The sequence below is a fragment of the Mycobacterium gordonae genome (genome assembly GCF_017086405.1).
GTDB lineage: Bacteria > Actinomycetota > Actinomycetes > Mycobacteriales > Mycobacteriaceae > Mycobacterium > Mycobacterium gordonae_D.
This window is the reverse complement of sequence record NZ_CP070973.1, coordinates 3398471-3453890: the sequence shown is the minus strand read 5'-3', so window position 1 is coordinate 3453890 and position 55420 is coordinate 3398471. Positions and strand designations below refer to the sequence as shown.

Sequence of the window (55420 nt, the reverse complement as noted above, 5' to 3'; positions counted from 1 at the left end):
GCTCGCCGTGCGGGTGCATCATGGGCCTTGTCTCCCGGTACTGAGCTCCCGGCCGTCAAGGTCAATTGGGCATCCGTCTCGCCGCTACCGATCCTGGGATCAGTTCGCACTCGACGGACTTCACATATGCTGCGCCACAACGCTTGCCACAAGTTCGCGAACTTCTTGCGGATTTCTTGTGTCTCAATCGGATGAGGGATTCGCCGTGTTGACGTCCAGTCAAACCGTGCTGGCCCCAATCGAGCCGATAACCGACCGTCGGCCACGTGATCGGGCCAACACGATCATGGTGGTGCAATCCGATCCTCGTCGACGGTGCCGATGCGGGCGCCGGGCATTCGGAGGTAGCGTTCCACCGTGCATGTCGACGCGATGACCGTTCCGCAACCGCTCGCACAGATCGGCAACACCGCCAAACGCACCCACGCGGCCGGATTCTCCGGCCTGTTGTTCACCGAAACGGGACGCACCGCCTATCTGAACGCCGCCGTGGCGTCCCAGGCGGCTCCCGGGCTGGAGCTGTCCACGGGGGTGGCCGTCGCTTTCCCGCGCAGCCCGTTCGTCACCGCGGCGGCGGCATGGGAACTGCAGGAGGCGACCAACGGCAACTTCCGGCTCGGGCTCGGCACCCAGGTCCGCACCCACGTGGTGCGGCGCTACGGTGTGCCGTTCGAGCGGCCGGGGCCGCGCCTGCGCGACTATGTGCGCGCGGTCAAAGCGTGCTTCGGCGCGTTCCGCACCGGCAAGCTCGACCACCACGGCGAGTTCTACGACCTCGATTTCATCACTCCGCAGTGGAGTGCCGGCCCTATCGACGAGGCGGATCCCAAAGTCGACATCGCAGCGGTGAATCCCTGGATGCTGCGGATGGCCGGCGAAGTTGCCGACGGAGTCCATGTCCATCCGCTCGGCGAACCAGGCTATCTCGCGCGCCACGTCGCACCGAACGTCGCCGCAGGGGCCGCGAAGTCGGGCCGCGAGACGTCAGACATCGCGGTGATCGTGCCGGTCATGACGATCGTCGGCGACACCGACGAAGAGCGGCACAACGAGCGGGAAATCGTGCGAGCCAGTCTCAGCTTCTATGCCAGCACGCCCAACTACGCCTTCATTCTGGACGAAGCTGGGTTCGAGGGCACCACGGCCCGCATCCGGGAAAAGCAGAAAGCCGGCGACTTCAAGGGGATGGCGGCCCAGATCACCGACGATCACATCGCCGTATTCGCCACCGAGTCGACGTGGGACGGACTGGCCGATGCGCTGGTCGGCAAGTACGAGGGAACCGCCAGTCGCATCGTTCTCTACAACGCCTTGAGCGATCCTGCCAGGTTCGAGCGATACGGAGCGATCGCGCAACGCCTTTCGAGCCGCCCCGCGTGAAGCCAGAGCGCCGGCTCGGCGACGCGGAACTCTCGCACTGTCGCGACGGATAGGCTGAGGTCACAGACACCCCGTGTTCTTCGAGAGGTACCGATATGCCCGCACCGTCAGCCGAGGTCTTCGACCGCCTACGTCAGCTTGCCGCGATCAAGGATGTCAACGAACGCCCGACCAAGACGATCGAGGAAGTCTTCACCGGCAAGCCGCTGACCACCATCCCGGTTGCCACGGCCGACGATGTCACTGCCGCGTTCGCCCAGGCCCGCGCGGCGCAGGTCGAGTGGGCAAAGCGCCCTGTCAGCGAGCGCATCGACGTCATCCGCCGCTACCGCGACCTTGTCATCGAGAATCGCGATTTCCTGATGGATTTGCTGCAGGCCGAGGCCGGAAAGGCCCGTTGGGCCGCGCAGGAGGAGATCGTCGACCTGATGGCGAACGCGAACTATTACGTGCGCGTCACCGCCAAGCTGCTCAAGCCGCAGAAGGTCCAGGCGCTGCTGCCCGCGATCGGAAAGACCACCGTCGGGTATCAACCCAAGGGTGTGGTCGGGGTCATCTCCCCGTGGAACTACCCGATGACGCTGACCGCATCGGACTCCGTTCCCGCACTGCTGGCCGGCAACGCGGTGGTGCTCAAGCCCGACAGTCAGACCCCGTACTGCGCGCTGGCCTGCGCCGAATTGCTGTATCAGGCCGGCCTGCCGCGGGCTCTGTACGCGATCGTGCCGGGCCCCGGTGCGGTGGTTGGGACCGCTATCACGGAGAACTGCGACTACCTGATGTTCACCGGTTCCACCCAAACCGGCAGCCATCTCGCCGAGCACGCCGGACGCCGACTGATCGGGTTCTCCGCCGAACTGGGCGGCAAGAACGCCATGATCGTCACCCGGGGCGCGAACCTGGACAAAGCCGCCAAGGCGGCGACCCGCGCCTGTTTCTCCAACGCGGGCCAACTGTGCATCTCTATCGAACGGATCTACGTCGAGAAGGACGTCGCCGACGAGTTCACCCGCAAGTTCGGTGACGCCGTGCGCAGCATGAAGCTGGGCAGCGCATACGACTTCTCCGTGGACATGGGCAGCTTGATCTCCGAAGGCCAACTCAAGACCGTGTCAGAACACGTGGACGACGCAACCTCCAAGGGCGCCAAGGTGATCGCGGGCGGCAAGGCGCGGCCCGACATCGGTCCGCTGTTCTACGAGCCCACCGTACTCACTGACGTCACACCGGAGATGGAATGCGCGGCCAACGAGACGTTCGGTCCGCTGGTCTCGATCTACCCGGTGGCCGACGTCGACGAGGCCGTGGAAAAGGCCAACGACACCGAATACGGTCTGAACGCGAGCGTGTGGGCCCGCACGCCCGCCGAGGGTCAGCAGATCGCCGCCCGACTACGCTCCGGGACGGTGAACGTCGACGAGGGGTACGCATTCGCCTGGGGCAGCCTGAGTGCACCGATGGGCGGAATGGGCCAGTCGGGCGTCGGCCGCAGGCACGGCCCCGAAGGGTTGCTGAAGTACACCGAGTCGCAGACCATTGCGACCGCACGGGTATTCAACCTCGACCCGCCATTCGGACTGCCCTCGACGCTCTGGCAGAAGTCGCTGTTGCCCATCGTGCGCACCGTGATGAAGCTGCCGGGGCGCAACTGAGCCGTGACTGAGCCCCGGAAACGGCGACAACCCGGCGAAGCGCGCCACATCCGCCCCACACGACACTAGAGTGCTCCAGGTGGGCAAGGACGCCGAAGCGAAAGGCTGGGGCCGCTGGTTGGCAATCGCGGTCTCTCTGGTGCTGGCCGGGGGGATGATCTACGCCCAGGACACCAAACACACCACCCCCTGCTGCGCCGACAGCCCCTCGGCCGCAGCGCCGCCGCCGACAAGCCAGACATCGGCGCCGTCGGTCGCGGCGCCGCAATTCGCCAGTGCGGCGGAGGTGGCGATGTTGGCCGGCAACGCGCCGGTGATGGCCCAGGACTTCCAGATGGCGTTACCTGCCGGCATCGCCCCGGAGGGTGGGCTGCAGGTGAAGACCATCTGGGCGGCCCGCGTCATCGAGCTGCTGTTTCCGGAGATCAAGACCATCGGCGGCTTCCGCCAGGACGCGTTGCGGTGGCACCCGAGCGGTCTGGCGATCGATGTCATGATTCCCGACCACGACAGCCCCGAGGGCATCGCCCTGGGCAATCAGATCGCCGGGTTGGCCCTCGCCAATGCCAAGCGCTGGGGAATCGATCACGTGATCTGGCGGCAGAAGATCTACCTGGGCCCCGCCTCGGGAAGCTGGACCGCCGACTTGGGCAACGAGACCGCCAATCATTACGACCACGTCCACATCGCCACCAACGGCGGCGGGTATCCGACCGGGCGCGAAACGTACTTCATCGGATCGATGACCCCGGCTCCGGCGAACTGATCGAAACTCCTGTCACTTGGCATCCGTCGCTCAATTGTGGCCGTTGATGCTGGCCGAGAATGAGCTGACGCCCGCACCGACGCTGCCGCTCCACGGCTCGAAGCCGGCCTGAATGCTGGTCAGGTACCACGAATCGGTGACCGGCACCCAGGTCTGGGTGTTGTCGATGAAGCCCATCACGTCGAAACTGTTCCAGGTGGTGATCGGCGAGTTGGCGACGTAGGAGACCACGTTGTTCTGGCCGTTGCTGCCCTTCCACACCGCGAAGTTGTGGCCGTCGATGGTCGCGCTGCCCACCACGGAACCGACCGGCTGGATGGGTCCCTGATGGTTGAACCAGATCATCACCTCCTGCTGGTTGACACCCGTAGTGATGGGCGTGGGATTGAGCCAGATGTCGTAGGAGGCGTTGTACACCCCACTGGTGGGATAGGTGTAGGTGATGCTGCTGGTCGCCGTCTGGATCTGGCCTACCTGTATCGGCAGGATCGTGCCGGGTGAACCGGTGCCGTAGTGCCAACCCGTGTAGATCGACGGATAGCCCAGCGGGGCACCGTTGGTGGGGGCGGAGCCGTTTTCGGTGGTGATGGTGAATCCGGTCTGGCTCACGGTGATTGCCTGCCCGCCGGGGTTGTTCCAGGCATTGTTCTGCACGATGTAGGAGTTGCCCAGCGTCGTTGTTCCGTACTGGGTGGAGATGACGGTGCCCCCAGTCGGCGGGGTGGTCGTCGGCGGGGTGGTCGTCGGCGGGGTGGTCGTTGGCGGGGTGGTCGTCGGCGGGATCGGCGTGGTGGACCCGCCGGTTACCGGTTGACCGTTGACCAGCAAGTTGGTCGGTGCTGAGTAGGAGCCTGTCTGCGAGGCCTGGAAGCCGACATTGACCGACCCGCCGGGCGCGATGGTGCCGTTATAGCTCGCCGGCGTCACGGTGTAGTGCGATCCGGTGTGAGTGACCTGCCCGTTCCACAGGTTGGTGATCGATTCATTTGCCGGAAGATCGAATTGGAGGTTCCAGTTGGTCAGTGGCGTGGTGCCCGAATTCGTCAGCGTGTAGTTGCCGTTGAAACCGCTGTTCCACTGCGACGTGGCCGTATACACCGCGCTCAGCCCGCCGGAGCTGGCCGGCGGCGTCGTGACCGGCGGTGTCGTGACAGGAGGCGTGGTGACCGGCGGGGTGGTCACCGGCGGGGTGGCCGGAGGGGTCGTCACCGGCGGAGTGGTGACTGGCGGAGTCTGACCGCCGATGACCGGCTGGCCGTCGATCGTCACGTTCGTCGGCGGCGAGTACGTCCCGGTCTGTGCGCCCTGGAAGCCGACGGTGACGGAGTCGCCGGGGGCGATGGTGGTGTTGTAGCTCTGCGGGGTGACGGTGTATTGCGTACCGGACTGCGTGACCTGTCCGTTCCACAGGTTCGCAACCGATTCGCCTGCCGGCAGATTGAATCGCAGCTGCCAGTTCGTCAGCGGCGTCGTCCCGGTGTTGGTGATCGTGTAGTTGGCGACGAACCCACTGTTCCATTGCGACGTGGTGGCGTAGGTCGCCCGAATCCCCGTCCCGGTCGCACTGCCAGGTGCAGTCGTCGAACCGGTTGTCTCGATCGCTGCGGTGGACGCGGCGCTGGACGTGGCGGCGGTGGCACCGCTGGTGGTGGTCGTTCTCGCCGCGGCGGTACTCGTCTGCGCGGTCGTTGCACCGGTCGCCTCGGCGCTGGCGGCCGCCTGACCCGAGCCGCCGCTGCCAGGCAGCTGGCCGCCGAGCAAGCGTTCAGCGATGCCGCGCAGCAGCGAACCGTTGACCAGCTCGGCTCCCGCATAACGCTGCGCGCCGGCCATGAGGCCATCCAGGAACTGCGACTGCAACGACGCCACCCCGGCGCTCAGGCGCTGATAGTCCAGGGCGTGCCCGCCGAACAACGAGGCGATGGTCATTGACACCTCGTCGGCGGCGGCAGCCAGGATGTTGGTGGTCGGAACCGCCGCCGCGGCATTCGCCGCGTGGAGGGTCGATCCGATTCCGGCGATATCGGTCACCGCCGCAGCCAGTGCTTCCGGGGTGGCTATCACGTAAGACATGCACGGTCCTTCGTTTGATCACGGTCTCATAACGGTCACATAACTGTCTTATCTCAGGCTTAAGCTGATTCCCGCCAACTGCTTATAACGATTGCATCACGGACAGTGAGGCTGCCACAGAGCGGCGCGAGTTTCAACAGCACGCGCCAACAAATTATCAAGCCTCGGACGGACGGGCCCGGCTTGTGGTGAGCGTTCCATTCGACAGACCAAAAAACGATCTGAGCTGCAGCGATCAGAGTGCAGCCGACGTGCAGCCGGGCCGCTCGAGTCTACTCGATAGGATCGTGAAATTATTTCTGGGACAGTCGTATGACTATTGGTTGCACAAATTCGTCAATATGTACGCGAGGCATTACCGGCACGACGTTCAGTGGATCTGACCTGTTCGTCGACGAGACACCTTCGTATTAGCCGTCGCCACGAGAATGCACATATACCGGCCCTACCCGCCCTGCTGACGACGCGGGTGTACGTTGCCGCGCCATCGGCGAGTGCCTCCTCCCGAGCGGTCAGCGGCGGGGCGTCGCTTCGCTACCCTGGCGTGAAATGAGCGAATCGTTCCGATGGCGACGGAAGGCATCGTCCTGCGCAGCCGCCGCACTGGTCGCGTTGATCGCGGTCTGCGCAGCATCAGCACCCAAGGGCGTCGAAACCGTCCGCCCGGGCGTGAAGTATGTCGCCCTCGGCGACTCGGCCGCCGCGGCGCCACTCGTACCCGACGCGGCCAACCCCCCGGGGTGCTTCAAATCGACGAACGATTATCCGGCGGTGCTGGCCCGCAAAATCGGCGCCACTAGTTTCGTCGACGTCAGCTGTAGCGGTGCCACCACTGCGGATATCACTGATCGAGAACAGTCAACCAGCGGCGGCAAGGTGCCCAGGCAGATCGACGCGGTCACTGCCGACACCGAGTTGATCACCATCACGATCGGCGGCAACGACGTGGATCTGGCCGGCAGCGCGGCACGATGCCGCCGGAATTCGCTGGCGCAACCGCCCTGCTTCGCTGATTTCGTCCCGGGCGGCACCGATCGGTTCAGCGCGGCTATCGGCACTCAGATCTCCGTGTGGGAAGCCATGATTGACGCGGTGCGGTCCAAGGCGCCAGGAGCCCGCATCGTGCTCGTCGGCTACGCGACCTACATACGTCGCGGTGGATGCTTCGGACAACAGCCGATCAACCCTCTAGATGCCGACTATTTCCAGGCCAAGGTGGACGAGATCGACGATCAGCAGCGGATATTGGCCACCAGATTGAAAGTCGACTTCTTCGACACCCGACCGGTGTCGGCGGGACACGACATGTGCGCCGCTGCCGGCGACCGGTATATCGAAGGATTCGAGCTCTCACATCTCGCTGCTCCCCTGCACCCCAACGCGTTAGGTGCCGGAGCAGTAGGGAGCGCGCTCGCGGGCGAGCTCACTCTCCCCGATGGGCCGATGGCTTCGGAGCGGCCCAACTAACCAGCGTCACACCGCCGGGAAACGACATCGGTGGGGCCGCCGGGGTGAATCCGGAAAGGGTTGTCCCGTCGGGAAATAGCCGCCGACCGCCGCCCTGGACGCACGGGTAGAGGAACAGCCGGTATTCGTCGACCAGTCCCGCGGCTATCAGGCTGTGACACAGCGTGATGCTGCCGGTGGCCACGATGTCGCCGCCCGGCGCCGCCTTGAGCGTCCGCACCTGCTCTACAGGATCGCCGGACAAGACCGTCGAGTTGCTCCATATGGGGTTGGTGATCGTCGAGGACACGACGTACTTGGCGACGTTGTTGATGTAGTCGGCGACGCCGGTGGGATCGTCGGCCTGATAAGGCCAGTAGCTACGAAAATCCTCGAAGGTGCGCCTGCCCACCAGCAGCGCGTCGGCGGTCTCGTCTTGGCGGCGCAGCTCAGCCGCCAGTTCGTCGTCGTGTGCCTCCGGATTGAACCAGTCACCCAACATCTCGATCGAGCCGTCGAGGGTGATGCTCTGCGTGATGATCAAAGAGCGCATACCACTACCGACCCCGGGATGGCCGGGAAATCATCGCCGACCCAGCAGGTCCTCTTCCAGGAACCGGCGAAAGATGGGCGCAAGCTGACGCGCGACCAATTCGTGGCGGTCGCCCAGCCGGTCTCCGAGTTGGAAGACCTCGTTGACGATGGCGCGCCGGGGGACCTCGGCACGTACCTCCTCGCCGAACTCCTGGTACACGGTTTCCCGGATCGCCTGTTCGATGCCGTTGCGGATGTCGAAGCCGGACAGTACGACCCCACACCACTTAAGGGGATGAGTGCGCTGGATGCGTTCGACCCTGTTGCGCGCCTCGATGGCCTTGCGTACCGCGTCGCCCGTCGGCGCGATCGGCGCATACGCCACATCGGCCAGATGCATGGCGAGCGCCTCGAGCGAGCCGGTGCGGCCCCCGGTGTCGATCAGAACAAGTTCATAACGGTCGAACACGCCGGCCGCCGTGAAGATGCCGCGCAACAGACCGGTGTCCGAGACACCGATCCCGGCGACTCGGGTCAACGATGCTCCGGCCGGCAGCAACTCGACGTTCGGCCACTTGGTATCGATGATCTCCTCGTCGAGCCGTTTGGCGGCCGTACCCGGATCGCCCCAGAAGTTGATGCCGGCATCCTCCAGCACCGAACCCAAGCCGGTCGAGTGCTGCGACACTCCGAAGTGATTGGACAGATTCCGCTCGGGATCCGCGTCGACCAGCAGCGTTGGGATGCTCAGCCGCGAGGCCTCACCGGCCAGCATCATCTGCCATAACGTCTTGGCTGTTCCGCCCTTACCGGAGAGCACCACGGCCGACACGGCTGCCAACAGTCTCGCCTCACCTTCCCGTAACTCTCGCCAGCAACAACGGCCGAGCCATGCCGGTCGTCGGTGAGCCCGCAGGTCGACAAGCGCCGCAACGCTCAGCAGGCCCGCTCGCGGGCGGTGTCCGGCGCTCCGCAAGCATAGCCACGCTCAGCGCCCGGCGGTCCGCCGTCGGCACGTGCAATCACGCCGTCCCCGGATCCTGACAACGGCGGACACAACCTCGGCTGCGCGCCGAGACGGACCAACGTGCACGGGCTCCGCTGGTAAAAGCCCGGTTATTTCTCGGGCAATACCGGGTAGGGTGGGAACGATCGGCGATAACTCGCGCGTGACTAGTCAAAGTCATGTCGTTGCCGGTTCGAAGGATCTGGCCGGTCTCGCGGTCAAGACGGGAGCGTCGCAATGACGCTGAACAACGCCCAGACAGACGCCGGCAGCCGACACACCCCGCCCGAACGCACGCCGCGTTTGCGCCTCAAACCCAAGGCACCTCTGAGCGGGCACGTCGATGGCGCCTGGCAGCCGCGCACCGGCACTCTCACCGAGGAACTCCCAGATCTGTTGTCTGTCTTGTCCGTTCGCCTCGGCCCGATCTCGCGGGTGATCTACCACGTCGACGAGTGGGCGACGGCGCCGGCGAAATTCGCCACGGGCGGGCGCATGGTGCGGCTCGATGGATATCATCGCCAGCCGGTCAACACCATCGAAATTATCGGACTCAATCGCAATAAGATTGTGCTCCTGGTCGTTTCTCCGAATGCCGACCCGGACGAAGCGCACACCATCATGATGACGGCAGCCGGCCCGAACAATGCGTCCACGGTGGAGAGTTTGTTGATGCGCGACGCCGAAGAGATGGACAATAACGAACGGGGGTAGCGCCTTCTCCCCAGCGGTGCGCTACGCGTGGCAACGTAGTTCGCCAATGATCGCTGATCATTCTTCAGCATTTGCCAGTAAGAACTCGTCCAACCCATCAGCTACTTGCAGTATCCCTTTTTCTTCGACGGCGGGCCGAGGTCGGCAGGGCCGCGCCGGTTTCTCACCATCCGCACGCAGCACGCCACACACAGACGCCCGGCTGGGCGTACACTCAGCTCACCGGGACCGACACAGGCCCCCACAGCAAAGGGGTCGCGATGTCCGACAAATCTCCCCGACAGACCATGACCAAGAAGTCCGGCAAATCTCTGAAGGAGAAGCGCGCCGACAAGCGCTCCAAGGCCTCCGAAGTATCGCAGACCGAGTCTTTGCTGCAACCCAAGAAGAAGCACTGATTCAACGCTTTCCGAGTTTGTAATCGACACCAGGCGCTTCGGAAATTTCACGGCTAGCCGTTGAGTCGATGTGCGGGCGTGTGCGCTAACTTCATCCGAGAAGAGAGAAGCTGCTATGACACAGGGAACTGTCAAATGGTTCAACAGCGAAAAAGGCTTCGGGTTCATCGCCCCGGATGGCGGTGCGAGAGATCTATTTGTGCATCACTCCGAGATACAAGGCAGTGGTTTCCGCTCGCTTGAGGACAATCAGCGGGTCGAATTCGAGATCAGCCAGGGACCCAAAGGGCCTCAGGCCGTGCGAGTAAGCGTGATCGAGGGCGCCGCCGAAGCCTGACGAGGCATCGCGGTGTCTTCTGGCCAAGACGGCCACGCTGGTCTTGACTGGCGGATGTGGCTGCGAAGTTGCGTGCCGAACTCAGCCGAGCCGTTGGCGCCCAACGCCGGGGTTCACACCATGCCGAGATAGCGCTGGGCGGAGGACCGCTCACCCAACGGCTGCAAGCTGCCATCCTTGCCCTCTCCGAGCTACGGGGCCCGGACAGCAGCACCTGCCCTTCAGACGCAGCCCGGGTGATCGGCGGGCCGAAGTGGCGTGAATTGCTGGATGAGGCGCGCGCGATCGCCCGGAACCTCGCCAAGACCGGCCAGGTGGAAATCACGCAACGGGGCAACGTGCTCGACCCGGACTCCGACTGGCGTGGCCCCGTTCGCATCCGGACTGCCAGGCGTTAAGCACACCTCCGGGCACGACGGACGTACGCTGGCGGGCATGGCCATCGAATCGACAATGCTCGAACTCGGCACGCCCGCACCGGCGTTCGCTCTGCCCGAACCCGCGACCGGGGCTACCGTCAGCCTCGACGATCTGACCGGCCCGGCACTGGTCGTCACCTTCATCTGCAATCACTGCCCCTACGTGCAGCATGTGGCTGCCGGTCTCGCCGAACTCGGACGGGATTTGATCGACAAAGGGGTGCCCATGGTCGCCATCTCCAGCAATGACGTCACAACCTACCCGCAGGACGGACCCGACCAGATGGTCGCCGAGGCGCAGCGCCAGGGCTGGACCTTTCCGTACCTCTACGACGAGAGCCAGAACGTTGCACGCGAGTTTTCCGCAGCCTGCACACCCGACACGTTCGTATTCGACGGCGACCGCCGACTGGTCTATCGGGGTCAGCTCGACGATTCCCGACCGAAGAACGATCTGCCGGTCACCGCTGCCGATGTGCGGGCCGCGGTGGCTGCAGTGCTGGCCGGCCGGCCCGTAGAACCGAACCAACGGCCATCGATCGGTTGCGGTATCAAGTGGCGTTGAGCGTCGTCGTCAGCTCGGATGCGCCACAATCACCGGGGCCCGCACCGCGTGCACCACGCCATTGCTGACTGATCCCAGCAACATGCCGGTCAAACCACCTCGACCGTGGCTTCCGACGACGACAAGCTGCGCGGCTTCGGCTTCCTCGACCAGCGCGCGACCGGGATGGTCGAGGACTATCACCCGATTGACCTTGACGTCGGGATACCGCTCCTGCCAGCCGGCCAGGTATTCGGCCAGATTCCGTTCGGCTTCCGATCGCCACTCCAGCCAGGGCAGCTGGTAGACGGCCATATCGCTCCACGCGTGCACGGCGGTGAGTTCGACCCCGCGACGTGAGGCTTCGTCGAAAGCGATGGCTACGGCGGGCTCCGATGTCGGCGAACAGTCGATACCTACGACCACCGGGGCGTTGTTGGACGGCGGCATCCACGAGGCTTCTTCCCGAATGACAGCGACGGGGCACTTCGCGCTGTGCACTAAACCCGAACTGACCGACCCGAGCAGGACGCGCTCGATCGCGTTGTGTCCGGTGGAACCCACCACGACCATGTCGGCGTCGCGAGACATGTCGACCAGCGTCGGCACCGGAGCCGACGCCATCACCTCGCTGGTGATGGCGATCGCTCGGTTAGTCGACACAGCGTCCTCGGCGATCTTCACGGCGTGTTCGAGGAGCGCACGACCGTCGTCCTTCTGCCACAACACACCTCCGGACGGCGTCGGCAGCTGTGGATACGTGGGCACGACCGGGTTGAACATGTGGACCAGCGTCAGCGGGACGTGTCGCATCGCCGCCTCATGTGCGGCCCAGAAGACGGCGGCATTCGATGCGGCTGATCCGTCGACGCCGACTACGACGCCATAACGTGTCACGGTGGTAGACATGGTGCCCTCCTTCAGTGCCTACCCATGACGCTATTGCTCCGGCGGTGTCTGGTCACGGGCCTTAAGTCCTCGACCCCGAAGTCGTGTGACCTTCGTTGGGGTGGGGCACCCGGCGCGCGGGACCAAAGCCGTGCCAGCAGATGTCAAACGACTCTGCCGGCAGGAACACTCGCCGAATAGCCTCTGCGCTATGGAACTCGCAGAGTCCCCGACGTGGATTGTGGTGGGTATCGACGGCTCGGACGCTGCGATCAACGCCGCGCGATGGGCCGTCCCCGAAGCCCGCGCCCGCGATATCCCGCTGCGTCTGGTCTATGCCGTTGCGCCACTACCGCCGGGCGCACCACCAGGTGACGGCGACCTCGATGTCGAATACGGTGAGACGTCGCTGCGTGCCGCCTGCTCCGCCGTGCACGCGATGGGACTGCCGGTGAAGCTGGAAACCGATCTGGTGGTCGGGCCGCCGAACCGGGTCCTGATCAGCGAATCACGCAGCGCGACAATGGTTTGCGTGGGTTCCATGGGTCTCGGGCGGCTTGCTCGCCGGATGCTCGGTTCGACCGCCGAGAACGTCGCACAACGGGCGCTGTGCCCTGCGGCCGTCATCCGAACTACCCGCGGTGCCACGGCACCCGACTCCGGTTCGATCGCAGTCGTCGTCGACGACTCCGCGAACAACGACCTGGTACTCGAACACGGTTTCCGGGAGGCAGAACTGCGGGACGCGCCGATCCTGGCGTTGGGTGTGTGGCGCTGGGGTTTCGGCGAAATCCCTTACTCACAACTGGAACACCGGCTTGGCCGGTGGGTGACCCAACACCCCCACATACACGTCCGCCCAGCCGCCGCGCGAGAGGGCGCAGCCGAATTCCTCAGCGACACGCAAGAATCCGTTCAACTTGTGGTGATCGGTCAGGCGGACGCCGGCAAAGTCGCCAAGATGATCGGCGCCGTCGACCCCCACTTCGGACACCGCGGACTTTCGGTGCTCGTGGTGCGCTGATTCCCCGGGATCACGCCTCCGGTAACGGGACGGTCCAGCGGACCCGGGTGCCTTGTCCTGGTGAACTCGTGATCTCGCACCTGCCGCCGAGTTGTTCGGCGCGATGCTCCAGGTTTGCCAATCCGCTGCGCCGGCGGTTGTCGACCGGTACGCCGTGGCCGTCGTCGCTGATCGTCAGGCTGAACATGTCGGCGGCGCTGACCTCAACGGTCAGCTTCGACGCGCCGGAATGCCGGATCACGTTACTGATCGCTTCCGTCGCAACGGCTTCGGCGTGTTCGGCAAGCTCATCATCGATAGCGCTCATGGGCCCATCCATGTGCACGGTGGTGTAGATGGCGCGCTCGTCGGTGAGATCGGCGACGATTTGCTGCAAGCGGTGCCGGAAACCGCCGTCGGCGCCCACAGGCAGCTTCAATTGGAAGATCGTGGTGCGAATTTCTTCGATGATCTTTTGCAGGTCATCGAGCGTGCGGTTGAGCCGGTCGGCCACCTCGGGCGAGCGGGCCCTGGCCAGCGTTCCCTGCAAGTCCATTCCGGCGGCGAACAGCCGTTGGATCACGTGATCATGTAGGTCGTGGGCGATCCGCTCCCGCTCCGCCAGAATGGTCAGCTGCCGTGCGTTCTCCCGCCCCGAGGCGAGCATCAGCGCAATCGCGGCGTGCGTCGCGAACTGACCCACCAGGTCGAGGTCGCTGCTTTCAAAGGGTGGCTGATAGGCGTCGCGAGCAAGGGCCAGTACCCCCGCCGTCTGATCGTGGGCACGCAACGGCATGACGATCGCCGAGCGTTGCCCGACATCGGTGAACGCCTGAATGGGATAGCTCAGCGACTCGGTGATTATCGGTTCCCCGGAATGAAAGACGGTGCCGCTGGTGGAACCGTCCACCGGAACCCGCTGCCCGAGCACCTCTTCGGCGTGCTTGCCGACGGCGGCGGACACCACCAGGGTGTCGGCTTCATCGAGCGGCAAGTCGGAATCCACGGGGACCAGGACGATCGCCTGCTCGGATTCGGTGAGTGTGCAGGCGCGCTCGGCGATCAGGAGCAGGGGACGTCGATGCCCATGGTCACCGGCCAGCAGCGCGGTGGTGATTTCGCGACTGGCCTCCATCCATTTCACCGAGGTGCGCTCGCGCTCGAAGACCCGCGCGTTGTCTATCGCGACCGCCGCGGCGAACGCCAACGCGCGAGCCGCGAACTCGTCGGATTCGGTGAACACCCGGCCGGGGTCGACATGGGTCAGGTATAGGCTGCCGAAAACCGCCCCCCGGATCATGATCGGCACCCCCAGAAAAGCGCGCATCGGCGGATGGTGCTCAGGGAAACCGACCGCGGAAGGATGTTGGGTCAGATCCTCCAGCCGGAGCGCCGGGGTCTCGACCAGCGAAACTCCCAGCACCCCTTTGCCAACCGGCAGATGACCGATCTTGCTGGTCGTCACTTCATCGATTCCCGCGTGGACGAAAGAAAGCAACGTCCCCTCGGCGTCGCGCACCGCAAGTGCGCCGTATGGCGCTGACGTCAATTCCTTGGCGGCGAGGATGATCCGGCGCAACGTGGCGTCGAGGTCGAGATCGGAACCGATTTCGACGATCACCCGCAGCAACTGCTCCATTTGATCTCGCGCTGCCAGCAACTCATCGAGCTGCTGGTGCATCCTGGTCACCAATCCAGGTTGACCGAGGCCAGCAAATGCTGAACCGTGCTCGTCTTTGCCCACCCGAGCTATCCCTCCAAGACGATTCGCGGCGTCCGGCGGCGCACGACACGCCCGATGCCGAACCTCAGCCTAATCACATCGACGTCGGTCAGCCACTTCGAACTGCACCGTAGAAAACCGCATTCACCTCTAAGCGACCACATCAGACACGACGCACCACACACGTCCGCCGCGTGAAAAGTATCGGCCGGAAAACGAAGAATCGTGTTAGGAAGGCGGAATTCGTGAGTCGGCGTCTGCGCCGAGCTTGGAAGCAAACACCGCGGCCTGCGTGCGTCGCTCCATGCCGAGTTTAGACAGTAATCGCGATACATAGTTCTTGACGGTCTTCTCGGCGAGATACATGCGATCGGCGATCTGCCTATTGGTCAAACCCTCACCGAGCAGACTCAGCAGCGTGCGCTCTTGCTCGGTGAGCGCCGCGAGGGGGTCCTTCTTCTCGCCGCCACCGCGCAGTTTCGCCATCAGGGCGGCGGCTGCCCGATTATCGAGCAGAGACTTGCCCGCACCGACTTCCTTGATCGCCCGGGCGAGCTCGAGACCCTTGATGTCTTTGACGACGTAACCGCTGGCGCCGGCGAGGATCGCCTCCAACATCGCTTCGTCCGAGGTGAACGAGGTCAACATCAGACAACGTAGATCCGGAACGGCGGACAGGAGGTCGCGGCACAATTCGATACCGTTGCCGTCCGGAAGCCGTACGTCGAGGACAGCGACATCGGGCCGCATGGCCGGGATCCTGGCCATCGCTTCCGACACGGATCCTGCCTCGCCGATGACTTCCAGATCGGGGTCGCTGGCGAGCAGGTCGACCAGCCCGCGCCGAACTACCTCATGATCGTCGACCAGGAAAACCTTGACCATCACGAATCCTCCCCGGCTGACCGTCGGAGTCACGCCGGAAGCAGCAGGTCAGCTTCTCTCATCATGGCTCACGCAAGGCCAGTTTAGAACCGGGACGCTGCCTGCGGGTTCTCCGGCGCGCTGGCGCTCACTTACGACCAGGCGTTTGCCGCGACTCTCAATTAGCCGACGGGCCCCGACCCGGCGTCTTCCCGAAAACTGGGCGCGAGGAGGTGCCGATATGGACCATCACCCGGTCGAGCACCAGATCGTAGGCGTCACCGTCCTCGACCAAGTAGTCCAGGCCGCAGCGGTGCAGAAATCCCTCGAGACGTCGGTCCAGCGTCCAATCGATGTACGCGCTGTCGGCATAAGGCGACCTCAAGAACTGGCGCGCAAGTTCGTCGACTCTGGACTCGGTCAAACGAGACGGATCTCCAGTTCTGGCAGCCATTTCCACTCCCCTGCGGGCCCCGACACCCCTCGACAGCAACCGGCAACATCATCATTTCGGTGATTTCGGCGTCCGCATAGGGTCTGAAGTCCCTCGTTGGCTGCGCCCAGGTGGGGCCACCGATCACAGGTTCGGGCGATCGACGATCAGCAAGGAGCAGTCCGCGTTGTGCAGCACCGCGTTGCCGGCCGGCCCCAGCAGTTGTTGCACCGCGTCGTGATTGCGGTGACCGAGGACCACCATCTGCACTTTTCGGCCGTGGCCGGCCACATACTCCAAGAGGCTCCCCCGCGCTACCGATGTCTGGACATCGACATCGGGGTAGTGTCGCCGCCACCGCTCCAACCGCCGGTCCGGGTAGTCGCGGCCGACCCCCTGCCCATGGTCGATCGCGCGAAGCGGAAGGTCGCGCAGCCGAGCTTCTTCCAAGGCTGTCTTCATCACGGCGTCGGAGTCGGCCGAAGCCTGGGAGTCCACCGCGATCCAGTGTTCAGCGAGTCTGGCCTGATCACCGTGGCGGCGGATCACCGCTACCGGGCAGTGTGCAGACTGGGCCACTGCCGCGGCGGTGGAACCGGCCCGCTCCGGTCTGAAGTGATGCAAACCCACGGCGCCGACGCACACCATCGCCGCCGAGGCCGAAGCGCGGGTCAAGGCGATGGTGGGCGGCTCCTGCGCGATCTCGATCTCGATCCGAACGGGCTTGTCCGCCGCCTCTGTGGTTCTGCTCGCGTAGCGAACGGCGTTTTCGGCGATGGTCAATTTGCGGGCCGGCCGGTCCGGTGGGGTCTGCGCGAAGTCCTCGGGTTCTATCGCATACAGCAGGCGCAACGGGATATCCCGGGCCACTGCTTCATCGACCGCCCAGAGCGCGGCATCGATTGCCGCCCTCGATCCGTCGATCCCGACGACGACGCACGGTTGAGGGGCCTGCGAAGACATCGTGCTACCCGCGGACGACGAGCACCGAGCAGTATGGATGCGCGAAAAGCGCGTGTCCGGACGGACCGACCAGCTGCGTGAGCTGATCGGCTTCATCACTGCCGATCACTGCCAGCTGGACACGCTCGTGATTGGCGGTCAAGAATTTCGCGATCGCGGACTGCGTCGTGATCGGGTAGACGCGAACATCGGGATTGATCTGCTGCCAGGCGTGCACCCGTTGCTCGAAATCGTCATCGGTGTGTTCGGTGAGCTCCTCGGGGCGGCCGCCGAGAGCGAGCAGGGGCGCCTTGCGGAGTTTCGCTTCCCACGCCGCATATGCGACGACGGAATCGTTGCCCTGTGTCATTCTGACCACGATCCAATTGATAAGTGGCTGTTCCAGGTCGGTCCGCAGAACCGCGACCGGGCAGTGCGCCTGCTCTGCGAGATCGGCTGCGGTCGAACCCAACAGCGCCCGGGCGTAACGCCCGATGCCCACCGAACCGACGCAGATCAGCTCAGCATCGCGTGATGCCTCGACGAGAACCGTTGCCGCCGGCCCTCGTTGGATATCTGTGGTGATCTCGACAGGTTTCGCGCTGGCCTCGATCGCTGATTGCGCTTGCTTCAAAGAGGTTTCGGCGTGGCCGAGGTCGCGGGCGTAGTCGTCCGCCGATGGGTGAGTCGGTTTGATCACTGCGACGAGGTGCAGCGGTCGGCCACGGCCGACCGCCTCATCGACACTCCACAGGGCGGCTGCAATGGCTGCCTGGGAACCGTCTATTCCCACGATGATCGGCTTCATCTCACATCTCCCTGGACTGGACCGGAGTTGGAACAGGTTCGGTACCGGCGATCCGGTACACGTCGATCAACCGGGCGACGTCGCCCGACGTGACGATGCCGGCGACTTTGCCTCCCTCCATGACGAGGGCTCGGCTGCGGGGGCCTACCGGTGTCATCTTCTGCAGCAACGCATTCAGTGGCTCAGCGGGTGTCGCCAGAGGTACGTTCTGCAATGGGATTGCGATGTCGCGCACCTTGGTCGTTGCCCGCAGCCCGGGCGCCACATCGCGTAGTTGCCGCAGGGTGACCAGGCCGACGGTGCACCCGTCGCGGTCGGTGATCGGGTAGGCGGAGTGACGATCCCCAAGCACATAACATTGGATGAAATCTTCGACGGAGATCCAGCCGGGTGCGGTGTGCGGCTTCGGTGTCATGGCGTCGGCGACGCACATTCCCCCGAACATCTGTTGGGTTGTCGCCTGCACTTCCTCCTCACGTGCGGCGGAAAGGATGAACCAACCGATGAATGCCAGCCAGACGCCACTGATGAGACCGCCCGCGACGAACTCGGCCAAGCCGAGGGTGATCAGCACGATGGCCACGATCCGCCCGGCGTGTGCCGCTCCCACCGCTGCACGCACCCTGTCTCCGTGGCGCCGCCACAGGAAGGCCCGCACCAGGCGGCCACCGTCCAGGGGCGCCCCCGGCAGCAGATTGAACAGGCCCAGCAGCAGGTTGATCGCTGCCAGCCACCACGCGACACTCACCGCGACCACCGCGATGTGCGTGGATTCCAACGTGATCGCCAGTGCCGCAAAAACCACGGAAAGCGCCAGACTCGTCGCCGGACCGGCGATCGCGATCCGAAAGGCCGCCTTGGGTGTCGGCGCTTCCCCCTGCAAGGTCGTGACACCACCGAACAGCCAGAGCGTGACCGCGCCGGTCGTCACGCCCACTCGTCGGGCGACGACCGCGTGGGCCAGCTCATGTGCGAGCAGGGACCCCAACAGCACCAGCGCTCCGCAGGCGCCGGCCACCCAATACGCGACGCGGGAGTACCCCGCCACATCGTGCGGCAGACTCGATGCCAGGCTCCAAGTGAACAGCCACAGGACGACGATCACGCTCCAGTGGGCGTTCACCCGAAACCCCGCGATCCGTCCCAGCGGGATGGTGTCACGCACCGTAGGACCTCCCCAGAATCACGTTGCCGTTCAAGCCTTTTCGGAGTTCGTACTAGCCTGACTGAGGTGCGCTGATGGCGCACGTTCGGCGCGGTGCTTGGTGCCGAGTAACCATCCCCTGGTGCCCAGGGCAATCACGGGCCTGGCCAGTTCCATCGCGACGATCTCGCCCGGGTGGCGTAGCGCGATCCTGGCGCGAGCGAGCAGCCGCACCCGGTCTTCCCATTGCGGCTGCACGTGGAAGGACAGCACGGCGTTCCACGTCGGGTGGGTTTGGTTGGCTTTGAAGACCACGTACTGCTCTGGTGCTACTTCGTCGACCGTCATGGTCACCCCGTCGGCCAGGCCCATCCACCCCACAGGCGCCAGGCGGAGCTCGTCGCCCGCCGCGAGCGGCCGTCCCGGTGGCTGTGCTCGACCGCCGTCATCGGCGAAGCCGAACGGATTCGTCTGCAGTTGCGGCCAGACCGCGGCAGCCGGAGCGTCGATGTAGACGGCTTCCGTCACCTGGATCACCGGGTCCGCGACCAGGGCATCACCGGGTAACGGCATCTGAGTCTCCGCTTTCGTGGTGCCCCAGTTGCGGTAGTAGCGACGGGCACAGTACAGCGCGCCAAGCAACGCGGTCGCCTCCGCGATGCGCCTGATCCTGGTCATGAATTCAGTTTGCGGCGTCGGCAGATGGTCCACGAGGGTCATTGGTCCTCCCCGGGTCCGCCGAAAGGCTCCGAGTTCGGCCGGCACAGTCGTTCGGGACCAACGGCACTACCGAGCGTGCACTGGGGCACGGATAGTGGTGCCGGTGAGCGGACGTGGAGGTGTGCGCAGATGGATCACCTGTCAACGCTGGAAGCGAGTTTCCTCGAAGCGGAAGACGCCGACCGGCGCCTGAGTATGGCGATCGGGGTGCTGGCCGTCATCGACGGTCCCAGCCCCGGGCGCGACGAACTCGTCGCCACGCTGTCGGACCGCCTGGGCGGTATACCTCGGCTGACCAAGCTGGTGCACCAGCACCCGCTACACGTCGCGGCACCGGAATTGCTGATCGACAACAACTTTGACATCACCCACCATGTGCGCTGGGCGGTGGTGCCGCAGCCTGCCGATGAAGCCGCGCTATTTCGAACGGTCGCAGACCTCATGGAGCGCCGCCTCGATCGCGGCCATCCGTTATGGGAGTGCTGGATCATCGACGGCCTTCCGGAACGGCGGTGGGGGGCGCTGCTGAAGATTCACCATTGCCTGGCCGACGAGGTCGCCGCGACGCGGATATTGACGCGTATCGCCGACGCGGGCGGCGCAGCCGAGGTTCCGACCGCCGAGCCGGCACTGACCTCCGAATCCCAGGTCCGCAAGGGCAACCCGCTGACCTGGATTAGAGATGTCTGGCGCACGTCGCTGGTCGGTACCGGGATGGCCGGTCAAACTGCAAAGGAGGCAGGGCAGTTCGTTTCTGGGTTGCTCAATCCAGCGGTAGGTGCGCAGCGGCAGCAGCCGGCGGCCGAGACGCGTGGTTACAGTGCGGTACGGGTACCACTGAAGGATGTGGACACGGTATGTGAGGTGTTCGGTGTCACCCGAAATGACGTCACGCTTGCCGCTATCACCGACAGCTTTCGCGCGGTACTGCTGCGCCACGGCCGGCAGCCGCGGCGCAAATCGCTGCGCACCCTGATCCCGGTCTCCGTGGGTTCACCAGAACCTTTGGACCGCATCGACATTCGCGCCTCCGCGAGGCTGCCCTACCTGCCGATTGAGCAGAAGGATCCCGTAAAACGCTTGCGTCTTGTCCACGCCAGGCAGAGTCGACCCGACGACAACGGCGCCTTACACACCGCGGAGGGCCTGACCGATCACCTGCCGTTCATGTTGAGTGCGTGGAGCATTCGGCTGCTGATGCGGCTGTCTCAGCGCAGCATCGTGACCCTCGCCGCGTACGTGCCGGGACCGCGCCAGCGTCTGCAGGTGCTGGGTCGCCCGGTGGAAGTGCTGTTGCCGGTGCCAGCCACCCCGGCCCACCTCAGTACCGTCGTCAGCACGTTGCGCTATGCCGACGAATTGGTACTGGGCATCACCGCCGACAATGACGGGACTCCAGATGCAGACGTCATTGCCGGCGGCATCGAGCTCGGAGTCGCACGGCTGCTCGCCCGTGCCCTGGCGCGGCGGCGGCCGCGGACGAAGAGGGCTCGGCGGGTGTCCGCGTCCGGCTCCCGATCGTCAGGCCGCCGGACGTGACCTTCTGCAAGGCGGTCGCGCTGGATCTGGACGGCACGCCGACATCGGCAGGACGGCTGGCACCGGAAGCACTCGCGGCGATTGACGAGCCCGGCGTGGCGGCGTGGGAAGACGAGCTCGAAGCACACCGCACCGCAGACCTGGAACGGATCCGCTACAAGCTCATCCGCGCCGTCGAGGAACGTTATCTGCCTGCGCCGGAACTGCGTTGAGGATTTCCGGCCTGAAAGTCCACCCCCTGCGACCGGACGATGGTTTCGTGGTGAAGGATCGAGCGTGCCTGAGAAAACTCACCCGCGCCGGCTGGCCACGGCGGCTTCGAGTTCGGCCAGACACGCCTCCGTCAGCGGTAGAAACGTCTCGATGTCGGGTATCACGTCAGCACCTGCGACGAAACCGAATCCGACCCGGTCGGCGTAGGAGCACGTTGTCACGTTGACCGCCTGACCGTCAAATACCGTCGATACCGGATATATCTCGTCGACGTGGGCGCCGTTGAAGTACATCTCGGTACGCGGCCCGGGCACCTGTGAGATCGGCAGGTTGTATCCGGTGCGGGTCTGCTGCGGTATCGGCAACAGCGGGGGAATCACCGTCGCGGCAATGCTTCCCGCGCTGGTCAACAGTGAGGCCGCCGATCCCCGTTTGGCCACCCAACGTTTTCCCGCCGCCATTGAGCGGTGAATAAGCCGCAGTCGGGCGACCGGATCGTCCAGATTGGTGCCGAGCGGACACAGCCACAGGCCGAACATGTTGCCGGGCTTTTCTCTTGTCAAACTACCTTCGCGGCTCCGCACCGTGATGGGGCAAGCGGCAACCAGGGACCGCTCGGGCAGCTCACCGTGATCGCAGAGCCATTGCCGTACAGCGCCGGACAGCACCGCGGTGATCACCTCGTTGGCACTGACCCCGGTCACCTCCTGGATGGCTTGGATGCGACTCCGTGGCCAACTGCCCGCACTGACCGCACGCGTGGCTCCGGCGCGACCGTTGAAGCGGGTGTAGGGAGCGCCGAACGGCAGCGCGGTGACGTGCCCGATCAGACTGCCCGCAACGGTCGCCCATTCCCCTGTCAGCACCCGCTCGATCAACCTGATGCCGGACGTGATCGACGCGGCCACCCACCGCAGCGGTGCCGTCAGAGCAGCCACCGCTTCGCCCGATGCATCCGCCCGCGGCGATTGCGTGCCCCGGTCGGCATAGAACGGCGGCATCGAGCGTTCCGTCGGGTCCGCGCTCAACGCGTCGGCGATCATTCGCAACCCCGCCACCCCGTCGATCACGGTGTGATGCACCTTGACATAGAAGGCGAACCGGCCCCCCTCGAGCCCGTCGATCAGATACGACATCCACATCGGACGTGACCGGTCTAGCCGCTCCGCGTCCAATTGTCCGATCAACTCCCACAGTCCAGCGGTGCCCGCAGACACCGTCCGACGTTGGCAATGGCGGTTCAGCTCGACAGCGTCCGGCTCCCGCCACACCCACATGCCCCCGGTTTCAACACCGCGGTGCGGAAAGCTGCGAAGGCGCCCGTCGATTGGTCGGTCGCCCACCAGCGCCGACGCATGAACGCCGTCGAGGTAATCGGGACCGGCGTCCGGCGGTGGCGACAAGATCAGCACGACGCCGACGTGCATGGGGCTGGACAGCAATTCCGCGGTCATCATCGCGGCGTCCAGCGGGCTGAGCATGCGCATCTCGGCCCCGGGAGCTAGGCGGGTCGGGCACGCAGCTTCGCGGGTCCGTCCAGCAGACCCGACTGCTCCAGCGCCTGCCACACGAACAGCTGCACGGGCTGGGAGCGGAAGAACCCAGTGTGACCGCCCGGGTACCATACGATTTCGGGCTTACCCCAATGCCTCCAGAGCCGATTCACCTGCTCGCGCGGATGCACGAGGCGGTCGGCGACCCCGGCGTAGATGAAACGGCCCTGCATCGGCACCCGCGGGGTCAGTGACAGCGGCGACACCATCCGGCCGATGGGTTCAGCAAGCTCCATCGTGTGCCGACGGGGATCATCGTGACTGAGACCCGAGTGCCGGCCCAGCACGTCGACAAGGTCGGCGACCGGGACGCCGAGTATCGCGCAGGTGAGACCGTCTTCCAGGCTGGCAACCAATGAGGCTATGTATCCGCCCAGCGACAGACTGTTCAGACCGATCCGCGAATCGGGCTCCTGCACTCGAATCCAGGACAAGAGGCGACGGATATCCCATACGGCCTGAGCCGTCGCGTGGACGTCGTCGAGCACGTCCTCGCCCGGGAACACGGCACCCTTGGGCAAGCCGCGCGCCCGGGGACCGTGCATCGGCAGAACGGGCAGCACGACATTGAGGCCAAGCTCGTCGTGCAACTTCCAGGCCCGAAATATGGCCAGATCGAGTGCGGCGCGGCCCATCTCGGTCCCGTGCACACACACCAGCCAGGGTCGTGGTTGTTCGTGGCGTAGCAGGAGTGCGTACTCACGATCGTTTGCGGTATACCCCTGCCACCGCTGGAGGCCGGGCTCGCCCGGGTGCGGCGTATAGCCACTGGCGAAGAAGATACGAAAGAGCGAACGCCGGCGGCCCTTCACTTTTCGGACGGTGACGTCCGAGGCCGGCGGCGGTTTGACGAAGAACCCTTCCGGCTTGTCCAACCATCCCCGCGCGCCGTAAAACTCGAGCCCGGCCTGTACTTCGCGGGTGATGCGGTCGAAAACGTCGGGTCGACTCACCGGACGACGGGCCTTCAGCCCCATCAAGACGACTTCATCGCGGAAAGCCTGCGCCGCCAGGGCCATGGTCGGCCGCGCGATCGGAAGCTCGTCCGGCGGTTGGCCGAGATAGTCGCGCCAGGATTGGGCCAGGTACTGCCCGGTGTGCATGAACGGCGTAACGGCGCCGGCCAGACCGCTGACGGCCGGTGCGCTCCACACCGAAGCTCCCGGACGCCGGCGCTCGTTACTGGAGGGCATCGTCATAGCGGCACGCTAACACCCCACCAAGCCGGCGCGTAGGGACCTAGGACCCGGCTGACTTAGCGAAAGTCCTTGACTCACAACACACCTCTTCGGAGTTCGAGTGAGGACGGATGACCAGCCGCTAAGGGACTTAAGTCACTCGCGTCACCGGTGTGCGGGTCGTAGCGTCGAAAGACGGTATTCGGCCGGGAAAGCACGGATGAGCGCCATGAACACACCACTAGCCTCATTGGAGAGGCCGGACCTCAGCAAGATCGAGCACCGCGCCCCCTCGGTGGCGCACCTGTTCCGCAGCCGCGTCACCGCCACACCGCACGCCGAAGCTTTTCGCTACCCGCGTGGCGACGGCTGGGAGAGCGTGACTTGGCAGCAGGTCGGCGACCGCGTGCAGAATATCGCCGCCGGGCTGATCAGCCTGGGAATCGTGCCGGAGGATCGCGTCGCACTCGCCTCCTCGACGCGCTATGAGTGGGTGCTCGTCGACTTCGCCGTGATGTGTGCGGGAGCCGCCACCACCACCGTGTATCCGACCACCAACGCCAACGACGTGGCGTACATCGTCGCGAACTCGGGAAGCCGCGTGGTGGTCGCCGAAAATCAGGCGCAGGTCGACAAGCTGCTCGAACATCGCGGCGCGCTGCCCGCGGTGATCAAGGTGGTGATCATCGACGGCGAAGGCGACGGTGACTGGGTGCTGACCCTCGACGAACTCGAACAGCGCGGCCGGCAATTGCTCGCCGACTCCCCCGACGCCGTCGACGAGCGGATCTCGGAAATCGGCCCGACAAGGCTCGCCAGCCTCATTTACACCTCGGGGACCACCGGACGACCCAAGGGCGTGCGGCTGACTCACGAGGCCTGGACCTACACCGCGGCGGCCATTGACGCGTTGAATGTGCTTGGCCCCGAGGACCTGAACTTTCTGTGGTTGCCGCTGGCGCACTCGTTCGGCAAGGTGATGCTGGCGCTGCCGCTGCAGATCGGCTTTCCCACGGCCATCGACGGCCGAGTCGAGCGGATCGTCGACAATCTCGCGACCGTGCGCCCCACGGTGATGGGCGCCGCACCGCGCATCTTCGAGAAGGCTCATGCCCGCATCGTCAGCATGGTCGACGAGCAGGGCGGGCTGAAGAAGAAGGTCTTCGACTGGGCCATCGCCGTCGGACTGAAGGTGTCGGAAGCCAGGCGAGCAGGACAGCAGCCCTCATGGGCATCCTCGGTGGCCTACCGACTGGCGGATCGGCTGGTGTTCGCCACCATCCGGGAGCGCTTCGGTGGACGGATCCGGTTCTTCGTCTCCGCCGCTGCCAAACTGGACCGCAATGTCGCCCAGTGGTTCGACGCGGTCGGCATCGTGGTGCTGGAAGGCTACGGTCTGACTGAGACGGCGGCGGCTTCATTCATCAACCGCCCCAACGCTTACCGATTCGGCACGGTCGGATGGCCCTTCCCGGCGACCGAGGTGAAGATCGCCGGCGACGGCGAGATCCTGCTCCGCGGCCCGGGTGTGATGACCTCGTATCACGACCTGCCGGACGCGACCGCGGAAGCCCTCGATGAGGACGGGTGGTTCCGCACCGGCGACATCGGCGTGATCGACTCCGACGGTTTCCTGCGCATCACCGATCGCAAGAAAGATTTGTTCAAGACCTCGCAGGGCAAATATGTGGCACCGTCGGCGATCGAGGTGAGATTCAAAGGTCTCTGCCCGTATGCGGGCGAACTCATCGTCATCGGCGAGTCCAAGCCGTACTGCGTGGCGCTGGTCACCCTGGACGGTGAGGCCATCACCGACTGGGCCGAAAAGCACGGTCTTTCCGGCAGGTCCTTCGCAGAGATCGCCAGCGATGAGAAGACTCGCGAGCTGATGGCCGGCTACATCGACGCGCTGAACTCGGAGCTGAACCGCTGGGAGCAGATCAAGAAATTCGCCATCCTGGACCGCGAACTGTCGATCGAGGCCGGTGACCTGACGCCGAGCATGAAGCTTCGCCGCAAGGTGGTCATCGACAAGTTCGCGGAACGCCTCGCGGAACTCTATGAGCCCGTGCCGGCAGGGACTTAAGACCCCGATCGGAGGGCTTACGACCCTGCCACCGGCGGGTGGCCTTTCATACCGTTGGCGAAAGGGCACAGCGCTCAGCCGCACTAGCAGAAGGGGATCTCATGCACTCAGAACACTTCAGGTGGCTGACAAAGGCAGCAGGCCCATTTGCCTCAGTATATTTCGACGACTCCCATGACGCGGCCGATGCCGCCGGACAACTCGACGCCAAATGGCGGGACATCCGCGCGCATCTCGCGGATCTGGGCGCCGGCGCGGGCATTCTCGCCAGGCTCCAGGAAGCCGTCCTGCACCATCAGCCGGCCGTGGGACGACGCGGCCGGGCGGTGATCGTCACCCACGATCAGGTATTGATCAACGAGCAACTGATCAATCCTCCCCCGGCTCCGGTCATTCGCTTGTCTGATTACCCGTATGTGCTGCCGCTGGTTGAACATGAGATGCGACGTCCGACATATGTGTTCGCCGCCGTGGACCACACCGGAGCCGATGTGACCCTCTACCGGGGCCGCACAACCAGTTCGACGACCGTCGACGGCTCCGGCTACCCGGTGCACAAGCCGGCTACCGCTGGGTGGAACGGCTACGGCGACTTGCAGCACACCACCGCCGAAGCCATCCGGATGAACTGCCGCGCAATCGCCGACCAACTGACCCATCTGGTCGACGAAGCCGACCCCGAGGTGGTTTTCCTGAGCGGCGAAGTCCGTTCCCGCGCCGATGTGCTCGCCGAACTGCCCAGGCGGGTGTCGCAACGCGTGTCGCAACTGCACGCCGAAGGACACCGCGGCGACGTCAATTACGCGGAGATCTTCCGGCTGACCGCCCCGGAGTTCGCCCGCCGCCACGATCTGGAAATGTCCGACATCGCCGATCGTCTCGACGCCGAAATCGGTCGGGGCTCCGGTCTGGCGGCTGATGGGATCGCCGCGGTATGTGCGGCTCTGCGCGACGGCGATGTGGATACGTTGATCGTTGGCCAGCTCGGCGACGCGACGGTCGTCACTGGCGCTGAGTTGACGACGGTGGCCCCCGACGCCGACGTGCTGTCTGAGTTCGGTGAGCCGGTAGTGCGGGTTGCGAGGGCCGACGAGGCGCTGCCCTTCACCGCTATCGCGGTGGGCGCCACTCTCATCTGTGCTGACGACCGGCTCACCCCCTCCGACGGCGTCGCCGCGTTGCTGCGCTACGTCGCGACCGACCGGCTTGCGAGTCGGTAACCGGCCGTTCGGCACTTCTGAGTCGCGGCAGTGAAGGTTCACGATGTTGCCGCGAAGTGTCGTGTCGTGCATCGCACCGGAGCCGCTGCTCAAGAGGGGAACTTGGTCGGTGAGTGAAGTGACTTGTGGCCATATCCCTGAGCGGGAACGCGATTGACACTCGACTTCATGAAGCAGTTCAACGAGCCACCACTACGGGACGACGAAATTCAGGTGACCGTCGGGCGGATCTCGGTGGCTGGCCGTCTGACGATCCCCCAGCGCGCGCAGGGCATCGTGGTGTTCGCGCACGGCAGCGGAAGCAGCAGGCACAGTCCACGCAACCAGTACGTTGCCCAGGTTCTGAACGAGGCCGGTGTCGCCACTGTGCTGTTCGACCTGCTGACACCCGAAGAGGAACGGAACCGTGCCAACGTTTTCGACATTCCGCTGCTGGCCTCCCGGTTGGTCGGCATCACCGGCTGGCTTGCCGGTCAACCCGACACGGCCTCGCTGCCTGTCGGGTACTTCGGGGCCAGCACGGGCGCCGGAGCGGCATTGACCGCCGCCGCGCATCCCGGGGTCAAGGTGGCCGCCGTGGTGTCTCGTGGCGGCCGACCCGATCTGGCGGGCGAGTCACTGCGTCATGTGCAGTCACCGACGTTGCTGATCGTCGGCGGACGCGACGAGGCGGTGCTGGGGCTCAACCGTCAGGCACGCGCGGCGATTCCCGCCGAATGCAAGATCGCGATCGTCCCCGGCGCCACCCACCTGTTCGAGGAACCCGGCACCCTTGAACAAGTAGCCATGCTGGCGCGGAACTGGTTCACCCGTCACCTCAATCCCCCCGAAGGCTAGGCCGAAACCTCTGCCACGCCTGCTATTTCGGCAGCTACCCGGGAAACCAGGTCCGGCAGGGCCAACTCGACCCGGGCGCTGAGGCCGGTTCCATGCCCGGTATCGGCCACGTCGACGGCGTAGATCTGTAGCGCCGCAGGTATTCGATGGAGTTCCCGGCCGAGCGCGTAGGTACGGCCGATGTCGATGCTGTGCGAGCTCAGCGGCTCCTGGGCACTGAGCACCTGGTCGAGGTTGCAGCAACGGATGCGGCCTGCCGTAGCGGCCGTCGCGACAGCGGCGTCGACGAGGATGGCCAGCCGAGCACCCGACCAAACCTCGAGCAGCGTCAGCGGATCCATGATGTCGGTTGCCACCTCGACCCCGGGTAGCGCGAGTTCGCCAAGCGCCATGGCGGCAGCGACGCCGACCCCGTCGTCGCGCCTATAGCGATTCCCAAGACCGATCACGGCGATTCTGCCGATCACGTGTGCTCGACCGTCACGGTCAGGAAGTGGGTGGAGCACGAGATGCAGGGGTCGTAGTTGCGAATCACCCTCTCACACAGCGCGGTGAGGGCAGCATCTCCGAGGGTCAGGTTGTCGGTGATCACCCGGCTGAGGTCCGCTTCGATGGCCGCCTGGTTCTGTGAGGTGGGCGGGATGATCGTGGCGCCGGCCACCCGCCCGTCCTCGCTGATGCGGTACCGGTGATAAAGCAGGCCGCGGGGAGCTTCGCTGACCCCGTGCCCGACCCCGGCGCGGGCGGGCACGTCGACGAACGGGCGGGCGGGGCGCTGGTACTGGTCAATCAGACGCAGCGCCTCGTCAATCGCGTAGACCACCTCGACGGCCCGGACGACGATGCTGCGGAAAGGGTTTTGACACTGCGCTGACAGTCCGGCCCGGCGGGCCGCCTGCGCGGCGACCGGTGACAACGCCGACGAGTTCAGCGAATACCGTGCCAGCGGACCGGTCACGTAGCGACCGCCATCGAGCGTCGCGTGCAGCGCGGTGGAGTGCGGCACCTGGGACTCGACGACGTGCTGCATGAAGTCGGCTATCGGGAACGGCTTTCCGGGACTTCTTGCGATAGTGCCGTTTTCGATCGCGTACTGACCGGATGCGGTGAGCGCCAACATCTCATGGTCCAGTTCCAGGTCGGGAAAATCGAAACCGGATACCCACTCGACGGTGGCCAGGGCATGGTCGAGCGCCCTGCGCAATTCCGCCGCGATGGGTTCGAGTTCGACACGAGTCGGCACCGAATAGAACCCACCGAGGCGTAGGTTGATCGGATGGATCGCCCGGCCGCCGACGAACTCCATCAGGTGGTTTCCCGCCTTCTTCAGTTCCAGCCCGCGTTCGACCACGGCGCGGTGGTCGCGGGCCATGCTGACGATGTCGGGATAGCCGAGAAAGTCCGGGGCGTGCAAAAGGTAGATGTGCAGCACGTGGCTGTGGATCCACTCACCGCAGTACAGCAACCGCCGCAACGCGACGATCTCCTCGTCTATCTCGACGCCGCAGGCGTCTTCGATCGCATTGCAGGCGCTGAGCTGGTAGGCCACCGGACAGATGCCGCAGATGCGCGCCGTGAGATCCGGTGGCTCACTGTGCGCTCGGCCCCGCAGGAATGCCTCGAAAAATCGTGGCGGCTCGTAGATATTGAGTTCGACGGATTCCAGGGCGCCGTCCTTGAGAGTGACGTTCAGCGCCCCTTCACCTTCTACGCGAGTCAGTGTTCCCACCCGCAGGGTGCGGTCAGCCGCGGTCACTGCTGGCTCCGTTCCGCGGCGAATCGTGCGACGTTGAATGTCGAGAACACGCGGTCCACGTCCGTGTCCGATAGACCGTCGCGACGCAGCAGCGGAATCAGCGTCGCGGTTCTCGGTGCGGCAGAGGGACCGAAGCAGCCGAAGCAGCCGCGATGATGTCGGGGACACAACGCCCCGCAGCCGGCGTGGGTGACCGGGCCCAGGCAGGGTATGCCCTCGGCCACTAAGACGCAGGTCACGCCGCGCAGCTTGCACTCCGTGCACACCGTCTTCGCCGGCAACCTCGGCTTGCGTCCGACCAGCAGGGCCGCCAGAGTGTCCAAGAGCTGACCGCGGTCAATCGGGCAGCCCTGCAGCTGATAGTCGACCTTGACGTGGGCGGACGCGGGCGTGGAAGTCGCCAGCGTGTCGATGTATTCCGGTTTGGCGTACACCACCGAGGCGAACTCCGCCACGTCGGCGAAATTACGCAGGGCCTGGACTCCCCCCGACGTCGCGCACGCACCGATGGTGACCAACACCTTTGACTGGTCCCGGATCTCACGAATGCGAAGCTCGTCGTGCGGTGTCGTGATCGAGCCCTCGACCAGCGAAACGTCATACGGCCCAGCCGTTGTCGCGCTGGAAGCCTCGGCGAAGTTGGCGATCTCGACTTGATCGGCCAGGGCCAGCAGTTCGTCCTCGCAATCCAGCAGGGTCAGCTGGCAGCCATCGCAGGACGCGAATTTCCACACCGCCAATTTGACTGGGCTCATCTACAGCTCCTTCACCCGCATCAGCGGCTCCGCCACGTCATAGCCGACGACAGGCCCGTCGCGGCACAGGAGCAGCGGTCCGAGCTGACAGTGACCACACCAGCCGATCCCGCACTGCATGTTGCGTTCCAGGGACACCCGAATATGTCGTGCAGCAACACCTTTAGCGATCAGCTCGGTCGCCCCGAAGCGCATCATCGGCTCCGGCCCGCAGAGAAAGGCGCTGGTGCGCTCGGCATCCAGCGTCAACCGACGTAGGGGTTCGGTCACCAGCCCGACTTCCCCCTCCCAACCCTGTGTCGCTGCGTCGACGATCAGATGCAACTCGATCCGGGGATCATCGGCCCACGTCTTGAGTTGTTCGACGAACACGAAGTCGGCTCGCGAACGGGCGCCGACAATCAGCATGACCTTGCCGTAGCGCTCGCGGTGTGCCAACGCACCCAGGATGGCCGGGCGCAGCGGACACAGACCAACCCCTCCGGCGACCATGACCAGATCACGCCCCTCGGCCTCGGCCAGTCCCCAGCTGGTGCCGAACGGACCCCGCACCCCGACAACGGTGCCGGGCTGCGCGTCGTGCAGGGCACGGCTGACCGCGCCGACTGCGCGGACCGTGTGCGTAATGGATCCGTCGTTGACCGTCGGGTCGCCGCTGATCGAGATCGCCGCTTCGCCAACGCCGAATGCGTAGAGCATCATGAACTCCCCCGGCTCCGGCGAACGGACCGCCCGGCCGACGGGCTCTAGGCACAGGGTGGCCGAATCCGGGCTTTCCACAACCCGACTACGGACGCGGTACGGCAGCGGGTCCATTGCCGAGAGCAACGGCGTCGTCGTCCACTCAGTCATCGCCGGCAATCTTGTTCATCTCGGCGGTGATGTCGATTCCGGTGGGACACCAGGCGATACACCGTCCGCAGCCGACACACCCGGACATACCGAACTGGTCGTGCCAGGTACCCAGCTTGTGCGTCATCCAATGGCGGTAGCGCGACGCGCCCGATTGGCGGACGCTACCCCCGCCGTGAATGAAGGTGAAATCGAACTCGAAGCAGGACGCCCACTGCCGCCACCGTTCGGCGTGGTCGCCGGTCAGGTCGGTGACGTCTTCGGTGCTGGTACAGAAACAGGTCGGGCACACCATGGTGCAATTGCCACATGTGAGGCAGCGACTGGCCACCTCATCCCACTGCGGAGACTCCCGCGCATCGACCAGCATGTTGCGCAGATCGCCCTCAGGCATCTGCCGGCCCATCCGGTGCGCGGCGTTCGCGACATCCGCTCGAGCACAACCGCATTCGTCGTCGGTTGCCGCTCGGTGCGGTAGCGCCGCCAGCACGTCGGCACCCTCCGAGGTACCCACGTCGACGACATAGGCGGCCCCGCCCTGGCCGCCGGGGCGCTCCGTGAGCGCCAGGTCGTAGCCCGGCCCCACCGCCGGTCCGGTGCCCATCGAAGCGCAGAAGCACAATCCACCGGGTTCGGTGCAGTTCACCGCAACAACGAAGATCCCGCGCCGCCTGGAGACGAAGGAATTATCGGGATATTCGCCGCGACCCAGGACCCGGTCAAGGGTGGCTATGGCGGCGAGGTCACAGCCGCGGACGCCGAGGAACGCATGGCGCGGCGGCGCCTCGGCTGCACTGACCGTGCTGCCGTCACGGGCGCCGGCCCACATCCGCTGCCGGGGCGGGTGGAGGAACTGCTTCCAGGACTGCGGGCCGGCCGAGTGCCCGAACGCCGCGTCGTCGTCGCGCCGGCGCAGCCGGTAATGTCCGGGCCCCACCTCTACACCCCAGCCGCGCGGCAGGTCGCCGGCTGACCGGAGTTCGGCGAGCACGATCGCATTGTCACGTAGCGTCGGACCGATCACCCGATAACCGCGTTCGGTCAATACCTCGACAAGCCTGTGCAACCCGGCAACGTCCAGGAGTGCAACGCCGCCCTCTCCCCCGTTTTCGGTCATCGACCCATCATCCGTCCACTTCGGCGGGGCGTGTCAACCACTGGCAGAACAGATTCGCCGCCACCTACTGGACTTCCGCCTCTGCCAGCCACTCCACCGACTCGGCGAGCGCACGCCGCGGTGTTGCCGGCAAGGGGTCGGCATTGATGGGGGCCCAGCCGATTCGGAACAGCATCTGCGGATAGTTGTTGTTGCCGAAAACGTGCGCACGGACCGCGTCCCGGGTTTCGGCGATCTCCAGCGGCTCGGTGACGGGGCAACTCGCCAGTCCCATCGCCGTCGCGGTCAGCAACACGACGCTGGTGGCCTCACCGGCTCGCAACTGCGCCAACCGGTCGTCGTCGCGGGTGCCGAGTGCGAGGACCACGCCGTTGTCGTCTTCGGCGCAGACGTCGGGGGGCATGGCCAGTGCGGCGCCCGCGAAACGGCGGCTGGGTATCGCAGCCGCGGGGTCCGGTGCCGGCGCGTTGCGCGCCGGCACTCCGGCCGATGACGCGTGCCGTCCGCTCCAGGCGTTGAGTTCGGCGAGATAGTCGGGATCTGCCGCGTGGGCTCGCACCGACTGCAGAACAACGGCATTCAACATCGCCATCGATTCGACCCGATTGAGCGAAACCCCCATGCGGGCCGCCCGCGCGGCCATCAACGCAACATCCCCGACAGGGACCGGCCAGAAGCTGTAGTGTCGCCGGTCGGTTCGACGCCGCGGCATCGCCGCAGCAAGTGCGATGTCGAGCTGATCGGGGGGCTGCGGAATCAACTCGATGGCGGCGAGGTGACTGGGTTCGGCCGGGTTGGGCAGCCGGGACACCTTGGCCTGCCACCCGATTGCCGCCAAGGCGATGACGCAATGATTGAGTGCCGCGCCGCAACTGAGGATCAGGTCACGGCCGTCGGGATCGGTGTGCGGCAGTTGCCGGCTGGTGTCGCAATACAGATGAAGACTGGACATGCCGACCCGCCACCGCCACGGTTGGGTGTTGTGCACCGACGGGGCCCGAGACGCCAGGGTGAGAACTGTCCGGATCGTGCCTTCATCGGGGAAGCGTGAGCTCATCGCTTGCTTTCCTTTCCACCTAGGTCCTGTTTTCAACCCAAGCCTGATCAATACGCCGATACGAGGGCATGGCGTCCTTATTCGGCGGGACTTTATGCCTCTGGTGCTCAAGCGGCGGAAAGCGCGACCTCGACGGAGAGGTTCTCGCCGACGGCGTGGACCGCCGGCCAATCGCCCGCCTGCGCCGCCCGCGCCAAGTCGTCCACGAGCGGGCTTTCGACGCCCAACTCCGCCAGCCACGCCGCGACGGTCGCCGCGATCTGGTGACCCGGCACGTCGGCCGTCCGCCCGTCGTGCAGACGGTCGGTGACGTGGTAGACACAGCGGGTCGAAATCGCCGGCCGGTTCCGCCGGCCCCACGTCAAGTGTTCGGTAGCCACTACCCAGAACTTCGTCATCGCGGCCTCCCCAGATCAGCCTGAATCAATCTGACCATTGCCGCACCCAGGCCAATAGGGCCCAACGAAACCGCGGCGCAGTGCTTCAGTCGTCCTCCGCGCGTGCCGAAGTCCTCGGCCGCGGAGGCCCTAGGTCATTGCCAGCGGAAGGTCCAATGGCCCTAACCAGTCACCTCGTGCTTGCGAACGGCCAATCGACCCGCGATCGACGTGCCGCCGATCGTGATCAGGGCCCCGAGGATCAACGCAGCAGCCTCACCCGCTGCGAACAGGTGGCGCTCGGTGCCGATGGTCGCTGCCGCAACCGGCACGCCGAGTTGCGCGGCCGAAAGCACCGCAAGTGTCAGCGGCTGGCCCAACACTCTTGCCGCGCAGTGAGCCAACACCGCCCCCGCCCCGAGCCCGACTCCAAGCGCAACGAATTTCGGGTGCGCGACAAGCTCGCCCACCCGTAGCGAGGCACCCAGCCACACGAAGAACAAGGGGCTGAAGAACCCCTCGGTGATGCCGAACAATTGTCGCGCCAAACGCCGTGGTTCGCCGACGGCCGCGACCGCAAGACCCAGGGCGAAGCCGGACAACATGATGGAGACACGGGTCGCGACCGCGACTGCTGCAAGAGCGAAGAGCAACAACAGGCTGGTGCGCAATTCCAGTGCGAGCCGGTCCTTTTTGGAATGGGTGTGCACGCGTCGCAGCGTGCCCCGGCGATCCAGTTCGCGGAGAAAGATGAAGATCACCAACGCGCCGCCCGCGATCGAGAGTGCGCTGAGCGCCGCCGCCATCGCTCGACTCGGCTCAATCGCCAACGGCAGCAGCAGAATGCAGGCACAATCGGCGACCGCGATCTGAGCGGTCACCAGAAGCACCGCGGATCCCCGCAACCGCAGCGATTGAATCACCGGTAATGCCAGCGCAGCTGACGACGAGGACATCAACACCGCATACAGCGCCGCATGTTCGCGGTGGAATTCGAAGGCGAGAGCGAAACCCAGAGCCGACGCGACCGCACCCACCAGCGCCGCGCGGGCACCGGCCAGTGGCAGCGCCGAGCGCAACTGCAGGCCACGCACCGGAACCTGGGTACCGACCACGAACATCACCAGCGCGAAACCGATATTGGCGAGGAACTGCAGCGTCGTGTTGTCCACATCGATGACGCGGAAACCCGAGTTTCCGACGACGAGCCCCGCGAACAACTCACCGACCACCACCGGAATCCGTAGCCGGGGTATGGCCGCCAGCAACGGGCCGGCGAACCCGATCGCGGTCACCACCGCCAGCGTGGCGAAGCCGAACCCGTGCATGTCATCTGCCCCTCAGACCGACCCGCGTCACGTGGTTATTCTGCACACACCGGGGCCGGCAGGGTTTCGGTCGGGTGAATTAAACGGTGGTCAGGGAAACCCGACTGACCGATAGTGCGGTGATGACCACGCTTCAGACGGTGATGCTCAGCTTCGCCGCCGGCCTTGTCGTCGCTACGGTCACCACTCCGGTGGGGGTGTCGGGCGCGGTCTTTCTGCTGCCCATTCAGTTCAGTGCCCTCCAGATTCCCAGTCCCGCTGTCACTCCCACCAATCTGCTGTTCAACATCGTGGCGATTCCCGGCGCGCTGGTGCGCTACCGGGTAGCGTTGCGCAACCCGCTCAGTGCCCTGTTGATCGCCGGCACGGTGCCGGGTGTGGTACTCGGCGCACTGGTACGTGTCTTCGTGCTCCCCGGACCACAGGTGTTTCGCATCGCGGTTGCGGGATTCCTTCTTCCCCTGGGCGTTTGGCTATGCCTTCGGAGCGGCGCACCCGTTCGAGCGGTGGGCGAGCAACCGTCAGCACGGTCAATCGGCTTGCTGGCCCTGAGCGTTGGGGTCGTCGGTGGCGTCTACGGCATCGGCGGCGGGTCGCTGCTCAGCCCCATCCTGATCGGTCGTGGTCTACCTGTCGCGACCGTCGCGCCGGCCGCGCTGACCTCGACGCTCATCACCTCGGTGGCCGGCACGGCGACCTACATCGTCCTGGCCGTCACCCGCCCCGACCTCGACATCGCACCCAATTGGTTGGTCGGCATCGCTGCCGGAATGGGCGGACTCATCGGCGGTTACCTAGGCGCCGCCGTCGCGCCGCACGTGCCCGAACGCGCACTGCGGCGGATTCTGGGGGCGTTGGCGGTGGGGGCTGCCGTCGTCTACGCGGGGCAGGCGATCGCCTGAGTGGCCCAGCCGGGCGCGAAATCAGGAGCCATTATCCGTTTCAGCGGTGTAACGTACTGCCCTGACTGGGCGGCCGAATTTCCCTAGCGGCCGGTCTTTTGCGGAGGTGCCGATGCACGCCGAATTGTCCGACCAGGCGCCCTCCCACACGTCCACGGGCCGGTCGGAGGCAACCGACTATATCGACGGTATGGAGCGGCTGTTGCGGGCCGTTCAGGAATTGTCGTTGGCCCGCAGCCTGGCCAACATTCAGCGCATCGTGCGAACCTCGGCGCGGGAGCTGACCGGCTGTGACGGCGCGACATTCGTGTTGCGCGAGAACGACAAGTGCTACTACGCCGACGAAGAGGCGATTGCACCGTTGTGGAAAGGCAACCGCTTCCCGATCGAGGCCTGTATCAGCGGTTGGGCCATGCTCAACCGGGACGCGGCAGTGATCCCCGACATCTACGTCGATCAGCGGATCCCGCAAGGTATTTACCGGCCGACCTTCGTCAAGAGCCTGGTGATGGTTCCGATCCGCCAGCTTGACCCGATCGGGGCGATCGGCAACTACTGGGCTCACCACCACCAGCCGACCGCTCAGGAAGTCCGCCTGCTGCAGGCGCTGGCCGACTCGACCTCGATCGCCATGGAGAACGTGCAAGTCTCCGCCGAACTCGAACAGCGGGTACGCGACCGCACTGCGGAGCTGGAGAAGGCCAACGAAGAGATTCGACGGCTTTCGGTGACCGATGAACTGACCGGGCTGAACAACCGCCGCGGCTTCTATCTGCTCGCGGAGCAGGCGTTGCGCGCGGCACGCCGCCATCGCCGCAATTGCGTGCTCGCATTTCTCGACCTCGACGGACTCAAAAGGGTCAACGACGAACAGGGCCACGATGTAGGCGACTTGCTGATCTCGGACGTGGCCCGGGTGCTGCGTGGCACGTTGCGCGAGTCGGACATCATCGCGCGCATCGGCGGCGACGAGTTTTTGGTGCTGACCACCGAGAACGAGGGTGATCCCGGCCGGTTGAAAGAACGGCTGGTCGAGGCGTTTCACGCGTTCAATCGGGGCAGCGACAGGCCGTATCGGGTGTCGGCCAGCATCGGTCTGGTGGCGGCCCCCGCTGCCGATGCCGCCTCGGTCGACGAGTTGTTGGCTCGCGCCGACGAATTGATGTACGCCGAGAAGAAAGCCGGCATCAATGCGCGGCTCGCGGGACTGATCGGGCCAGATGCCGCGTCTGTCTTGCTGCCGGAGCTGACCCGGCGCAGTTAGTCGGCTCGGACCGCCGGGTCGACAGCGCAAGAGCGGAGTTTTCGACTCGGTGGTTGACCACACTAAGTACGATCGCTCGATGGTGAAAATGTTTTTCGCGGCGCTGGCGGCGATCGGTTCTTTTGCCCTGGTACCCGCGCCCGCCGCGCACGCCGATGTGTGCGGCGACGTCGGCGGTCGGCACGTCTCGGTGGGCGGTTGTACTGACCCGGCAGCGAGGGTGGCGACGGCCAGCGACGTCGAGGCGGCCAGCCAGGCCGCCAACGGCCAGCCGCCGTGCTACACCGCCGAGGGTGTGCCCTACTACACCCCGAACGGCGCCCCCTGCTAGGCAGCGGCCACAGATTGCGCAATCGGCGGACACGGCGGCCGACAGGCACGCACCGCCTCTAGATTCGTGCGACTAGCCCGCGAAGCGGGTGTTCTGTTTGTTGAAGAAATCCGCCCATGACAACACCTCGGGGTGCTCTTTGAGCAGCGCCCTGCGCCGCCGTTCGGTCAGACCGCCCCAGACGCCGTACTCGACCTTGTTGTCGAGTGCGTCCGCGCCGCACTCGCGCTTCACCGGGCAGTTCCGGCAGATGGTGGCCGCCTTGCGCTGCGCCGCCCCCCGCACGAAGAGTTCGTCCGGGTCCGCGTTTCGGCACAGTGCATTCCGCACCCACGCGCGGTCTTCAGAAGTGGCTGCACGCGTATTGCTGTTGGCACCAGCCAAACCTAATTTCCGGGGGGCCGACCGAGTTTCTGTCAACAATTTGTGCCCTTCCTCCTTGCCGCGATATGCATCCGCCACCCTGATACGAATTGTCGTGGTCCGGGACCTACGGCTGCGCTGGTCAGCAAATTAAGGCCAGCGGGCCGCGCGTACATCGTGACCGGCCGCCAAGGAAACAATGTCCCATTGTGCGGGCGCCACAAAACGGTGTCGTCACCTCCGGCTGCCCGCTTATCGATCACGTTCTGATCTATCGCGATTACCGCGGCAATTGTTAGCACCCGGTTTGGAAAGGTCTTGCCTCGCTGCGGGAAGTGACTCTGCCGCGCGAGCAAATTGTCGGGTCAGTCGGGCTGCCTTTCGCCGCAGAGGCTTGATCAGCAACCGCCGGCTGCGCTGAGAGCCGCCCGGTAAGCGTTAGCTGGTGAGCTTGGCGAGAAAATCGGGCAACCGCCCGGCACCGAAGTCGTAGAAGCGCCCATAGCGGCTCGATGGAGACGCGCACCATCTGCTTGTACGTCGAGCGCACCGCGGCTTCGAAGTCGGCAGGTTGGGGTCGGCCCATCTCCTTGACGCCGCCACAATTGCGACGACGGAGATCCACTGCGCACCGGGTTTTACGGCGGGCTGTGAAGCAGACAGACGAATGGACCTTAAGGGTTTTCGGTTGTCACCGGATTGGGGGTCACCGGATTGGTCACCGCAGGAAGGTGTCCGGGCCAGCCCGGCAGCTCGGTATTCGGTTCCGAAATCGGCGCTACCTCCAGCGGAACGCATTTCTTCGGGGTCAAGCCGTTTTTCCACGCACCGGGCGGATTCGGCGCGGCCGACAGCGAGCCGTCCGGGCAGCGGAATGAGCACGAACCTTCCAGTGCGCCCAGCGGAGTGATGACTTGGGCGGTCAGGAAGAAGATATTGACGCCGCCGACACCCTGCACGGCGCCGCCGCCATACTCGCAGTGCCAACGACTGCCGTTTTCTTCGACCGGAAAGTCGCACCAGTAGTGATACGCCCCCATCTCCATGCCCGAGCCCCCGACCCCCGGGTAGTCACACAACCCGGGTCCAGGGACGTTTCCGCCGATATCCGCCTGTGCCGCAGGAACACTCACGCTTAGCCACGCAGTTGCCGTAATGCCGAAAAAGGCGAATTTCTTCACTCATTCCCCTCTTCAAACGACAACCGCCGCGTGATGGGCAATTGTCTATTTCGAGCCACTTGACCAGGACGCACCTAGTTATACGCCTCTGAGTTCCTCGCCTGAAAACTCGTCCCGTTGCCACCACGGGAGAGACGTGGGTGATCAGCGCGGCTTCGCTTCGGCAGGTGTCCGCGGATTTCCACCCGCGATCCAACCGAGCGGTAAGAAATTGCGCGTCATCCGCCCACATCGCGCAGCGTACAACCCGGGGGCGGTCCGGGCGGGGAGGCCAACCCTTCTCGGGTCAGTTGGCGAAGCGGCACTGCGCCGGCAGCGTTTCTGGCTAATGTCATTGCGGCACTGATGGATTCACGCTTTGCCGACTCGGAGACCGGCGAGGCGGTTCCCGCTTCGGCCGACAACCTGCAACGATGTACGCACAACCCCGCGACAGGTCCGCAGCGCCCGGCGCACCTTCGGGTCACGACAGAAAGAATCGCTTCATGCCCGACGAACCTTCACATCCACCCACCACGCCGCGCCAACGGCCACGGGTACACGTCACTCCCGAAGAGTTGGAGCGATTCGGTGACGAGGATCAGGTGCGCTCGGTGTGGGACGAAAGTCGGCTCCGCGACGAGCAGCCGCCGCATCACCGCTGATGCACCGCGGCACAGGGGCCGGGACGGGTCACGGCGGCTACTGCAAGCTGCGCTGATAGCGGCGCATGCCGGCAATCCAGCGCTCGTAGTCGGCGCCCTTCTGCCGGTACATGGTCAGTACGTCGGGATGCGGCAGCACCAGGAACGTCCCGTCGATGATGGCCCGCACCACACAGGCGGCCACGGTCTCCGGGGCAACCACCGAGCCGGAGCTGGTGACGGCGGCACCGGCCATCCGCATGTCGCCGTCCGGCGAGTCGGACATTGCGCGCAGCATGGCGGTGTCCACACCCATCGGGCACACACAACTCACCCCGATGCCCTGATCGCCGTACCTGATGGCCAACCATTCGGCGAACCCGACTGCGGCGTGCTTGGTCACGCTGTAGGGGGCCGCACCGAGCTGAGTCAGCAGGCCGGCCGCGGAGGCGACGGCGACAAAATGTCCGCCACCACGCTCGAGCCACTGCGGCACAACAGCTTTGGCTGCCCGAATATGGGCGCGCAGGTTGATATCGATGATCCGGTCCCAGGCGGCTTCGTCGTCGCCGAGGCCGAGTTGGCCGGTGATGCCGGCATTGGCGACGAAGATGTCCACCGGTCCGTAGGCTTGGCGCGCGGCGGCGAGCAGAGTCGCGATCCCCTCCGTCGTCGCGGCGTCCGCGGCGACTGCGACGCCACCGATCTGCGCCGCGGTCTCGGCAGCCGTAGCGCCGTCGATGTCGCCGGCCACCACCGAGGCGCCTGCCGATGCCAGGGCCGCCGCAATGGATCTGCCGATGCCCGAGCCCGCGCCGGTGACCACTGCCACCGATCCGTCAATCTTCACGGCCACATGTCTACCGCATCAACAGGGCAGCAGGGGTGCGCGACGACCGGTGCTCGATGGGCTGGGCCGAATCAGAATCCGCTGAAACAGTCCTGACCGTTGTGCGGCGACGACGACGCCGGGATGCTCGCGTTCGTGGTGGAGAACGTGGCTTCCAGCCCGGCGTCGGTGACCTTGACCGTGTCGGCGTGGATGCCCAGCGGATAATTCTGCGTCGCCTTGGACGTGAGGCTGTCCAGATTCTCCTGCACCGTGTCCGTAGACATCTTCGAGCCCAACGCGGTCAAGTTGACCACCTGCAGCGATAGGCCGTTGTTGGCAATCTGCGGCTTGACGGTGACGCTGTCGAGCATCCCCTTGAGTTCGATGGTGCCCTCGCTCGGGTTGGTGGTCACCTTGCTGGTCACAAAGCTGCCAAGCACCGGGATGGCGTCCTGGACCGATTGCTTGATGCCGTCGGATGACCAGGTGATCGTGCCATTGAGCGCGCCGATGGTGCCTTTGGATTCGCCGGTGTCGCTCAGGCGGAGGTCCTTGATGTCGATGCCGACCTTCATGCCCTTGGCGCTGCGCACCTGGTTGCCGGCGGTCCGCACGGAGATTTCCGGGAAATCGCCGCTGAGGTATTGCCAGAGCATCGGCGGCATGACGGCGAACGACACCGTGGCGCTGTCCTCAACCTCGCACGCCACCGCGCTCGCCACTTTGTTCCCAGCCACGTTACGGACGATCAGCTCAGCTCCGATTAGCACGGCCAGAATGACCGCCAGCACGATGGCGAGGATCAAGGGCTTCTTCCGCCGTCGGCGGGGCTGTGTTGACGAGTCCTTCGATGGCTGCACGGTGGGCAGGCGAGTCGTGGCCTGCTCCGGCGGCCCGGACCGTTCCGGTGCGGGTGCGGGTGGGCGGGCCGGCGGATACGGCCGAGCGGGTGGCGGCTGCGGCGGCCTTGGCGGGCTCGGCGGGCTTGGCGGGCGGCTTGGGGGTGGCGGCGGGTTTGCCGGGGGCGGCGGTCGATATGGTCGTCCGGGCTGAGGAATCCGCTGCGTCGGTGATCCCGACGGCGGTGGGGATGCTGGCGGAGGTGCCGGTCTCCTGCTGGGGCCGGGCTCGGTGGGGCGATTCCATTCCGGCGGGTTCCCGGACGGCCCTTGCGGAGTTGTCACCAACCCAATGCTGCCCTATAAAGCCGAACGTGTCTGCGGCTGACGTGCGCCGGGGCCGCCAGTGGTCGATCAGCCCTTTGTGGACACCGAGATGTAATCTACGAGCTTCGGTTGCTCAGAACGTGTTGCGCTAAACGACTTCGCCCTCGATCAGGGATTACCAACCCTGCGGCGTCAAATGCCCCACACCTTGAGGCCGCGCGCCTAGAGCAGTCCCCGGTTATTCCGATGTCTTGAGACATCACCTGCGCTGACAGAATTTGAACCCACGACCACTTGACCCCCAGGCTCAATGGCGGTATGCGCGTGCGTCCGCACCTGTCCACAATTCCCGTTGTGCCGCAACGGATTATGTTGTGCGCGGACGGCGACGAACGATTGCGGAAACTCACGGCCAAATTGACCGAATGGCGCTGCGGATCACCGCCGGTGACTGCCGACGATCCTCGCGGCGTGCTGCGGATCCGCGCTGCGGCGGTGCGCGCCGGCTGCTGCGACTGCGCCCAGCCCCGACAGCCTCGCCCTGGCGCTCGATAGCGCCGCGACCTTGCTGGACGTATGGAGGACCGACTCGCGCGCTGAAGACCAGTTTGCAATTCGTCATCAGGATAGCGAGCGCTATCGCTACTTCAGCTTCGATCATTTTCAAGGGGAGCACCCGTACCACCACGGCCCATGCTCGCTGCCGGATGGAGGTAGTTGATCACGTGAGAGCGGGCGGCCGCCGCCGTAGACCACGGGCTTTGGACAACCCGTGGCGACGGAACCGTCCCAATGCGGCCCTGCGCCTCCGGCGGGTGACAATGCTATTGCGGCCCAGTACCCGCGGTCCTGCTTCGAAGCTATTTCGAAGTTATGAGGAATCGCGATTCGACTGGCGTGACGCAGGTCGATACCGCACCGGGACGCAGTCTGCGAGCCCAAGCGCGGTTACGTAGAGTATGGTCGCGGCGTGGTGGGCACATCTGCCAAGTCCTCGTCGCACGGTTCGGCGAAGGAAGATCCAGGCGAGATCGCTGATCGCGCCGCCGCCGATGACGACCGCCACAGTCCACGTCGCCGCCGAAGCGCGATCCTCAGTGGCGCGGAGCAGGAATTCGCCCAATCCGGCTATGACCGAACGAAAGTTGCCGCGATCGCTAAGCGGGCCGGCTACCCGCTCGCGGTGGTGTATCGCACCTTTCCAGGCGGCAAGATGCAGATCTGGAACGAACTGAACGCTGATCGTTTCAACGACCTGGTGAGCTTCGTCCTGCAAAACTCTCGCGGTGAGTCACTGCCGGCGAAGCGGATGCTCGACAACATTCGATCGGCGTACATTTACCTGTGCAACCATCCGAACTTCCTGGAGTTGCACTTCCGAGAAGGCTTCAATTGGGCGACCGCAAGCGATTCCGGCAGAGGAACCCTGCGGCAAACATGGACGGTGGCGGTAGACATCTTCATCGAGATGGCCGCCGCGGACGGCGGTGTGGCAAAGGCGTCTCACTTCTCGCCGAGTCAGGTTGCACGACTTGCCATTTCGACCGTCCAGATATGGCTTCACGAGTGGTGGCATAGTTCGCGCGAGACCGATATCGAAGAGGATGCGGACCGGCTAGTGTCCTTCCTGTCGTTGTGGCTTCGCGACGAGAACTAACTGCGTTCAGGTGACATAGCGTTCCTCACACGCCCTGACTCGCGGCGTGGATGGAGCGGTATCGGCCGCGCCGAAGGGCGCTTGACCTATGCGCCTCGCTTCCCGCGCATCCTTTGCCGGCTGGCTTCTCATCATCTCAATGCTCAACGGCAACTCTGCAACAGGGCCTTGACCCCCGACTGCGACAGAATTACCATTCTGCGAGGAGCAGAATCATCATTCTGCCTGTATATGCCCGTCAGCGCCGACGTCGGAAGGACCTGCATGATCGAGCATCACGACTTCACCAAGCCGTACGCGAAGAACCGGAAGAGGATTTACACCGGCGTTGCCGCAGTGATGGCAGCGGGATACATCGTTACCGCTGGTGGGACAGGCCTTGGGATCTTTCCGACGACGCCTATTACCGGGCTCGTCGCGTGCATCATCTTCACCAATGCCATCTGGGTCGCTTTCTGGGCGTGTTGGTTCGTCAACGGTCCGGGCGAAAAGCGAACCACGCTGGAGAAGGCCGATGAGTTCACGATGCTCTGGGCGTGTGTGGCGGCCGTCGGTAGCGAATTGACTTGGGAACTCCCCTGGCTCGTCGCCGACGCTCTCGGGCGCGCCCACATCACGCCGAATGACCGATGGGTCTACATCTGGTACTACTACGCCCGAGTTGACGAGCGCTACCTTCACAGCGACGGGGCGCTGTGGGGTATTGAGGCGGTCGTGGTCCTAGCGGCGGTGTTGCTGCTGGTGCAGTGGTTTCGCTTGCGCGGCAATCCAACTCATGATCCGAAGCGCATCAGCGCTCTGTGGTGGTCACTGTTCGCGATGACGGTAATGCTCACCATTTTCGTGGTCTACTATGCTGCCGAAGTACGGCACGGCTTCCCCAACGTGCAACGCGGGTTCTGGGATCTCACGGTGATCTTCGTCTACGAGAACCTTCCTTGGCTGCTCGCCCCAATGATCAGCATCCCGTTCACCGCAATGCAACTGGCCTACCTCTATCAGGAGCAAGGCCGACGCAACGCATTGGCCCAACCGGACGACCTGCTGAAGGATGCGAGTTTCGCGTGACAGTCCGAATGCCAAGGCTGGTCGAATCCATGTAACCCCAACCTCGAGGCCCAAGAGAATGTCAATCCAGCGAGCCGACCGACGCGGTCGCTTGGCGACCCGGTCGAACTAAACGGTGCGACCGGTGGACAACACGATTCCCAACATCTTCGAAGCCGGTCTGCCGGCACTGGAATACGACTTATCGGATGCGCCGGAGGACGCGCGTGTGCACATCCGGGCGGCCCAGTCCCAATCTCCCATCGCCATGGGGCCGTTGGGACCTGAAATCTTGTCCTATGACCTTGCTCGGGCTGTACTGCGTGACTCAAGGTTCAGCATTCCCCCCGGCATTACGCTCATGGCGCAAGGCGTAACCTCTGGGCCGCTGTTCGATAAGGTCATGGCCAGCCTGCTGTGCGTTGACGATGAGGCGCACCAACGTTTGCGCAAGCTGGTGTCCAAGGCGTTCACCCCGCGGGCGACATCACGTCTACACGACACCATCAACGATGTAGTGAACGGACTTATCGATCAGGTGGCGGACTCTGGGCGGTTCGACGTCGTTGTCGATATCGCCAAGCCGTATCCGATACCGATCATCTGCGCACTATTGGGGGCTCCTCGCGAGGACTGGCAACGGTTTTCAGCATGGACCGAAAACATCTTGAAGGCATTCAACTTCAGCACCAACCTGGTAGAAGAAGAACCCACCATCATGCGTGCGTGGGGTGAACTTGATGCATACGTCGATGACATGATCAGCCTCCGGCGGCACAACCTCACCGATGACCTGTTGTCCGAACTGATTCGCGCAGAGAACGATGGTGACAGGCTGAGCGTGGACGAATTGCGCATGATGGCTGCCGCCCTACTCATGGCAGGAACCGACACCACGCGAAACCAATTGCCTGCCTCGGTTCAGGTGCTGTGTGACCATCCAGATCAGTGGGCAATACTTCAAGGCGATCGCGACTTTGCGATGCGCGCGGTAGAGGAAAGCATGCGTCACTCGCCGATTGTCTGTGGCACGGTCCGGACCGTCACCCAGGATGTCGAGTTCGGTGGCTACATGTTCCCAGCGGGAACCTTCGTAATGGTGAACACTGGTGCAGCCAACAGGGACCCAGACGTCTATGAGGATCCGGACCGCTTCGACATCACCCGGAAGGAGGCGCCGCCGATCCTGACTTTCGGCGGCGGTAGGCACTACTGCCTGGGCGCGAATCTAGCGCGCCTGGAATTGGCTGAGGCGCTCGCCACTCTTGCACGACGCCTACCTGGCCTGCGTCGCGTCGAAACGGCTCCGTGGAAACCCATGCTGGGCTTTACCGGACCAACAAGGCTTGTGATGGAGTTCGAAATCGAGTCGGTCTCCGCGGCGAACGCGTAGTACGAGATCGCCGAACGCAGGACAATGCCATGCTCGCCAAGTTGGCGCATCGGTCGCCATACCGCAACAGCGTTGCGGTCCAGACGGTCGATACCACGGCCGACCTTATCGCCGAGTTGAAGGCGCACCGCAAGTCGCAGGTTGCCGAGCGGTCGCACGCCCGCGACTAGTGGGCGCCCACACCATGCGCCACTCGGCGGCTGAAGGCCGGCTCGATTCGGCGTACACAGGAGGGCCGCGGCTGATCTGCTCGGACACGCGTCAATCAGTATCACCGCGACTTGTACGGGCACACCAGCGACGATGCCGCGGGAGCGGCAATCGACCGGCCCGGGGGCGTGCCGGGCTTGTGTCAAGCTCCGGTACCCGCTTGACGAATGAGTTCCGGTAGGTGCTTTACAGCGATGCTGGTCCTTGATGGCCGCGGTCGCTTCCGGCATAGGGGCGATGGGCGCCGGTTAAGGCGCCGGGGTCAAGGCGCGGCCCTCGGGCCGACCGCGCAGCGGCCCGGCCTTGACGGCGGCGCCGTTCGGCGCATCCTGGCGCGGCTTGCGGGGACGACCGTGCGGTGTGGCGTACGCGCCATGCTCTTTGGCCCGGTCATGGCGGATGGCGTGGGTGCGCAGGATTGATCCTGCGCGGGCAATCTGCACCGACCCAGCCACGATCGATACCTCGACTTGCTGTCCCCGCCAAGGCCTTCCGGCCCGATACATCGTTCCAGCGAAAGATATCTCTCCGTTGTTGTCCACGACGCGGGTGACCACGATCCCGCTAGTCACCGGGCGAGCCGTCCGCCTGCCCTGGCGTAGCACCGCGGGCGCATTGTCTGATTTGCGTCGCTGCACGTGCGAGGCGACCAACACATCGCGGTGATAGATCTGCACCAAGTTGTCGGCGACGACCGCCTCGACCGGCTCCCCGGCCAACACGATCGGCACCCGATAGCGGAACCCGGCCAACCGGATCGATCCGCGCTGATCCACCCAGCGTTGAACGCCGGCACTGCGCAGATCCGCACGCTGAGCGGTGCACCGTTGCCCATTGGTAGCAACCGCTGCGAGGGGCTCCACGACTTCAAGATCAGCACCCGCGGCCATCGCAAACCGTTCCGCAGGCGGACTCATCCCCAACGACTGGTGTGGGCGCTCGTTGTTGTAGTACCTCACCCACCCATCCAGTGCTGCCTGCAATTCACCGATGGTGGCGAACGCTCGGTCGGTGCCGGTGAAGAATTCCGCGCGCATCGTCTTATGAAGGCGCTCAACCTTTCCCGTCGTAGTCGGCGATCGCGGTGCGGTCAACAAATGCCGGATCCCATTCTCCACACAGACCCGGTCAAACAGCACCTCTGACGACGAACCACCCGGACCGAACCGCCCCGTGAACACCTTGCCGTTGTCGGTCAAAATCTGCTCGGGCACCCCGTGCCGCTGCAGCGCCCCCAGCAACGCCTCACAGACCGGCCGGGCAGTCGCGCGCGCGACCACCTTCGCCGACACCACAAACCGGGAATTGTCATCAATGCCGGTCACCACCTTGACCTCCACCCCATCGCTGAGATGGATCCCGCCCACGACGTCCATCTGCCACAACTCCATCGGCCGCCCCCGCTCCCACCGCTTGTAGTCGGCCCGCCGGCGACGACGCTTCACCGGATCAATACGCCCGTTACGGACCAACGCCCGATACACACTGGAACGCCCCGGAACGGGCGCCACACCCTCGCGCGTCAGCTCATAGACGATCCGGGTCGGCCCCCAACGCGGATGCGCATCACGCAACCCCAACACCCGCGCCTCCAGCGCCGGCGCCATCTGATGCGGACACCCATGCGGCCGCGACGAGCGGTCCTCCAAATTCAACACCGCCCCATCACAGGCATAACAACGCAGCCACGCATGCACCGTCTGGCGCGACACCCCATACCGGCGAGCAACAGTGCAGATCACCGCACCATCGAGAACTCAAGCACCGCCCGATAACGCAACTCGGACACACGCAACTCCCGCAACATGCCGGCCCCTTTCGCAGTCACCCACGACTACGAAAGAACCCCCACCCACCAACGGGTGTAAAGCACCTACCGGAACTGTTGTCGCGCACCTACCGGAACCGCGTCCCAGAACCGTAAAGCAGCAACCGGACCTCAAACGTCAAGCATCAACCGGAACCGCACAGCGGCTGGTTGGCGTACGCGTTGGCGTACAACGCCGTTTCAGAACATCAGAGACGGTCTCGGCTAGCTCCGAAATCGCCTCCGAACAGTGCTTATAGTGGTCGGGCTGACAGGATTTGAACCTGCGACCACTTGACCCCCAGTCAAGTGCGCTACCAAACTGCGCCACAGCCCGGTGCTGCCGGTCCGTGAACGATCCGTGAACCAACAGCAGGTCGACAGCCTACCGCAGTCACCCGAAGCGCCAGACCTAGGCCACCTGCGCGTCGGCAGCCGCAGCCCGCTCCCACAGCAGAGACGAGTACACCGTCCGCCCGTCGGGCAGGGTCAGCTGCGACGACAGCGTCAGCCGGTCCCCGTCCAGGTCGCTGTGTCGCAGGTGAAACTGGCCCAAGTAGTTCGGCACCAGGGACAGCGTCGCCTGGTGACGGATGTCGCCGGTCTCCTCCTCGACGAAGTACCGCCCGCTATAGGCCAGGTAACCCAGCGCCGCAGCGGCGGCCTGCTCAGTGGTGCCGCCGCTGGCCACCGGCCGGTCGTAGTCCGGCCGTCCCGAGGACTGGATCTGCGCGGACATGTAACCGTCCGGGGTGTACATGATCAAGCCCTGGGCATCCTCGCCGTGCGGGTAGCGCGGTGGCCCGTCGGGGGTGTCCCGCTCGATGTAGGAAACCAGCCTCCAGGCTCCAATAAGACTTTCTTGCAACGATTTTGACATCAGTCCTCCTCAGTATCGGGTCCGCGAGCGGGTGTCGACCTTCGAAACCCACGCCCGCAGCACTTGGGCGAGTTCGGCCTCGCGGCCGTAGAAACGCTGCGCCGGAACCGGCACGCTGACCGCCACCAGCACATCGCTCACACCGTGCAGCACCGCGCCCACCGCGCAGATGCCTTCGGTCTGCTCCTCGCGGTCATAGGCGACGCCTTCGGCCCGGATCCGATCCAGCTCGGCAACCAGAGTCGCCTGATCGGTGATGGTGTTCGTGGTGAGCTGGACCAGCCGCTTGGGCATCACCTGGGCCAGCTGATCGGAAGGCAGGGCCGCCAGTAACGCCTTGCCGTTGGCACTGCAATAGAGCGGGAACGACTCCCCCACCGCGCTGACCGCCTGCAGGCGGTGCGGCGCGACAACCTGGTCGATGAAGTCGGCCCGGTCCCCGTCCAGGATCGACAGGTCCACGGTCTCATTCAGGCTGCGGGACAGCTCCGTAAGGAACGGGTGCATGTCGGTGACGACGCCGAGTCGCACCGTGTTGGCCATCCGCGCGATCTCCGGTCCCAATCGATGGGGGCCCCGACCTCCCCGGCGCGAGGCCACCAGCCCTTCGTCCTCCAGTGCGTTGAGGATCCGGCTCACCGTCGAGCGGGCCATGCCGACCCGGTCGCAGATTTCGGCCTGACTCAGGCCACCCGGATGCGATTGCAGCACCCGCAGTATCTCGGCGGCCCGGGCAATGACCTGAATACCGCCGCTTCGGCCCTCCGACATCTCCGGCAGCGCCGTCATTGACGAACTCCTCTCTTGGCCGGCAGTTGCAGCACGGCCTCGGCTTCTTCGACGGACGCGACCGGGAGATCCAGAGCCTGAGCCAGACGCGTCGTGCGTGACACCAGCGCCAGATTGCTCGGTGCCAGCTCACCCTTGCGCAGATACAGCGTGTCCTCCAGCCCGACTCGGGCGTTGCCGCCCAGCGCCAGACCCATCGCAGTCAGCTCCAGGTTGGCCCGACCGATCGCGATGACCTGCCAGATCGCCCCAGTGGGTAGCCGGCGCACCATGGTGAGCAGATTGTCGGCCGTGGCGGCCATGCCGCCCTGAACTCCGAGCACGATGCTGAACTGCAGCGGTTCGGCCAACAACCCCTCGGCCCACAGTCGCAGGCAGGCCTCCAGATGGCCGGTGTCGTAGATTTCGAGCTCCGGCTTGATGTCCAGCTCCGCCATGCGCCCGGCCAGCCGACGCACCGCATTCGGCGGGTTGCGAAACTCCCCGGCGCCGAAGCTCATTGAGCAGGGGTTGAGCGTGGCCATCCGCGGCCGCAGCTCCACCAACTTTTCCCGTTCTTCGAACGGCACGCTGAGCCCGACGCCGGTCGACATCTGGATCAGGATCGGGCAACGTTCGCCGATCAGCTCCATGGTGCGCCGGGCGATGTCGAGATCGGCTGTCGGTCTTTCGAATTCGTCGCGAAGGTGGATGTGGGCGACCGATGCGCCGGCATGGTATGCCTGTTCGACCGCGGTTGCGATCTCCTCGGGAGTGGTGGGCAGGGCCGGGTTGTCGGCCTTGGTCGCAATCGGCCCGGTCGGTGCGACCGTGACGATGACACTCATTGCTCAACCTCGTCCGGGTAGGCCATGGTGACCAGCAGCGTCGCCTCGTGACCCGAGCGATTGAGAATCGACCTGGTCTCCCCCGTGGCCAGGTGCATGCTGTCGAGGCGGCCCAGCACCGTCTCACCTTCATCGGTGCAGACCACCAATTCACCGTCGAGCACGACGTAGACGGTTTCCGCTGGGGCACAGGCTTCTTCGGCTATTCCGTCGGGTCGGTAGAGCGACACGCCGACCCAGAACCGCTCGCTGGGCCCTGCCTCCAACCCCTGCAGCCGCGCCGTGCACACGCGGTGATGTGCGGGGGCCACATATGTGGGAGCATCGCTGGCGCGAGTCACATTCATGCTCAGTCCGCCTCACCCGTCTCGATACGGTAGCTCCCGGTCGGGTCGACGATCGCAACCAGCCGCACGATGCAGCCGTCGCCACCCACCCACCGCCACGGGAACGCGGCGAAAGTGACCCGCTTGCCGGTGACCTTGTCCAGATCACCGCCGACGTTCTCGAAACCGTAGATGCCTTTGGACAGGATCGCGCGGTGGCAGGGCTCCCACTCCGGGAAGTCGTCCAGCACCTTGCGGCCGGTCTGCTCTTCGTATTCCTTGACGGCCCAGGGCAACAGACCGCCTTGCGCTTCGGACGGACCGTGCGGGGCGATCGCAGTCGCCAGCGGATGGTCCAGCGCCTGGGTATCGGTGCCGACGGCCTTGACGCCTTTGGCGGCGAACCATTCGCCGGCCTCCTTGTAGAAGCCCGGAGAATAGGCGTAGTACTCGGCGCTGTCGGCGTACTTGTGGTGCCAACCGGTATTGACGATGACGATGTCGCCGGGCCGGATCCCCGGTGTGACCTTCTCCAAGTCCTCGGCGGTCACGACACCCCATTTGCCCTTCGGGATCGAGACGACGACGCCGGTGCCGAAGAAGGCGCTCAGCGGGATCTCCTCGAGGAACGGCGTGCCCTCCACAACGTGCGCCGGGGCGTCGATGTGGGTACCGGAATGCATGACGGTGGTGATCTTCTGGGTCAGCACCCGGCTTTTCGCCATACCGTGCAGGCGTTCGATCTTGACGTCCTCGAAGTACGGCCACGCCGGCACACCGTGTCCCCACGGGTGTGACAGGTCGTAAAACTCCAATGCTGACTCGGCTTTACCGAGGGGCCAGGTGAATTCCATGACTAAGACGTCCTTTCTGGGTTGAGTTGCCGACTGATGTGCCCGGCCAACCGGGCGGCCGTTTCTGCTCGGGCGCCTTCGGGCCAGTCCAGGAACCCCCGGCCGGTGCGGGCTCCGAGTTGGCCCGCCTCGACCAGCTCGCGCAGGAGCGGGCTGGGATGCGGATCGCTGTTGATGTTGGGGATCACCGCTTCGTGGATGGCCAGCGTCAAGTCAAGGCCGATGTAGTCGGCGTTCTCCAGTGGACCGAGGGTGGCCAGCCGCAAGCCAATCGTGTTGCGCACCACCAGATCCACCGTCGGCGCATCGCAAACACCCTCGGCGACAAGGGCCATCGCCTCGCGCCAGAGTGCATGCTGCAACCGGTTGCCGATGAAGCCGGCAACGTCGCGGCCGACTCGCACCGGCATCTTGCCGGCCTCGGTCAGCAAACCGATGATCCGGTCCACGGTTTCGGCGCTGGTCCGCTCGCAGGGAATCACCTCGACCACCGGAATCAGGTCGGGCGGATTCCAGAAATGCGTCCCTAGCACGCGAGCGCCGTCCTCGACGCGCTCGGTGACGGCGCCGATCGGCAGCACCGAGGTGTTGGTGGCTAAAACGGCACCGGGGGCCAGTTCTGCCAGTCGCGCGAAGAGTTCCCGCTTGATGTCCAGGTTTTCGATGATGGCTTCGACGATCAGGTCGGTATCGGCGGCCGCCGCAGCCAGATCACCTGTGGCCGAGACCGAACCACGTCCGGCGCCGGACACTTCGCGCGCTTCCGCGGCTGCGGCATCGAGGATTCCGGTATTCGTATCGGTGATGACGACGTCAAGTCCCGCCGACGCGAGCACGCCGGCGATGCGACGTCCCATCAGGCCGGCCCCGACGACGGCCGCGCGGGTGAAGCCGTGCGAGGTCAGCATGCGGTGTAACCCCCGTCCAGGTACATCACCTGGCCGGTGTAGAAACTGGAGGCGTCGCTGAGCAGATAGATCAGGGCGCCGACGAAGTCTTCGGGTTCAGCGAAGCGGCCCAAGGGAATTCGGGCGAACATGGCCTCACGTGTCGCACGGCCTTTCTCGTCGTCGGCGTACATCCATTCAGTCAGCTCAGAGCGGAAAACCGTGGGCGCCAACGCGTTCACCCGAATACGGTCGGCGCCCCACTCGGCTGCCAGCGACTTGGCGAGCAGGTCGGTTCCCGCCTTGGAGGGGCAGTAGGCGCTGTAGCCCGCGTTGTGGCCCAACGCGCCTCGCACGGAGGAGACCAGCACGATGCTGCCGCCGAAACCCTGTTCGAGCATGACCCGCCCGGCCGCCTGGCAGGTCAGCCACGCTCCCCGGACGTTGGCGTCCATGACCTTGTCGAAGTCCTCGACCGACATCTCGGTGATGGGCGCGACGTGGTTCATGCCCGAGGCAACCAGTACACCGTCCAGTCGGCCGTGGTGGGCTACCGCGGCCTCGACCATGGCCTGCGCGTCGGCAGGAGTCTCGGGGCGGCGGGGCATCAGGACGGCGCCGTCGATTCCGGCGTCGTCGACCAGTTCGGTGAGCCCGGCCGAGTTGCCGCCAGCCAGGGTCAACCGGGCTCCGGCGTCGGCGAGAGCGCGCGCCGCGACCCGCCCGAGCGAACCGGTGGCGCCGGTGATCAATATCGACTTGTCGCGCACGCTGAATCGCGTCTGACTTCTGGTCAGCGACTGCTCCGTCGTCATCCCAACTCCTCACCATTCCCACGATGCGGTCTTCAATATCCGCGATATGAGAAATAGTAGGAACGATCATCCGCGCATGTCAACGGCATTTTCTTGTGACGCAGCTTTCAATGTCCGCATCGTGGGAATTACTATGCGGAGGGCGGAATGCGGGTAATCAGCGGCGCTGGGCCGAGCGCTTCTCTCGCATTCTCACGTTGATCCGGATCGGGCTGCCTTCGAATCCGAACGTCTCACGCAGGCGCCGCTCCAGGAACCGTCGGTAGCCGGCTTCGAGGAATCCGGTGGTGAACAGCACGAACGTCGGCGGCCGGGAGGCGGCCTGAGTGGCGAACAGGATGCGAGGCTGCTTGCCGCCGCGCACCGGCGGCGGCGTCGCGGCCACCACCTCCTTGATCCAGCTGTTCAGCGGCCCGGTGGGGATCCGGGCGTCCCACGACGCCAACGCGGTCTCCATCGCCGGCACCAGCTTCTGTACCGCCCGGCCGGTTTTCGCAGAGATATTGACCCGTTGCGCCCAGCGCACCTGCACCAACTCGCGGTCGATCTCCCGGTCCAGCAGATCGCGGCGGTCCTCGTCGACGAGGTCCCATTTGTTGTACGCGATCACCAGCGCGCGCCCGGCCTCGATCACCATCGACAGCACCCGCAAGTCCTGCTCGGTGAGCGGCTGGGAGGCGTCGATCAGCACGACCACCACTTCGGCGGCGTCGATGGCGCCGCGGGTTCGCACCGAGGCGTAGAACTCGTGCCCGCTGGCCTGCCCGACCTTGCGGCGCAGACCAGCGGTGTCGACGAACCGCCACACCTTGCCGCCCAGATCAATCAGCGAGTCCACCGGATCGACCGTCGTTCCCGCGACGTCGTGTACCACCGAACGCTGATCACCGGCCAGCTTGTTCAGCAGAGAACTCTTGCCCACATTCGGTTTACCCACCAGGGCGACCCGACGGGGACCGCCCCCGGTCGGCGTCACCTCGGAAACCTCGGGCACCGCGCCCAGCACCGCGTCCAGCAATTCAGCCACCCCGCGGCCGTGCATGGCACTGATCGCATAGGGTTCGCCGAGGCCCAGCGACCACAACTCGGCGGCGTCGGCTTCGGCCCTCTCACTGTCAACCTTGTTGGCGGCCAGGAACACCGGCTTGCCCGAGCGAAGCAGGATTCGGGCCGCGGCCTCGTCGGCGGCGGTGGCGCCCACGGTGGCGTCGACCACCAGGATCACCGCATCGGCGGTGCGCATGGCCACCGAGGCCTGCTCGGCCACCAATTGCTGCAGCCCTTTGGCGTCGGGTTCCCATCCCCCGGTGTCCTGCACCACGAACCGGCGACCTGTCCACAAGGCGTCGTAGGAGACCCGATCCCGGGTCACGCCCGGAACATCCTGCACCACCGCTTCGCGCCGGCCGATGATCCGGTTGACCAGGGTCGACTTGCCGACATTGGGCCGCCCCACGATCGCCACCACGGGTGCCGGCCCCGCCTCGTCCAGGTCTTCTGATTCGGAATCGATCAGCTCCCAGTCGCTTTCGTCGGACCAGGTCCCGTCCTCGGTCATCGCACCGCCCCGCTTCGCTGTGTGACCAACTCCTGCAGGTGAGCGA

General features: G+C 65.0%; 57 protein-coding genes, 1 tRNA gene and 2 pseudogenes (1 of these 60 only partly in view). 24 read left to right on the top strand and 36 right to left on the bottom strand.

The features are described 5' to 3' along the window. Nucleotides 1-357: 357 nt before the first annotated feature. The 3 genes from JX552_RS14685 to JX552_RS14675 all read left to right on the top strand — a co-directional run bounded on the left by JX552_RS14685 (nt 358) and on the right by JX552_RS14675 (nt 3798). Nucleotides 358-1380 (top strand): TIGR03617 family F420-dependent LLM class oxidoreductase, encoded by a 1023-nt coding sequence (locus tag JX552_RS14685; protein WP_205878056.1) that lies wholly within the window; start codon nt 358-360, stop codon nt 1378-1380. Nucleotides 1381-1475: 95 nt separating this feature from the next. After that, nucleotides 1476-3032, top strand: a complete 1557-nt coding sequence (locus JX552_RS14680; protein ID WP_205878055.1) for a succinic semialdehyde dehydrogenase — start codon at nt 1476-1478, stop codon at nt 3030-3032. Nucleotides 3033-3111: 79 nt separating this feature from the next. Beyond that, entirely contained in the window at nt 3112-3798 is a 687-nt protein-coding gene (locus JX552_RS14675; protein ID WP_205878054.1) for a VldE C-terminal domain-containing protein, read from the top strand. A 30-nt stretch (nt 3799-3828) separates the two neighbouring features. On the opposite strand, the gene JX552_RS34120 is transcribed toward JX552_RS14675, so the two are convergent. After that, complete coding sequence (locus JX552_RS34120) at nt 3829-5871, bottom strand: cellulose binding domain-containing protein (protein WP_277396081.1); 2043 nt, start codon at nt 5869-5871, stop codon at nt 3829-3831. A gap of 549 nt (nt 5872-6420) precedes the next feature. Here JX552_RS34120 and JX552_RS14655 point away from each other — a divergent pair. Further along, on the top strand, nt 6421-7338 hold the full coding sequence (locus JX552_RS14655) for an SGNH/GDSL hydrolase family protein (RefSeq protein WP_205878053.1): 918 nt from the start codon (nt 6421-6423) through the stop codon (nt 7336-7338). Here JX552_RS14655 and JX552_RS14650 read toward each other — a convergent pair. Together JX552_RS14650 and JX552_RS14645 are read right to left on the bottom strand one after the other, a co-directional pair. Further along, nucleotides 7295-7870, bottom strand: coding sequence for a dihydrofolate reductase family protein (locus JX552_RS14650; RefSeq protein WP_205878052.1), 576 nt, complete (start codon nt 7868-7870; stop codon nt 7295-7297). The two genes, JX552_RS14655 and JX552_RS14650, sit on opposite strands and share 44 nt — an antisense overlap. Nucleotides 7871-7900: 30 nt before the next feature. Next, the gene (locus JX552_RS14645) at nt 7901-8683 is read right to left on the bottom strand and encodes a ParA family protein (RefSeq protein ID WP_241011142.1); all 783 of its coding nucleotides are present in this window, start codon (nt 8681-8683) and stop codon (nt 7901-7903) included. A gap of 411 nt (nt 8684-9094) precedes the next feature. Here JX552_RS14645 and JX552_RS14640 point away from each other — a divergent pair, with 411 nt between their 5' ends. The 5 genes from JX552_RS14640 (at nt 9095) to JX552_RS14620 (ending at nt 11290) form a co-directional block, all read left to right on the top strand. Beyond that, nucleotides 9095-9571 carry a DUF5994 family protein gene (locus tag JX552_RS14640; RefSeq protein ID WP_205878050.1) on the top strand — a complete coding sequence of 159 codons (477 nt, stop codon included), beginning with the start codon at nt 9095-9097 and terminating at the stop codon, nt 9569-9571. Nucleotides 9572-9831: 260 nt separating this feature from the next. Next, nucleotides 9832-9969 carry a hypothetical protein gene (locus tag JX552_RS14635; protein ID WP_205878049.1) on the top strand — a complete coding sequence of 46 codons (138 nt, stop codon included), beginning with the start codon at nt 9832-9834 and terminating at the stop codon, nt 9967-9969. A 115-nt stretch (nt 9970-10084) separates the two neighbouring features. After that, entirely contained in the window at nt 10085-10306 is a 222-nt protein-coding gene (locus JX552_RS14630; protein ID WP_205878048.1) for a cold-shock protein, read from the top strand. Between the two features lie 56 nt (nt 10307-10362). Further along, nucleotides 10363-10704 carry a DUF3253 domain-containing protein gene (locus tag JX552_RS14625; RefSeq protein ID WP_205878047.1) on the top strand — a complete coding sequence of 114 codons (342 nt, stop codon included), beginning with the start codon at nt 10363-10365 and terminating at the stop codon, nt 10702-10704. Between the two features lie 37 nt (nt 10705-10741). After that, nucleotides 10742-11290 (top strand): thioredoxin family protein, encoded by a 549-nt coding sequence (locus JX552_RS14620; RefSeq protein WP_205878046.1) that lies wholly within the window; start codon nt 10742-10744, stop codon nt 11288-11290. 9 nt (nt 11291-11299) lie between these two features. Here the strand turns inward: JX552_RS14620 and JX552_RS14615 are convergent, their stop codons facing one another. Beyond that, nucleotides 11300-12178, bottom strand: a complete 879-nt coding sequence (locus JX552_RS14615; RefSeq protein WP_205878045.1) for a universal stress protein — start codon at nt 12176-12178, stop codon at nt 11300-11302. Between the two features lie 190 nt (nt 12179-12368). On the opposite strand from JX552_RS14615, the gene JX552_RS14610 reads away from it, so the two are divergent. Then, complete coding sequence (locus tag JX552_RS14610) at nt 12369-13181, top strand: universal stress protein (RefSeq protein ID WP_205878044.1); 813 nt, start codon at nt 12369-12371, stop codon at nt 13179-13181. A 10-nt stretch (nt 13182-13191) separates the two neighbouring features. Here JX552_RS14610 and JX552_RS14605 read toward each other — a convergent pair whose 3' ends face one another. The 7 genes from JX552_RS14605 to JX552_RS14575 form a co-directional block, all read right to left on the bottom strand. Continuing rightward, nucleotides 13192-14841, bottom strand: coding sequence for a sensor histidine kinase (locus JX552_RS14605; protein WP_205878451.1), 1650 nt, complete (start codon nt 14839-14841; stop codon nt 13192-13194). A 270-nt stretch (nt 14842-15111) separates the two neighbouring features. Next, nucleotides 15112-15768, bottom strand: coding sequence for a hypoxia response regulator transcription factor DosR/DevR (gene dosR, locus JX552_RS14600; RefSeq protein WP_205878450.1), 657 nt, complete (start codon nt 15766-15768; stop codon nt 15112-15114). Between the two features lie 157 nt (nt 15769-15925). Then, nucleotides 15926-16201: a hypothetical protein gene (locus tag JX552_RS14595; RefSeq protein ID WP_241011047.1), complete on the bottom strand. Its 276-nt coding sequence runs from the start codon at nt 16199-16201 to the stop codon at nt 15926-15928. Nucleotides 16202-16324: 123 nt separating this feature from the next. Then, nucleotides 16325-17143 (bottom strand): universal stress protein, encoded by an 819-nt coding sequence (locus tag JX552_RS14590; protein ID WP_205878043.1) that lies wholly within the window; start codon nt 17141-17143, stop codon nt 16325-16327. 4 nt (nt 17144-17147) lie between these two features. Then, entirely contained in the window at nt 17148-17930 is a 783-nt protein-coding gene (locus tag JX552_RS14585; protein WP_205878042.1) for a universal stress protein, read from the bottom strand. 1 nt (nt 17931) lies between these two features. Then, nucleotides 17932-19095, bottom strand: a complete 1164-nt coding sequence (locus tag JX552_RS14580) for a site-2 protease family protein (protein WP_205878041.1) — start codon at nt 19093-19095, stop codon at nt 17932-17934. A gap of 30 nt (nt 19096-19125) precedes the next feature. Next, nucleotides 19126-19752 (bottom strand): SRPBCC family protein, encoded by a 627-nt coding sequence (locus JX552_RS14575; RefSeq protein WP_205878040.1) that lies wholly within the window; start codon nt 19750-19752, stop codon nt 19126-19128. A 171-nt stretch (nt 19753-19923) separates the two neighbouring features. Here JX552_RS14575 and JX552_RS14570 point away from each other — a divergent pair, with 171 nt between their 5' ends. Continuing rightward, the gene (locus JX552_RS14570) at nt 19924-21333 is read left to right on the top strand and encodes a wax ester/triacylglycerol synthase domain-containing protein (protein ID WP_205878039.1); all 1410 of its coding nucleotides are present in this window, start codon (nt 19924-19926) and stop codon (nt 21331-21333) included. Next, nucleotides 21330-21545 carry a hypothetical protein gene (locus JX552_RS14565; RefSeq protein WP_205878038.1) on the top strand — a complete coding sequence of 72 codons (216 nt, stop codon included), beginning with the start codon at nt 21330-21332 and terminating at the stop codon, nt 21543-21545. Before JX552_RS14570 ends, JX552_RS14565 begins: the two co-directional genes overlap by 4 nt. Nucleotides 21546-21623: 78 nt before the next feature. Here the strand turns inward: JX552_RS14565 and JX552_RS14560 are convergent, their stop codons facing one another. Both JX552_RS14560 and JX552_RS14555 read right to left on the bottom strand, forming a co-directional pair. Then, nucleotides 21624-23033 (bottom strand): wax ester/triacylglycerol synthase family O-acyltransferase, encoded by a 1410-nt coding sequence (locus JX552_RS14560; protein ID WP_205878037.1) that lies wholly within the window; start codon nt 23031-23033, stop codon nt 21624-21626. A 14-nt stretch (nt 23034-23047) separates the two neighbouring features. After that, the gene (locus tag JX552_RS14555) at nt 23048-24202 is read right to left on the bottom strand and encodes an alpha/beta hydrolase family protein (protein ID WP_205878448.1); all 1155 of its coding nucleotides are present in this window, start codon (nt 24200-24202) and stop codon (nt 23048-23050) included. 304 nt (nt 24203-24506) lie between these two features. Between JX552_RS14555 and JX552_RS14550 the strand changes: the two genes are divergently transcribed. From JX552_RS14550 to JX552_RS14540, 3 genes and pseudogenes are all read left to right on the top strand, one after another. Next, nucleotides 24507-26363 (top strand): AMP-dependent synthetase/ligase, encoded by a 1857-nt coding sequence (locus JX552_RS14550; RefSeq protein WP_431195953.1) that lies wholly within the window; start codon nt 24507-24509, stop codon nt 26361-26363. A 101-nt stretch (nt 26364-26464) separates the two neighbouring features. Beyond that, nucleotides 26465-27583 carry an Rv2629 family ribosome hibernation factor gene (locus JX552_RS14545; RefSeq protein ID WP_205878035.1) on the top strand — a complete coding sequence of 373 codons (1119 nt, stop codon included), beginning with the start codon at nt 26465-26467 and terminating at the stop codon, nt 27581-27583. A 183-nt stretch (nt 27584-27766) separates the two neighbouring features. Continuing rightward, nucleotides 27767-28420: pseudogene (locus JX552_RS14540) on the top strand (dienelactone hydrolase family protein); the annotation flags it as partial. On the opposite strand, the gene JX552_RS14535 reads toward JX552_RS14540, so the two are convergent. From JX552_RS14535 to JX552_RS14500, 8 genes are all read right to left on the bottom strand, one after another. Continuing rightward, nucleotides 28417-28887, bottom strand: a complete 471-nt coding sequence (locus JX552_RS14535; RefSeq protein WP_205878033.1) for a hydrogenase maturation protease — start codon at nt 28885-28887, stop codon at nt 28417-28419. The pseudogene JX552_RS14540 and the gene JX552_RS14535 sit on opposite strands and share 4 nt — an antisense overlap. Next, nucleotides 28884-30176, bottom strand: coding sequence for a Ni/Fe hydrogenase subunit alpha (locus JX552_RS14530; protein WP_205878032.1), 1293 nt, complete (start codon nt 30174-30176; stop codon nt 28884-28886). Before JX552_RS14530 ends, JX552_RS14535 begins: the two co-directional genes overlap by 4 nt. Beyond that, the gene (locus tag JX552_RS14525) at nt 30173-30931 is read right to left on the bottom strand and encodes an NADH-quinone oxidoreductase subunit B family protein (RefSeq protein ID WP_205878031.1); all 759 of its coding nucleotides are present in this window, start codon (nt 30929-30931) and stop codon (nt 30173-30175) included. The genes JX552_RS14530 and JX552_RS14525 overlap by 4 nt, the downstream gene beginning before the upstream one ends. Further along, nucleotides 30932-31783 carry an FAD/NAD(P)-binding protein gene (locus JX552_RS14520; protein ID WP_431195952.1) on the bottom strand — a complete coding sequence of 284 codons (852 nt, stop codon included), beginning with the start codon at nt 31781-31783 and terminating at the stop codon, nt 30932-30934. It lies immediately after the preceding gene. Next, nucleotides 31776-32900: a 4Fe-4S dicluster domain-containing protein gene (locus tag JX552_RS14515; RefSeq protein WP_205878030.1), complete on the bottom strand. Its 1125-nt coding sequence runs from the start codon at nt 32898-32900 to the stop codon at nt 31776-31778. Before JX552_RS14515 ends, JX552_RS14520 begins: the two co-directional genes overlap by 8 nt. A gap of 64 nt (nt 32901-32964) precedes the next feature. Next, nucleotides 32965-33957 carry an Acg family FMN-binding oxidoreductase gene (locus JX552_RS14510; RefSeq protein ID WP_205878029.1) on the bottom strand — a complete coding sequence of 331 codons (993 nt, stop codon included), beginning with the start codon at nt 33955-33957 and terminating at the stop codon, nt 32965-32967. 107 nt (nt 33958-34064) lie between these two features. Beyond that, complete coding sequence (locus JX552_RS14505; RefSeq protein WP_241011046.1) at nt 34065-34355, bottom strand: hypothetical protein; 291 nt, start codon at nt 34353-34355, stop codon at nt 34065-34067. A gap of 161 nt (nt 34356-34516) precedes the next feature. Beyond that, nucleotides 34517-35662 carry a cation:proton antiporter gene (locus JX552_RS14500; protein ID WP_205878028.1) on the bottom strand — a complete coding sequence of 382 codons (1146 nt, stop codon included), beginning with the start codon at nt 35660-35662 and terminating at the stop codon, nt 34517-34519. Nucleotides 35663-35784: 122 nt separating this feature from the next. Between JX552_RS14500 and JX552_RS14495 the strand changes: the two genes are divergently transcribed. The 3 genes from JX552_RS14495 (at nt 35785) to JX552_RS14485 (ending at nt 38159) form a co-directional block, all read left to right on the top strand. Continuing rightward, complete coding sequence (locus tag JX552_RS14495; RefSeq protein WP_205878027.1) at nt 35785-36564, top strand: sulfite exporter TauE/SafE family protein; 780 nt, start codon at nt 35785-35787, stop codon at nt 36562-36564. 112 nt (nt 36565-36676) lie between these two features. After that, nucleotides 36677-37828 (top strand): GGDEF domain-containing protein, encoded by a 1152-nt coding sequence (locus JX552_RS14490; protein WP_205878026.1) that lies wholly within the window; start codon nt 36677-36679, stop codon nt 37826-37828. A gap of 79 nt (nt 37829-37907) precedes the next feature. Continuing rightward, a complete protein-coding gene (locus JX552_RS14485) occupies nt 37908-38159 on the top strand; it encodes a hypothetical protein (protein ID WP_205878025.1) in 252 nt (83 codons plus the stop codon). 72 nt (nt 38160-38231) lie between these two features. Here the strand turns inward: JX552_RS14485 and JX552_RS14480 are convergent, their stop codons facing one another. Together JX552_RS14480 and JX552_RS14475 are read right to left on the bottom strand one after the other, a co-directional pair. Further along, nucleotides 38232-38543 carry a WhiB family transcriptional regulator gene (locus JX552_RS14480; RefSeq protein WP_241011141.1) on the bottom strand — a complete coding sequence of 104 codons (312 nt, stop codon included), beginning with the start codon at nt 38541-38543 and terminating at the stop codon, nt 38232-38234. A 653-nt stretch (nt 38544-39196) separates the two neighbouring features. Next, nucleotides 39197-39568: a hypothetical protein gene (locus JX552_RS14475; protein ID WP_205878024.1), complete on the bottom strand. Its 372-nt coding sequence runs from the start codon at nt 39566-39568 to the stop codon at nt 39197-39199. 620 nt (nt 39569-40188) lie between these two features. On the opposite strand from JX552_RS14475, the gene JX552_RS14470 reads away from it, so the two are divergent. Beyond that, nucleotides 40189-40347 (top strand): hypothetical protein, encoded by a 159-nt coding sequence (locus JX552_RS14470; protein WP_205878023.1) that lies wholly within the window; start codon nt 40189-40191, stop codon nt 40345-40347. 37 nt (nt 40348-40384) lie between these two features. Here the strand turns inward: JX552_RS14470 and JX552_RS14465 are convergent, their stop codons facing one another. Together JX552_RS14465 and JX552_RS33350 are read right to left on the bottom strand one after the other, a co-directional pair. Then, a complete protein-coding gene (locus JX552_RS14465) occupies nt 40385-41176 on the bottom strand; it encodes an SDR family oxidoreductase (RefSeq protein WP_205878022.1) in 792 nt (263 codons plus the stop codon). A gap of 71 nt (nt 41177-41247) precedes the next feature. Continuing rightward, entirely contained in the window at nt 41248-41949 is a 702-nt protein-coding gene (locus JX552_RS33350) for an LmeA family phospholipid-binding protein (RefSeq protein ID WP_277396080.1), read from the bottom strand. Between JX552_RS33350 and JX552_RS33345 the strand changes: the two genes are divergently transcribed. The 5 genes from JX552_RS33345 (at nt 41936) to JX552_RS14440 (ending at nt 46591) form a co-directional block, all read left to right on the top strand. After that, nucleotides 41936-42211 (top strand): hypothetical protein, encoded by a 276-nt coding sequence (locus JX552_RS33345; RefSeq protein ID WP_277396079.1) that lies wholly within the window; start codon nt 41936-41938, stop codon nt 42209-42211. The genes JX552_RS33350 and JX552_RS33345 overlap by 14 nt on opposite strands. A gap of 1083 nt (nt 42212-43294) precedes the next feature. After that, on the top strand, nt 43295-43981 hold the full coding sequence (locus tag JX552_RS14455; protein ID WP_241011044.1) for a TetR/AcrR family transcriptional regulator: 687 nt from the start codon (nt 43295-43297) through the stop codon (nt 43979-43981). Between the two features lie 264 nt (nt 43982-44245). Beyond that, a complete protein-coding gene (locus tag JX552_RS14450) occupies nt 44246-45049 on the top strand; it encodes an Emopamil-binding protein (RefSeq protein ID WP_205878020.1) in 804 nt (267 codons plus the stop codon). A 124-nt stretch (nt 45050-45173) separates the two neighbouring features. Next, the gene (locus JX552_RS14445; protein ID WP_205878019.1) at nt 45174-46421 is read left to right on the top strand and encodes a cytochrome P450; all 1248 of its coding nucleotides are present in this window, start codon (nt 45174-45176) and stop codon (nt 46419-46421) included. 29 nt (nt 46422-46450) lie between these two features. Further along, a complete protein-coding gene (locus JX552_RS14440; protein WP_205878018.1) occupies nt 46451-46591 on the top strand; it encodes a hypothetical protein in 141 nt (46 codons plus the stop codon). Nucleotides 46592-46879: 288 nt separating this feature from the next. Here JX552_RS14440 and JX552_RS14435 read toward each other — a convergent pair. From JX552_RS14435 to cmk, 11 genes and pseudogenes are all read right to left on the bottom strand, one after another. Beyond that, nucleotides 46880-48438 (bottom strand): annotated as a pseudogene (locus JX552_RS14435) (IS481 family transposase). A gap of 260 nt (nt 48439-48698) precedes the next feature. Continuing rightward, nucleotides 48699-48775: transfer RNA gene (locus JX552_RS14430), tRNA-Pro, on the bottom strand. A gap of 75 nt (nt 48776-48850) precedes the next feature. Further along, entirely contained in the window at nt 48851-49318 is a 468-nt protein-coding gene (locus JX552_RS14425; RefSeq protein WP_205878017.1) for a lipocalin-like domain-containing protein, read from the bottom strand. A gap of 9 nt (nt 49319-49327) precedes the next feature. Continuing rightward, complete coding sequence (locus tag JX552_RS14420) at nt 49328-50107, bottom strand: IclR family transcriptional regulator (protein ID WP_205878016.1); 780 nt, start codon at nt 50105-50107, stop codon at nt 49328-49330. After that, a complete protein-coding gene (locus JX552_RS14415; RefSeq protein ID WP_205878015.1) occupies nt 50104-50934 on the bottom strand; it encodes a beta-keto acid cleavage family enzyme in 831 nt (276 codons plus the stop codon). The genes JX552_RS14420 and JX552_RS14415 overlap by 4 nt, the downstream gene beginning before the upstream one ends. After that, complete coding sequence (locus JX552_RS14410; RefSeq protein WP_205878014.1) at nt 50931-51281, bottom strand: beta-D-galactosidase; 351 nt, start codon at nt 51279-51281, stop codon at nt 50931-50933. Before JX552_RS14410 ends, JX552_RS14415 begins: the two co-directional genes overlap by 4 nt. Before the next feature lie 2 nt (nt 51282-51283). Then, a complete protein-coding gene (locus JX552_RS14405; RefSeq protein WP_205878013.1) occupies nt 51284-52114 on the bottom strand; it encodes a cyclase family protein in 831 nt (276 codons plus the stop codon). A gap of 2 nt (nt 52115-52116) precedes the next feature. Further along, nucleotides 52117-53022 (bottom strand): 3-hydroxyacyl-CoA dehydrogenase family protein, encoded by a 906-nt coding sequence (locus tag JX552_RS14400; RefSeq protein WP_205878012.1) that lies wholly within the window; start codon nt 53020-53022, stop codon nt 52117-52119. Then, on the bottom strand, nt 53016-53816 hold the full coding sequence (locus JX552_RS14395) for an SDR family NAD(P)-dependent oxidoreductase (protein ID WP_205878011.1): 801 nt from the start codon (nt 53814-53816) through the stop codon (nt 53016-53018). The genes JX552_RS14400 and JX552_RS14395 overlap by 7 nt, the downstream gene beginning before the upstream one ends. A gap of 157 nt (nt 53817-53973) precedes the next feature. Continuing rightward, nucleotides 53974-55374, bottom strand: a complete 1401-nt coding sequence (gene der, locus JX552_RS14390) for a ribosome biogenesis GTPase Der (RefSeq protein WP_205878010.1) — start codon at nt 55372-55374, stop codon at nt 53974-53976. Continuing rightward, nucleotides 55371-55420, bottom strand: partial view of a (d)CMP kinase gene (gene cmk, locus JX552_RS14385; RefSeq protein ID WP_241011043.1) — the final stretch only. 631 nt of this gene lie beyond the right edge of the window; the window shows 50 of its 681 coding nt (coding positions 632-681); the start codon falls outside the window, past its right edge; its stop codon occupies nt 55371-55373. Before cmk ends, der begins: the two co-directional genes overlap by 4 nt.

What these genes read in the sequence shown, in the direction of transcription:
- JX552_RS14550 (WP_431195953.1), top strand. Translation starts at nt 24,507, where the DNA reads ATGAACACACCACTAGCCTCATTGGAGAGGCCGGACCTCAGCAAGATC.
- JX552_RS14585 (WP_205878042.1), bottom strand. Translation starts at nt 17,930, where the DNA reads ATGAAGCCGATCATCGTGGGAATAGACGGTTCCCAGGCAGCCATTGCA.
- dosR (WP_205878450.1), bottom strand. Translation starts at nt 15,768, where the DNA reads ATGGTCAAGGTTTTCCTGGTCGACGATCATGAGGTAGTTCGGCGCGGG.
- JX552_RS14400 (WP_205878012.1), bottom strand. Translation starts at nt 53,022, where the DNA reads ATGCTGACCTCGCACGGCTTCACCCGCGCGGCCGTCGTCGGGGCCGGC.
- JX552_RS14525 (WP_205878031.1), bottom strand. Translation starts at nt 30,931, where the DNA reads ATGAGCCCAGTCAAATTGGCGGTGTGGAAATTCGCGTCCTGCGATGGC.
- JX552_RS14590 (WP_205878043.1), bottom strand. Translation starts at nt 17,143, where the DNA reads ATGTCTTCGCAGGCCCCTCAACCGTGCGTCGTCGTCGGGATCGACGGA.
- JX552_RS14515 (WP_205878030.1), bottom strand. Translation starts at nt 32,900, where the DNA reads ATGACCGAAAACGGGGGAGAGGGCGGCGTTGCACTCCTGGACGTTGCC.
- JX552_RS34120 (WP_277396081.1), bottom strand. Translation starts at nt 5,871, where the DNA reads ATGTCTTACGTGATAGCCACCCCGGAAGCACTGGCTGCGGCGGTGACC.
- JX552_RS14495 (WP_205878027.1), top strand. Translation starts at nt 35,785, where the DNA reads ATGACCACGCTTCAGACGGTGATGCTCAGCTTCGCCGCCGGCCTTGTC.
- JX552_RS14475 (WP_205878024.1), bottom strand. Translation starts at nt 39,568, where the DNA reads ATGGAGATGGGGGCGTATCACTACTGGTGCGACTTTCCGGTCGAAGAA.
- JX552_RS14425 (WP_205878017.1), bottom strand. Translation starts at nt 49,318, where the DNA reads ATGTCAAAATCGTTGCAAGAAAGTCTTATTGGAGCCTGGAGGCTGGTT.
- JX552_RS14650 (WP_205878052.1), bottom strand. Translation starts at nt 7,870, where the DNA reads ATGCGCTCTTTGATCATCACGCAGAGCATCACCCTCGACGGCTCGATC.
- JX552_RS14620 (WP_205878046.1), top strand. Translation starts at nt 10,742, where the DNA reads ATGGCCATCGAATCGACAATGCTCGAACTCGGCACGCCCGCACCGGCG.
- JX552_RS14450 (WP_205878020.1), top strand. Translation starts at nt 44,246, where the DNA reads ATGATCGAGCATCACGACTTCACCAAGCCGTACGCGAAGAACCGGAAG.
- JX552_RS14510 (WP_205878029.1), bottom strand. Translation starts at nt 33,957, where the DNA reads ATGAGCTCACGCTTCCCCGATGAAGGCACGATCCGGACAGTTCTCACC.
- JX552_RS14395 (WP_205878011.1), bottom strand. Translation starts at nt 53,816, where the DNA reads ATGACGACGGAGCAGTCGCTGACCAGAAGTCAGACGCGATTCAGCGTG.
- JX552_RS14555 (WP_205878448.1), bottom strand. Translation starts at nt 24,202, where the DNA reads ATGCACACCGGGCAGTACCTGGCCCAATCCTGGCGCGACTATCTCGGC.
- JX552_RS14405 (WP_205878013.1), bottom strand. Translation starts at nt 52,114, where the DNA reads ATGGAATTCACCTGGCCCCTCGGTAAAGCCGAGTCAGCATTGGAGTTT.
- JX552_RS14570 (WP_205878039.1), top strand. Translation starts at nt 19,924, where the DNA reads ATGGATCACCTGTCAACGCTGGAAGCGAGTTTCCTCGAAGCGGAAGAC.
- JX552_RS14470 (WP_205878023.1), top strand. Translation starts at nt 40,189, where the DNA reads ATGCCCGACGAACCTTCACATCCACCCACCACGCCGCGCCAACGGCCA.
- JX552_RS33345 (WP_277396079.1), top strand. Translation starts at nt 41,936, where the DNA reads ATGACCGCCAGCACGATGGCGAGGATCAAGGGCTTCTTCCGCCGTCGG.
- JX552_RS14575 (WP_205878040.1), bottom strand. Translation starts at nt 19,752, where the DNA reads ATGACCAGGATCAGGCGCATCGCGGAGGCGACCGCGTTGCTTGGCGCG.
- JX552_RS14655 (WP_205878053.1), top strand. Translation starts at nt 6,421, where the DNA reads ATGAGCGAATCGTTCCGATGGCGACGGAAGGCATCGTCCTGCGCAGCC.
- JX552_RS14595 (WP_241011047.1), bottom strand. Translation starts at nt 16,201, where the DNA reads ATGGCTGCCAGAACTGGAGATCCGTCTCGTTTGACCGAGTCCAGAGTC.
- JX552_RS14680 (WP_205878055.1), top strand. Translation starts at nt 1,476, where the DNA reads ATGCCCGCACCGTCAGCCGAGGTCTTCGACCGCCTACGTCAGCTTGCC.
- JX552_RS14505 (WP_241011046.1), bottom strand. Translation starts at nt 34,355, where the DNA reads ATGACGAAGTTCTGGGTAGTGGCTACCGAACACTTGACGTGGGGCCGG.
- JX552_RS14610 (WP_205878044.1), top strand. Translation starts at nt 12,369, where the DNA reads ATGGAACTCGCAGAGTCCCCGACGTGGATTGTGGTGGGTATCGACGGC.
- JX552_RS14520 (WP_431195952.1), bottom strand. Translation starts at nt 31,783, where the DNA reads ATGACTGAGTGGACGACGACGCCGTTGCTCTCGGCAATGGACCCGCTG.
- JX552_RS14485 (WP_205878025.1), top strand. Translation starts at nt 37,908, where the DNA reads ATGGTGAAAATGTTTTTCGCGGCGCTGGCGGCGATCGGTTCTTTTGCC.
- JX552_RS14615 (WP_205878045.1), bottom strand. Translation starts at nt 12,178, where the DNA reads ATGTCTACCACCGTGACACGTTATGGCGTCGTAGTCGGCGTCGACGGA.
- JX552_RS14545 (WP_205878035.1), top strand. Translation starts at nt 26,465, where the DNA reads ATGCACTCAGAACACTTCAGGTGGCTGACAAAGGCAGCAGGCCCATTT.
- JX552_RS14440 (WP_205878018.1), top strand. Translation starts at nt 46,451, where the DNA reads ATGCTCGCCAAGTTGGCGCATCGGTCGCCATACCGCAACAGCGTTGCG.
- JX552_RS14630 (WP_205878048.1), top strand. Translation starts at nt 10,085, where the DNA reads ATGACACAGGGAACTGTCAAATGGTTCAACAGCGAAAAAGGCTTCGGG.
- JX552_RS14415 (WP_205878015.1), bottom strand. Translation starts at nt 50,934, where the DNA reads ATGAGTGTCATCGTCACGGTCGCACCGACCGGGCCGATTGCGACCAAG.
- JX552_RS14635 (WP_205878049.1), top strand. Translation starts at nt 9,832, where the DNA reads ATGTCCGACAAATCTCCCCGACAGACCATGACCAAGAAGTCCGGCAAA.
- JX552_RS14560 (WP_205878037.1), bottom strand. Translation starts at nt 23,033, where the DNA reads ATGCGCATGCTCAGCCCGCTGGACGCCGCGATGATGACCGCGGAATTG.
- der (WP_205878010.1), bottom strand. Translation starts at nt 55,374, where the DNA reads ATGACCGAGGACGGGACCTGGTCCGACGAAAGCGACTGGGAGCTGATC.
- JX552_RS14640 (WP_205878050.1), top strand. Translation starts at nt 9,095, where the DNA reads ATGACGCTGAACAACGCCCAGACAGACGCCGGCAGCCGACACACCCCG.
- JX552_RS14410 (WP_205878014.1), bottom strand. Translation starts at nt 51,281, where the DNA reads ATGAATGTGACTCGCGCCAGCGATGCTCCCACATATGTGGCCCCCGCA.
- JX552_RS14490 (WP_205878026.1), top strand. Translation starts at nt 36,677, where the DNA reads ATGCACGCCGAATTGTCCGACCAGGCGCCCTCCCACACGTCCACGGGC.
- JX552_RS14605 (WP_205878451.1), bottom strand. Translation starts at nt 14,841, where the DNA reads ATGCACCAGCAGCTCGATGAGTTGCTGGCAGCGCGAGATCAAATGGAG.
- JX552_RS14420 (WP_205878016.1), bottom strand. Translation starts at nt 50,107, where the DNA reads ATGACGGCGCTGCCGGAGATGTCGGAGGGCCGAAGCGGCGGTATTCAG.
- JX552_RS14500 (WP_205878028.1), bottom strand. Translation starts at nt 35,662, where the DNA reads ATGCACGGGTTCGGCTTCGCCACGCTGGCGGTGGTGACCGCGATCGGG.